Source organism: Nonomuraea spiralis (assembly GCF_014648435.1).
In the GTDB taxonomy this organism is placed as follows: Bacteria; Actinomycetota; Actinomycetes; order Streptosporangiales; family Streptosporangiaceae; genus Nonomuraea; species Nonomuraea spiralis.
In genome coordinates, this window is sequence record NZ_BMRC01000017.1 from 56,010 (window position 1) to 109,864 (window position 53,855).

Annotated in this window: 58 protein-coding genes (2 of these 58 cut by a window edge); 30 read left to right on the top strand and 28 right to left on the bottom strand. The window is 71.2% G+C overall.

The features are described 5' to 3' along the window. On the bottom strand, positions 1-1,474 hold the 5' portion of the coding sequence (locus IEZ27_RS34295) for a Xaa-Pro dipeptidyl-peptidase (protein ID WP_189651050.1). The gene continues 407 nt to the left of window position 1, outside the view; only the first 1,474 of its 1,881 coding nucleotides appear in the window; it begins with the start codon at positions 1,472-1,474; its stop codon lies off the left edge, out of view. A 287-nt stretch (positions 1,475-1,761) separates the two neighbouring features. Between IEZ27_RS34295 and IEZ27_RS34300 the strand changes: the two genes are divergently transcribed. From IEZ27_RS34300 to IEZ27_RS34325, 6 genes are all read left to right on the top strand, one after another. Beyond that, positions 1,762-2,829 (top strand): BMP family lipoprotein, encoded by a 1,068-nt coding sequence (locus IEZ27_RS34300; protein WP_189651051.1) that lies wholly within the window; start codon positions 1,762-1,764, stop codon positions 2,827-2,829. A 96-nt stretch (positions 2,830-2,925) separates the two neighbouring features. Next, a complete protein-coding gene (locus tag IEZ27_RS34305) occupies positions 2,926-4,533 on the top strand; it encodes an ABC transporter ATP-binding protein (RefSeq protein WP_189651052.1) in 1,608 nt (535 codons plus the stop codon). After that, positions 4,533-5,675 carry an ABC transporter permease gene (locus tag IEZ27_RS34310; protein ID WP_189651053.1) on the top strand — a complete coding sequence of 381 codons (1,143 nt, stop codon included), beginning with the start codon at positions 4,533-4,535 and terminating at the stop codon, positions 5,673-5,675. The genes IEZ27_RS34305 and IEZ27_RS34310 overlap by 1 nt, the downstream gene beginning before the upstream one ends. After that, the gene (locus tag IEZ27_RS34315) at positions 5,672-6,961 is read left to right on the top strand and encodes an ABC transporter permease (RefSeq protein WP_189651054.1); all 1,290 of its coding nucleotides are present in this window, start codon (positions 5,672-5,674) and stop codon (positions 6,959-6,961) included. The genes IEZ27_RS34310 and IEZ27_RS34315 overlap by 4 nt, the downstream gene beginning before the upstream one ends. Next, complete coding sequence (locus IEZ27_RS34320) at positions 6,958-7,353, top strand: cytidine deaminase (RefSeq protein WP_125644377.1); 396 nt, start codon at positions 6,958-6,960, stop codon at positions 7,351-7,353. The genes IEZ27_RS34315 and IEZ27_RS34320 overlap by 4 nt, the downstream gene beginning before the upstream one ends. 2 nt (positions 7,354-7,355) lie before the next feature. Then, positions 7,356-8,627, top strand: coding sequence for a thymidine phosphorylase (locus IEZ27_RS34325; RefSeq protein ID WP_189651055.1), 1,272 nt, complete (start codon positions 7,356-7,358; stop codon positions 8,625-8,627). Positions 8,628-8,726: 99 nt separating this feature from the next. Here IEZ27_RS34325 and IEZ27_RS34330 read toward each other — a convergent pair whose 3' ends face one another. After that, positions 8,727-9,113: a MarR family winged helix-turn-helix transcriptional regulator gene (locus IEZ27_RS34330; protein WP_125644373.1), complete on the bottom strand. Its 387-nt coding sequence runs from the start codon at positions 9,111-9,113 to the stop codon at positions 8,727-8,729. 135 nt (positions 9,114-9,248) lie between these two features. On the opposite strand from IEZ27_RS34330, the gene IEZ27_RS34335 reads away from it, so the two are divergent. Next, positions 9,249-10,634, top strand: a complete 1,386-nt coding sequence (locus IEZ27_RS34335; RefSeq protein WP_229824602.1) for an MFS transporter — start codon at positions 9,249-9,251, stop codon at positions 10,632-10,634. 68 nt (positions 10,635-10,702) lie between these two features. On the opposite strand, the gene IEZ27_RS34340 is transcribed toward IEZ27_RS34335, so the two are convergent. After that, a complete protein-coding gene (locus IEZ27_RS34340; protein ID WP_189651057.1) occupies positions 10,703-12,472 on the bottom strand; it encodes a hypothetical protein in 1,770 nt (589 codons plus the stop codon). A 124-nt stretch (positions 12,473-12,596) separates the two neighbouring features. Here IEZ27_RS34340 and IEZ27_RS34345 point away from each other — a divergent pair, with 124 nt between their 5' ends. The 4 genes from IEZ27_RS34345 (at position 12,597) to IEZ27_RS34360 (ending at position 15,342) form a co-directional block, all read left to right on the top strand. Next, complete coding sequence (locus tag IEZ27_RS34345; RefSeq protein ID WP_189651058.1) at positions 12,597-13,196, top strand: AMIN-like domain-containing (lipo)protein; 600 nt, start codon at positions 12,597-12,599, stop codon at positions 13,194-13,196. 5 nt (positions 13,197-13,201) lie between these two features. After that, complete coding sequence (locus tag IEZ27_RS34350) at positions 13,202-13,552, top strand: cupin domain-containing protein (RefSeq protein WP_189651059.1); 351 nt, start codon at positions 13,202-13,204, stop codon at positions 13,550-13,552. A 93-nt stretch (positions 13,553-13,645) separates the two neighbouring features. Next, positions 13,646-14,719 carry an adenosine deaminase gene (locus tag IEZ27_RS34355; RefSeq protein ID WP_125644363.1) on the top strand — a complete coding sequence of 358 codons (1,074 nt, stop codon included), beginning with the start codon at positions 13,646-13,648 and terminating at the stop codon, positions 14,717-14,719. Beyond that, on the top strand, positions 14,716-15,342 hold the full coding sequence (locus IEZ27_RS34360; protein WP_189651060.1) for a PH domain-containing protein: 627 nt from the start codon (positions 14,716-14,718) through the stop codon (positions 15,340-15,342). The genes IEZ27_RS34355 and IEZ27_RS34360 overlap by 4 nt, the downstream gene beginning before the upstream one ends. A gap of 103 nt (positions 15,343-15,445) precedes the next feature. On the opposite strand, the gene IEZ27_RS34365 is transcribed toward IEZ27_RS34360, so the two are convergent. From IEZ27_RS34365 to IEZ27_RS34375, 3 genes are read right to left on the bottom strand one after another with little or no spacing between them, the layout of a single operon-like run. Further along, complete coding sequence (locus IEZ27_RS34365) at positions 15,446-16,174, bottom strand: enoyl-CoA hydratase/isomerase family protein (RefSeq protein WP_125644359.1); 729 nt, start codon at positions 16,172-16,174, stop codon at positions 15,446-15,448. After that, positions 16,171-17,670 carry an AMP-binding protein gene (locus tag IEZ27_RS34370; protein WP_229824603.1) on the bottom strand — a complete coding sequence of 500 codons (1,500 nt, stop codon included), beginning with the start codon at positions 17,668-17,670 and terminating at the stop codon, positions 16,171-16,173. The genes IEZ27_RS34365 and IEZ27_RS34370 overlap by 4 nt, the downstream gene beginning before the upstream one ends. Next, the gene (locus IEZ27_RS34375) at positions 17,612-18,307 is read right to left on the bottom strand and encodes a TetR/AcrR family transcriptional regulator (RefSeq protein WP_189651061.1); all 696 of its coding nucleotides are present in this window, start codon (positions 18,305-18,307) and stop codon (positions 17,612-17,614) included. The genes IEZ27_RS34370 and IEZ27_RS34375 overlap by 59 nt, the downstream gene beginning before the upstream one ends. 110 nt (positions 18,308-18,417) lie before the next feature. On the opposite strand from IEZ27_RS34375, the gene IEZ27_RS34380 reads away from it, so the two are divergent. From IEZ27_RS34380 to IEZ27_RS34390, 3 genes are read left to right on the top strand one after another with little or no spacing between them, the layout of a single operon-like run. Next, positions 18,418-19,236: a MerR family transcriptional regulator gene (locus IEZ27_RS34380; protein WP_189651062.1), complete on the top strand. Its 819-nt coding sequence runs from the start codon at positions 18,418-18,420 to the stop codon at positions 19,234-19,236. Further along, the gene (locus tag IEZ27_RS34385) at positions 19,197-20,156 is read left to right on the top strand and encodes a sigma-70 family RNA polymerase sigma factor (RefSeq protein WP_189651063.1); all 960 of its coding nucleotides are present in this window, start codon (positions 19,197-19,199) and stop codon (positions 20,154-20,156) included. Before IEZ27_RS34380 ends, IEZ27_RS34385 begins: the two co-directional genes overlap by 40 nt. 15 nt (positions 20,157-20,171) lie before the next feature. Beyond that, on the top strand, positions 20,172-20,657 hold the full coding sequence (locus tag IEZ27_RS34390) for a GyrI-like domain-containing protein (RefSeq protein WP_189651064.1): 486 nt from the start codon (positions 20,172-20,174) through the stop codon (positions 20,655-20,657). Between the two features lie 9 nt (positions 20,658-20,666). On the opposite strand, the gene IEZ27_RS34395 is transcribed toward IEZ27_RS34390, so the two are convergent. After that, positions 20,667-22,172, bottom strand: a complete 1,506-nt coding sequence (locus IEZ27_RS34395; RefSeq protein WP_189651065.1) for an MFS transporter — start codon at positions 22,170-22,172, stop codon at positions 20,667-20,669. A 156-nt stretch (positions 22,173-22,328) separates the two neighbouring features. On the opposite strand from IEZ27_RS34395, the gene IEZ27_RS34400 reads away from it, so the two are divergent. Then, the gene (locus IEZ27_RS34400) at positions 22,329-22,697 is read left to right on the top strand and encodes a YciI family protein (RefSeq protein WP_125644348.1); all 369 of its coding nucleotides are present in this window, start codon (positions 22,329-22,331) and stop codon (positions 22,695-22,697) included. A gap of 35 nt (positions 22,698-22,732) precedes the next feature. Here IEZ27_RS34400 and IEZ27_RS34405 read toward each other — a convergent pair whose 3' ends face one another. The 4 genes from IEZ27_RS34405 to IEZ27_RS34420 form a co-directional block, all read right to left on the bottom strand. After that, positions 22,733-24,352: a phospho-sugar mutase gene (locus tag IEZ27_RS34405; RefSeq protein WP_189651162.1), complete on the bottom strand. Its 1,620-nt coding sequence runs from the start codon at positions 24,350-24,352 to the stop codon at positions 22,733-22,735. A gap of 62 nt (positions 24,353-24,414) precedes the next feature. Next, a complete protein-coding gene (locus IEZ27_RS34410) occupies positions 24,415-25,218 on the bottom strand; it encodes a purine-nucleoside phosphorylase (protein ID WP_189651066.1) in 804 nt (267 codons plus the stop codon). Between the two features lie 3 nt (positions 25,219-25,221). After that, positions 25,222-26,526, bottom strand: a complete 1,305-nt coding sequence (locus IEZ27_RS34415; RefSeq protein ID WP_189651067.1) for a M20/M25/M40 family metallo-hydrolase — start codon at positions 26,524-26,526, stop codon at positions 25,222-25,224. Next, positions 26,523-27,503 (bottom strand): Lrp/AsnC family transcriptional regulator, encoded by a 981-nt coding sequence (locus IEZ27_RS34420; RefSeq protein WP_189651068.1) that lies wholly within the window; start codon positions 27,501-27,503, stop codon positions 26,523-26,525. Before IEZ27_RS34420 ends, IEZ27_RS34415 begins: the two co-directional genes overlap by 4 nt. A 114-nt stretch (positions 27,504-27,617) precedes the next feature. Between IEZ27_RS34420 and IEZ27_RS34425 the strand changes: the two genes are divergently transcribed. Next, positions 27,618-28,922, top strand: a complete 1,305-nt coding sequence (locus tag IEZ27_RS34425; protein ID WP_229824605.1) for an MFS transporter — start codon at positions 27,618-27,620, stop codon at positions 28,920-28,922. Here IEZ27_RS34425 and IEZ27_RS34430 read toward each other — a convergent pair. Further along, the gene (locus tag IEZ27_RS34430) at positions 28,919-29,344 is read right to left on the bottom strand and encodes a gamma-glutamylcyclotransferase (RefSeq protein ID WP_379478648.1); all 426 of its coding nucleotides are present in this window, start codon (positions 29,342-29,344) and stop codon (positions 28,919-28,921) included. The genes IEZ27_RS34425 and IEZ27_RS34430 overlap by 4 nt on opposite strands. A gap of 245 nt (positions 29,345-29,589) precedes the next feature. On the opposite strand from IEZ27_RS34430, the gene IEZ27_RS34435 reads away from it, so the two are divergent. The 3 genes from IEZ27_RS34435 to IEZ27_RS34445 all read left to right on the top strand — a co-directional run bounded on the left by IEZ27_RS34435 (position 29,590) and on the right by IEZ27_RS34445 (position 32,120). Then, positions 29,590-30,984: an NAD(P)H-quinone dehydrogenase gene (locus tag IEZ27_RS34435; RefSeq protein ID WP_125644336.1), complete on the top strand. Its 1,395-nt coding sequence runs from the start codon at positions 29,590-29,592 to the stop codon at positions 30,982-30,984. A gap of 143 nt (positions 30,985-31,127) precedes the next feature. After that, the gene (locus IEZ27_RS34440; protein WP_189651070.1) at positions 31,128-31,634 is read left to right on the top strand and encodes a DoxX family protein; all 507 of its coding nucleotides are present in this window, start codon (positions 31,128-31,130) and stop codon (positions 31,632-31,634) included. Between the two features lie 51 nt (positions 31,635-31,685). Then, a complete protein-coding gene (locus IEZ27_RS34445) occupies positions 31,686-32,120 on the top strand; it encodes a cellulose binding domain-containing protein (RefSeq protein WP_189651071.1) in 435 nt (144 codons plus the stop codon). Between the two features lie 64 nt (positions 32,121-32,184). Here IEZ27_RS34445 and IEZ27_RS34450 read toward each other — a convergent pair whose 3' ends face one another. Further along, positions 32,185-32,730: a TIGR03086 family metal-binding protein gene (locus IEZ27_RS34450; protein WP_189651072.1), complete on the bottom strand. Its 546-nt coding sequence runs from the start codon at positions 32,728-32,730 to the stop codon at positions 32,185-32,187. Between IEZ27_RS34450 and IEZ27_RS34455 the strand changes: the two genes are divergently transcribed. Then, positions 32,729-33,562, top strand: coding sequence for a helix-turn-helix domain-containing protein (locus IEZ27_RS34455; RefSeq protein ID WP_189651073.1), 834 nt, complete (start codon positions 32,729-32,731; stop codon positions 33,560-33,562). The two genes, IEZ27_RS34450 and IEZ27_RS34455, sit on opposite strands and share 2 nt — an antisense overlap. Positions 33,563-33,623: 61 nt before the next feature. Here the strand turns inward: IEZ27_RS34455 and IEZ27_RS34460 are convergent, their stop codons facing one another. Together IEZ27_RS34460 and IEZ27_RS34465 are read right to left on the bottom strand one after the other, a co-directional pair. After that, positions 33,624-33,965 (bottom strand): DUF5713 family protein, encoded by a 342-nt coding sequence (locus IEZ27_RS34460; RefSeq protein WP_125644330.1) that lies wholly within the window; start codon positions 33,963-33,965, stop codon positions 33,624-33,626. A gap of 77 nt (positions 33,966-34,042) precedes the next feature. Beyond that, entirely contained in the window at positions 34,043-34,489 is a 447-nt protein-coding gene (locus IEZ27_RS34465) for a hypothetical protein (RefSeq protein ID WP_189651074.1), read from the bottom strand. 70 nt (positions 34,490-34,559) lie between these two features. Between IEZ27_RS34465 and IEZ27_RS34470 the strand changes: the two genes are divergently transcribed. From IEZ27_RS34470 to IEZ27_RS34480, 3 genes are all read left to right on the top strand, one after another. Further along, positions 34,560-35,384 carry a helix-turn-helix domain-containing protein gene (locus tag IEZ27_RS34470; protein WP_229824607.1) on the top strand — a complete coding sequence of 275 codons (825 nt, stop codon included), beginning with the start codon at positions 34,560-34,562 and terminating at the stop codon, positions 35,382-35,384. 118 nt (positions 35,385-35,502) lie between these two features. Next, positions 35,503-35,934 carry a VOC family protein gene (locus IEZ27_RS34475; protein WP_229824608.1) on the top strand — a complete coding sequence of 144 codons (432 nt, stop codon included), beginning with the start codon at positions 35,503-35,505 and terminating at the stop codon, positions 35,932-35,934. 162 nt (positions 35,935-36,096) lie between these two features. Continuing rightward, entirely contained in the window at positions 36,097-36,432 is a 336-nt protein-coding gene (locus IEZ27_RS34480; RefSeq protein WP_189651075.1) for a GNAT family N-acetyltransferase, read from the top strand. On the opposite strand, the gene IEZ27_RS34485 is transcribed toward IEZ27_RS34480, so the two are convergent. Then, positions 36,366-36,743: a hypothetical protein gene (locus IEZ27_RS34485; RefSeq protein ID WP_125644324.1), complete on the bottom strand. Its 378-nt coding sequence runs from the start codon at positions 36,741-36,743 to the stop codon at positions 36,366-36,368. The genes IEZ27_RS34480 and IEZ27_RS34485 overlap by 67 nt on opposite strands. A 167-nt stretch (positions 36,744-36,910) precedes the next feature. Between IEZ27_RS34485 and sigJ the strand changes: the two genes are divergently transcribed. Both sigJ and IEZ27_RS34495 read left to right on the top strand, forming a co-directional pair. Continuing rightward, positions 36,911-37,840: an RNA polymerase sigma factor SigJ gene (gene sigJ / locus IEZ27_RS34490; RefSeq protein WP_189651076.1), complete on the top strand. Its 930-nt coding sequence runs from the start codon at positions 36,911-36,913 to the stop codon at positions 37,838-37,840. 42 nt (positions 37,841-37,882) lie between these two features. Next, positions 37,883-38,383, top strand: a complete 501-nt coding sequence (locus IEZ27_RS34495) for a carboxymuconolactone decarboxylase family protein (protein ID WP_125644320.1) — start codon at positions 37,883-37,885, stop codon at positions 38,381-38,383. Between the two features lie 12 nt (positions 38,384-38,395). On the opposite strand, the gene IEZ27_RS34500 is transcribed toward IEZ27_RS34495, so the two are convergent. The 7 genes from IEZ27_RS34500 to IEZ27_RS34530 all read right to left on the bottom strand — a co-directional run bounded on the left by IEZ27_RS34500 (position 38,396) and on the right by IEZ27_RS34530 (position 45,728). Further along, the gene (locus tag IEZ27_RS34500; protein ID WP_189651077.1) at positions 38,396-39,157 is read right to left on the bottom strand and encodes a PIG-L deacetylase family protein; all 762 of its coding nucleotides are present in this window, start codon (positions 39,155-39,157) and stop codon (positions 38,396-38,398) included. A gap of 8 nt (positions 39,158-39,165) precedes the next feature. Further along, the gene (locus IEZ27_RS34505; protein ID WP_189651078.1) at positions 39,166-40,299 is read right to left on the bottom strand and encodes an ROK family transcriptional regulator; all 1,134 of its coding nucleotides are present in this window, start codon (positions 40,297-40,299) and stop codon (positions 39,166-39,168) included. Positions 40,300-40,301: 2 nt separating this feature from the next. Next, the gene (locus IEZ27_RS34510; protein WP_189651079.1) at positions 40,302-41,123 is read right to left on the bottom strand and encodes a carbohydrate ABC transporter permease; all 822 of its coding nucleotides are present in this window, start codon (positions 41,121-41,123) and stop codon (positions 40,302-40,304) included. A gap of 1 nt (position 41,124) precedes the next feature. Then, entirely contained in the window at positions 41,125-42,006 is an 882-nt protein-coding gene (locus IEZ27_RS34515) for a carbohydrate ABC transporter permease (RefSeq protein WP_189651080.1), read from the bottom strand. A 3-nt stretch (positions 42,007-42,009) separates the two neighbouring features. After that, positions 42,010-43,437, bottom strand: a complete 1,428-nt coding sequence (gene ngcE, locus IEZ27_RS34520; RefSeq protein ID WP_189651081.1) for an N-acetylglucosamine/diacetylchitobiose ABC transporter substrate-binding protein — start codon at positions 43,435-43,437, stop codon at positions 42,010-42,012. 90 nt (positions 43,438-43,527) lie between these two features. Next, positions 43,528-44,484 carry an N-acetylglucosamine kinase gene (locus tag IEZ27_RS34525; RefSeq protein WP_189651082.1) on the bottom strand — a complete coding sequence of 319 codons (957 nt, stop codon included), beginning with the start codon at positions 44,482-44,484 and terminating at the stop codon, positions 43,528-43,530. Then, positions 44,478-45,728: a 6-phospho-beta-glucosidase gene (locus tag IEZ27_RS34530; RefSeq protein WP_189651083.1), complete on the bottom strand. Its 1,251-nt coding sequence runs from the start codon at positions 45,726-45,728 to the stop codon at positions 44,478-44,480. Before IEZ27_RS34530 ends, IEZ27_RS34525 begins: the two co-directional genes overlap by 7 nt. Positions 45,729-45,908: 180 nt before the next feature. On the opposite strand from IEZ27_RS34530, the gene IEZ27_RS34535 reads away from it, so the two are divergent. Beyond that, a complete protein-coding gene (locus IEZ27_RS34535) occupies positions 45,909-46,508 on the top strand; it encodes a dihydrofolate reductase family protein (protein ID WP_125644304.1) in 600 nt (199 codons plus the stop codon). On the opposite strand, the gene IEZ27_RS55635 is transcribed toward IEZ27_RS34535, so the two are convergent. After that, positions 46,477-47,163 carry an ATP-binding protein gene (locus IEZ27_RS55635; RefSeq protein ID WP_379478649.1) on the bottom strand — a complete coding sequence of 229 codons (687 nt, stop codon included), beginning with the start codon at positions 47,161-47,163 and terminating at the stop codon, positions 46,477-46,479. The genes IEZ27_RS34535 and IEZ27_RS55635 overlap by 32 nt on opposite strands. Between IEZ27_RS55635 and IEZ27_RS34545 the strand changes: the two genes are divergently transcribed. From IEZ27_RS34545 to IEZ27_RS34560, 4 genes are all read left to right on the top strand, one after another. After that, positions 47,140-47,955, top strand: coding sequence for a helix-turn-helix domain-containing protein (locus IEZ27_RS34545; protein ID WP_189651085.1), 816 nt, complete (start codon positions 47,140-47,142; stop codon positions 47,953-47,955). The genes IEZ27_RS55635 and IEZ27_RS34545 overlap by 24 nt on opposite strands. Continuing rightward, a complete protein-coding gene (locus IEZ27_RS34550) occupies positions 47,943-48,149 on the top strand; it encodes a DUF397 domain-containing protein (protein ID WP_189651086.1) in 207 nt (68 codons plus the stop codon). Before IEZ27_RS34545 ends, IEZ27_RS34550 begins: the two co-directional genes overlap by 13 nt. A gap of 210 nt (positions 48,150-48,359) precedes the next feature. Further along, complete coding sequence (locus IEZ27_RS34555; RefSeq protein ID WP_189651087.1) at positions 48,360-48,986, top strand: RNA polymerase sigma factor; 627 nt, start codon at positions 48,360-48,362, stop codon at positions 48,984-48,986. Then, on the top strand, positions 48,976-49,965 hold the full coding sequence (locus IEZ27_RS34560) for a CU044_5270 family protein (protein ID WP_189651088.1): 990 nt from the start codon (positions 48,976-48,978) through the stop codon (positions 49,963-49,965). The genes IEZ27_RS34555 and IEZ27_RS34560 overlap by 11 nt, the downstream gene beginning before the upstream one ends. 79 nt (positions 49,966-50,044) lie before the next feature. On the opposite strand, the gene IEZ27_RS34565 is transcribed toward IEZ27_RS34560, so the two are convergent. The 4 genes from IEZ27_RS34565 to IEZ27_RS34580 all read right to left on the bottom strand — a co-directional run. Next, entirely contained in the window at positions 50,045-51,103 is a 1,059-nt protein-coding gene (locus tag IEZ27_RS34565; RefSeq protein ID WP_189651089.1) for a CU044_5270 family protein, read from the bottom strand. Continuing rightward, positions 51,100-51,594: a SigE family RNA polymerase sigma factor gene (locus tag IEZ27_RS34570; protein WP_189651090.1), complete on the bottom strand. Its 495-nt coding sequence runs from the start codon at positions 51,592-51,594 to the stop codon at positions 51,100-51,102. The genes IEZ27_RS34565 and IEZ27_RS34570 overlap by 4 nt, the downstream gene beginning before the upstream one ends. Positions 51,595-51,695: 101 nt before the next feature. Beyond that, on the bottom strand, positions 51,696-52,982 hold the full coding sequence (locus tag IEZ27_RS34575) for a hypothetical protein (protein WP_229824609.1): 1,287 nt from the start codon (positions 52,980-52,982) through the stop codon (positions 51,696-51,698). 225 nt (positions 52,983-53,207) lie between these two features. After that, positions 53,208-53,855, bottom strand: the 3' portion of a protein-coding gene (locus IEZ27_RS34580; protein WP_189651091.1) for an acetyl/propionyl/methylcrotonyl-CoA carboxylase subunit alpha. It continues 1,104 nt past the right edge of the window; only the last 648 of its 1,752 coding nucleotides appear in the window; the start codon falls outside the window, past its right edge; it ends in the stop codon at positions 53,208-53,210.

Sequence of the window (53,855 nt, forward strand, 5' to 3'; positions counted from 1 at the left end):
CCGTCAGGTACGGCGAGGCGCCGTCCTTGAACGAGGCCCGCACCGACACCGTCGGCGTCCCGGAGATCCGTACGTCGGCAGGCAGTTCGCCGGTCCGGTACGCCAGCCGGTTGGGGTCGGCCCCGGCCGTCTCCACCAGTTGCTCGGCCGTCCTGGTGCTCTGGTCCACGAAGGACTCCCTGGCCGACAGCGGCCGGGGCAGCAGGCCGAGTCGTTCGCCCGAGGCCGGGTGGAGCGAGACCGTCGTCGCGCCGGGCAGCGGCCAGGAGGCGTGCTGCTGCCACTCGCCGACGCCGATCTCCACGTCGGCCTGCGGCTCGCGCATGATGCCGGAGTCGATGCCCTGGAGCCAGTAGTCGAACCAGCCGTGCAGCTGGCGCAGCCATTCGGCGGTGCGCAGGCTGAAGGGGTTCATGTGGGTGCCCTGGTGCAACCAGATCTTGCGGGGCACGTTCCGCTTGGCCAGGGCGTACCACCATTGGGCGAACTGCTTGCTCTTGACGTTCCAGTCGTTGAGCCCGTGCACGAGGAAGACGCTGGCCTTCACCTTGTTCACGTCGTTGACGTAGTTGCGGGCGTCCCAGAGCGGGCTGTAGTCGCCGGTGACCCGGTCCTGGTTCGCGGTGAGCGCGTCCATCTTCGCGCCGCAGACCTCGAAGCCCTTGTCCCTGGTCAGCACGAACTTGGCCAGCACGTCCAGGTCCTCGCCCTGGTAGCCGCCGGGGGCCAGCACGCCGCCGTTGGCGCGGTAGTAGTCGTACCAGCTGGAGATGGCGGCGATCGGGACGATCGTCTTCAGGCCCTCGACGCCGGTCGAGGCGACGGCGTTGGGCAGCGTGCCGTTGTAGGAGACGCCGATCATGCCGACCTTGCCCGTGGACCAGGTGGCGCTCACCTCGTTGCCGTCGGCGTCGAAGCCGCGGGCGCGGCCGTTCAGCCAGTCGATGGCGGCCTTGGGGCCCGCGGTCTCGTTCCGGTCGCCGGAGGACGGGCAGCCGGTGGCGCGGGCGCTGCCGACGTTCTCGACCAGGGCGATGGCGTAGCCGCGGGGCAGGAAGTAGTTGTCGTAGTAGCCGTCGAAGGGCTCGCCGGCCAGCTTGTCCGTCATCGACTTCAACGTGGGCAGCGGGTTGCCGTTCTCGTCGACGTCCACGGGATGGTTGGGGACGTCGTTGCCGGGTGCGTAGTAGGGGCTGGCCTCCATGATCACGGGGACCTTGAGTCCCTGGTCGGTCTCCTTGGGACGCAGGATGTCCATGGCGACCCGGTCGGGCTGCCCGTCGTCGTCGCTGTCGGTCCCGGCGACCTCGACGAACACCGTCTGCTTGACGGCGTCGGCGCGGGAGAAGACCGGCTGGGTCGCGTTGTTCTCGATCTTGATCGCGGGGGTGACGGCCGTCGCCGGGGAGGCGCCGCTCATGGTCACGGTGAGGATCGCGACCAGCGGTACGGCCAGTGCCTTCCAAGGGTGCATACGGGCTCCGATACGAAATTTCCACCGTTGATCGGAATCTCTGCCATGATCGACCGCTCGGCAAGGGCCCCTTCCATACCAAACTTGGGCAAAACTTTCCGGCGCCGCCCCAAGTGCCTGAACCCAGATTCAGGTCACGGACGCGCTTGATGTCGATAACGGAGCGGTTGCGACCCTGTGTGCCGGTTTGGTCTGCCCTGGTCAAGCAACTATCTTCCGTGCAGGTGCCGTACGTTTCTTCGCGCCTGCGATGAAGTTCGACGGCGAGGAAATGGAAGGGAGTCGCCTTGCTCGGCAAGCGATTCAGCAGGATTGCCGTCGGTTCGGTAGCCGGCGTCATGCTCATGGCGGCCGCGGCCTGCGGCGGCGGCGATGGTGGCACCTCGGCGAGCACGCAGCCGAGCTCCGGCGCGAGCAGCGAGGCCCCCAAGGGCGGTCTGAAGGTCGGTCTGGCGTTCGACGTCGGCGGCCGTGGCGACAAGTCGTTCAACGACGCCGCCTACGCGGGCCTGGAGAAGGCCAAGACGGAGCTGAACGCCGACATCAAGGAGCTGAGCCCGGCGGCCGACGGCTCCAACCGCGGCGACCTGCTGCGCCAGCTCGCGGACGCGGGCTACAACCCGATCATCGGTGTCGGCTTCGCGTACGGCGACGACATCAAGAAGACCGCCGCCGAGTACCCCGACGTGCAGTTCGCCGTCGTCGACTCGGCCTCCAACGGCCCGAACGTGACCGGCCTGCTGTTCGCCGAGGAGCAGGGCTCCTACCTGGCGGGCGTCGCCGCGGCGACCAAGTCGAAGAGCGGCCACGTCGGCTTCGTGGGCGGCGTCGAGAACGACCTGATCAAGAAGTTCCAGGCGGGCTTCGTGATGGGCGTCAAGTCGGTCAAGCCGGACATGAAGATCGACATCAAGTACCTCACCCCCGACGGTGACTTCTCCGGCTTCAAGGCCCCCGACAAGGGCAAGGTCGCGGCCGAGAAGATGTTCCAGGACGGCGCGGACATCGTCTACCACGCCGCCGGCGACTCCGGCCTCGGCGTGTTCCAGGCGGCGGCCGCGGCCAAGAAGAAGGCCATCGGCGTCGACTCCGACCAGCGCCAGACGGTCAAGGAGACCGACCTTCAGGCGGTCATCATGACCTCGATGCTCAAGCGCGTGGACGTCGGCGTCTTCGAGTTCGTCAAGGCCTTCCAGGGTGGCGCCAAGGGCGGCAGCAACACCGTCTACGACCTCAAGGTCGACGGTGTGGGCCTGTCCACCACCGGTGGCGAGATCGATGACATCAAGGACAAGCTCGACGCTGCCAAGAAGGACATCGTCGACGGCAAAGTCACGGTTCCGTCCAAGCCGTAATCTGGGTAGGAGAGACGACCGAGGGCCCGGAGTCCCCACTTCGGGCCTTTGGTCTATATCCCCCCCTTTCCGCCCCCATGCTCTAGGAGAGGCGTAATGAGCTCGGACACCCTCGCCGCGGTGCAACCCGCCGTAGAGCTGGAGGGCATCACCAAGCGTTTCCCCGGTGTCGTCGCCAACCACGACATCCGCATCACCGTCGAACCCGGCACGGTCCATGCGATCGTCGGGGAGAACGGCGCGGGCAAGTCGACCCTGATGAAGATCCTGTACGGCATGCAGAAGCCGGACGAGGGCACGATCAAGGTCAACGGCCGCGAGGTGACGTTCCGTACCCCCAGCGACGCCATCGACGTCGGCATCGGCATGGTCCACCAGCACTTCATGCTGGCCGACAACTTCACCGTGCTGGAGAACATCGTTCTCGGCGCCGAGCCCACCAAGGCCGGTGTGCTCGACACCGGCAAGGCCAGGGCGCGCATCGCCCAGCTCGCCAGCAGCCACGGCCTGCGCGTCGACCCCGACGCGCTGGTGGAGGACCTCGGCGTCGGCGACCGGCAGCGCGTGGAGATCCTCAAGGTCCTCTACCGCGGCGCCCGCATCCTCATCCTCGACGAGCCGACGGCGGTGCTCGTGCCGCAGGAGGTCGAGGAGCTGTTCCAGAACCTGCGCGAGCTCAAGGCCGACGGGCTGACCGTCATCTTCATCTCGCACAAGCTCGACGAGGTGCTGAACATCGCCGACGCGATCACCGTGATCCGCCGCGGCACCACCGTCGCCAGCGTCAACCCGGCCGAGGTCACCGCGCGCCGGCTCGCCGAGCTGATGGTCGGCAGCGAGCTGCCCACGCCGGAGACCCGCGAGTCCACCGTGCGCGAGGACGTCACGCTGAGCGTGTCGCGCCTGACGATGGAGGCCGGCGGCTTCCGTCCCGTCCCCAAGGGCACCTCCGTCGGCCTGTACGTCGACAAGCTGCGCGAGGAGGGCAAGCGCCTGCTCCTCGACGACGTCTCCTTCGACATCCACGCCGGCCAGATCCTGGGCGTCGCCGGGGTCGAGGGCAACGGCCAGTCGGAGCTGATCGAGGCGATCATGGGCATGCGTCCCGCCCACGGCACGATCACCCTCGGCGGCGTGGACATCAGCGCCTGGTCCACGCTGAAGCGCAGGGAGGCCGGCATCGGCTACATCCCCGAGGACCGCCACCGGCAGGGCCTTCTGCTGGAGGCGTCCCTGTGGGAGAACCGGGTGCTCGGCCACCAGACCAGGCCCCCGGCGCGCAGCGGCATCTGGGTCGACCGGCGTGCCTCCAAGGCCGACACCGAGCGCATCGTCAAGGAGTACGACGTGCGCACCCCCAGCGTGGACACCCTGGCCCTGGCCCTGTCCGGCGGCAACCAGCAGAAGCTGATCGTCGGCCGCGAGATGAGCGGCGAGCCGTCGTTCCTCATCGCCGCGCACCCCACCCGGGGCGTCGACGTGGGCGCGCAGGCCGCCATCTGGGACCACCTGCGCAACGCGCGGGCCGCCGGCCTGGCCGTGCTGCTGATCTCCGCCGACCTCGACGAGCTGATCGGCCTGTCCGACACGATCAGGGTCATCCTGCGCGGCCGGCTCGTGGCCGAACTCGATCCTTCCGACGTCACGCCCGAGCGGCTTGGCGGTTACATGACCGGCGCCATCGCCGGCACTGAGGAGACGTGATGCCCGCCGGGCTCAACCGGGCGCTGCTCACCGTCGCAGGCGCCGTCGTCGCCATCGTCCTGGCGATCGCGATCTCCAGTGTGGCGATCATCGCGGCGGGCGCCAGCCCGATCGACGCGTTCGCCGCCTTCTTCGACTTCGGCGAGACCGCGCGCTCGGTGTCCAACGGCATCGCGGCGTTCCTGAACCGGGCGGTGCCACTGTTCATCGCGGGTCTCGCGGTGGCGGTCGGCTTCCGCATGAACCTCTTCAACATCGGTGTCGAGGGCCAGTACCGGATCGCGGCCATCTGCGCGGCGTTCGTCGGCTCGACGTTCACCGCGCCGAAGCCGATCCAGATCGCGGTGATCATCGTCGTGGCGGCGGTCGTGGGCGGCGCGTACGCGCTGATCCCCGCGATCATGAAGGTGACCCGCGGCGTGAACGAGGTCATCTCCACGATCATGCTCAACTACATCGCCATCAGCCTGTCCTCCTACCTGGTACGCGGCCCGTTCACGGGCGAGCGGGCCGCCGGCCAGCTCACCACCACCACGCCGCAGCTCCCCGAGTCGGCCATGTTCCCCAACCTGAACTTCGTCTTCGACTGGTTCGGGCTGCTGCCGCCCACCCGCGGCGGCGGCGTGTGGGGCTTCCTGCTCGTGGCCGTCGTGCTCGGCCTGGTGATCTGGGTCGTGCTGGAGCGCACCCGCTTCGGCTTCAACGTCAAGGCCAGCGGGCTCAACGGCCCGGCCGCGTTCGCCTCGGGCGTCAACCCGAAGAAGATGGTCATCGCGGCCATGGTGTTGTCCGGCGCGATCGCCGGGCTCATCGGCCTGCCCGAGATCCTCGGCGACAAGGGCGCCTTCAACTCCAACTTCACCGCGGGTCTGGGCTTCCTCGGCATCGCGGTGGCGCTGCTGGGCAGGAACAAGCCCGTGGGCATCGCGATCGCCGCGCTGCTGTTCGCCTTCCTCGACCGGGCGCAGGGCGCGCTGCAGATCGCGGACGTGCCGTCGTCCGTCATCACGATCATCCAGGGCGTCATCGTCCTGCTGGTGGTGATCGCGAACGAGGTGACCAACCGCATCGCGTTGCGGCTGGAGGAACAGCGGGCGGCCCGGCAGCTCGGCACGAACAAACCGGTTGAGGTGGCAGCATGACCAGGGTCGGCAAGTACCATCTGGCGCTCATCGGCGCCGCCGCGCTCATCCTGCTGCTGTCGCTGGTGCGGATCATGTCCGGCCAGGACGACCTGACCTCCTCGGGCACGTTCAACGCGGCGCTGCTGCTCGCGGTCCCGATCGGCCTGGCCGGTCTCGGCGGCCTGTGGGCCGAGCGGGCCGGCGTGGTCAACATCGGCCTCGAAGGCATGATGGTGCTCGGCACCTGGTTCGCCGGCTGGGCCGGATACCAGTGGGGCCCGATGGCCGCGCTGCTCGCCGGGCTGCTCGGCGGTGCGCTCGGCGGGCTGATCCACGCGGTCGCGACCGTCACGTTCGGCGTCGACCACATCATCAGCGGCGTCGCCATCAACCTGCTGGGCCCCGGCATCACCCGCTTCCTGTCCGAGGTCCTCTACGGCGAGGGCACCTCGGCCAGCGCGAAGGGCGCCGGCATCACCACCTCGCCCGCGATCAGCTCGTCCGCGCCGGAGGTGAGCCTGCCCGTGTTGTCGGACGGCCCCGACCTGCTGGGCAAGCTGGAGAGCACCCACTGGTTCCTGCTCTCCGACCTCGCCGGCATCCTGCGTGGGGTCACCCACGACGTGAACGCGCTGGTCATCCTGGCCGTGTTGCTGCTGCCGGTGACGTACCTGGTGCTCTGGCGCACGTCGTTCGGGCTGCGGCTGCGTTCGGCGGGGGAGAACCCGTGGGCGGCCGAGTCGCTGGGCGTGAACGTCTACCGGATCAAGTACCTCGCGGTCGTCGTCTCCGGCGCCTTCGCCGGGCTCGGCGGCGTGTTCCTGGTCTTCGTCTCCAACAAGTACGTCGAGGGCCAGACGCAGGGCCGCGGCTTCATCGGCCTGGCGGCCATGATCTTCGGCAACTGGCGGCCCGGCGGGCTCGCGGCCGGCTCGTCCCTGTTCGGGTACGCCAGCGGCCTGCAACTGCGCAGCTCCGGCGAGGTCAGCGCGGTCACCTCGTTCTTCCTGTTCGGCTCGCTGCTGCTGCTGATCTACATCGCGCTCCAGGTCCGTAAGCTGGTCGCGCCGGGTCAGCCCGCCGAGGTCGTGGCGAGGGGCGTCAAGGACTACACGGTGATCGCCGCCGCCGCGGCGGGCGCGATCCTGCTGTTCTGGCTCTGGCGGACCGTGGAGACGCTGCCGAGCGAGTTCGTCTACATCACGCCACACGTGCTCACGCTGCTCGTGCTCCTGGTCGCTTCGCAACACCTGCGGATGCCCAAGGCCGACGGCGTGCGCTTCCGCCGGGGGGATCAACATTGAACATCGACTGGGACGGCCTGCGCGACGAGGCGTCCGCGGCCATGCGCAACGCGTACGCGCCGTACTCCAAGTTCCCGGTGGGGGCGGCGGCGCTGGTCGACGACGGCCGGATCGTCACGGGCTGCAACGTCGAGAACGCCTCGTACGGCCTCGGCCTGTGCGCCGAGTGCGGCCTGGTGTCCGCGCTGCACATGTCGGGCGGCGGCCGGCTGGTGGCCTTCACCTGCGTGGACGGTCACGGCGAGCTGCTCATGCCGTGCGGACGCTGCCGCCAGGTCCTGTACGAGTTCGGCGGTGAGGACCTGCTGGTCGAGACCGTCGACGGCCCCAAGCGCATGGCCGAGATCCTGCCGTACGCGTTCGGCCCCGACGACCTCAGCAGGAGCACCTGATCATGGACGCCATCGAGGTCATCCGCGCCAAGCGGGACGGCGTCGAGCTGTCGGCCGCCCAGATCGACTGGGTGATCGCCGCCTACACGCGCGGCGACGTGGCCGACGAGCAGATGTCCGCGCTCGCCATGGCCATCCTGCTCAACGGCATGAACCGGCGCGAGATCGCCGACTGGACGCAGGCCATGATCCGCTCGGGCGAGCGTATGGACTGGTCGATGCTCGACCGGCCCACGGCCGACAAACACTCCACGGGCGGCGTGGGCGACAAGATCACGTTGCCGCTGGCGCCGCTGGTGGCCGCGTGCGGCGCGTACGTCCCGCAGCTCTCCGGACGCGGCCTCGGCCACACCGGCGGCACGCTCGACAAGCTGGAGTCCATCCCCGGCTGGCTGGCCTCGCTCTCCAACGACCAGATGCTGCACGTCCTGCGCACGGCCGGAGCGGTGGTCTGCGCGGCCGGCTCGGGTCTGGCCCCGGCCGACAAGAAGTTGTACGCGCTGCGCGACGTCACCGGCACCGTCGAGTCGATCCCGCTGATCGCCTCGTCGATCATGTCGAAGAAGATCGCCGAGGGCACCGGCTCGCTGGTGCTCGACGTGAAGGTGGGCTCCGGGGCGTTCATGAAGACGACCGAGGCGGCCCGCGAGCTGGCCGAGACCATGGTCGCGCTCGGGAGCGACGCGGGCGTGCGTACGGTCGCCCTGCTGACGGCCATGGACCGGCCGCTCGGGCGGGCCGTGGGCAACGCGCTGGAGGTCGAGGAGTCGATCGAGGTGCTGGCCGGCGGCGGGCCGTCCGACGTGGTCGAGCTGACCGTACGCCTGGCGCGCGAGATGCTGGAGGCCGCCGGGGTCGCCGGCAAGGACCCGGCCGACGCGCTGCGTGACGGGTCGGCCATGGACGCCTGGCGGCGGATGATCTCCGCCCAGGGCGGCAACCCGGACGCGATCCTGCCTCGCGCGGCCGAGACCGTGACGGTCCAGGCGCCGTCGTCCGGGGTGCTGGCCCACCTGGACGCGTACGCGGTGGGGCTGGCCGCCTGGCGGCTCGGCGCCGGACGGGCGCGCAAGGAGGACCCGGTGTCGTTCGGCGCGGGGATCATGCTGCACGCCAAGCCCGGTGACCTGGTACGCGAGGGACAGCCGCTGATGACGCTGCACGCGGACGAGACGGCCCGGTTCGAGCGGGCACTGGACGCGCTGGACGGCGGCTACGAGGTGGCCGACGCGGCCCGCGACCTCCTGCCCCTGGTCATCGACCGCATCGGCTGACCCGCGGGGCGGGGTTTCGCCGGACCACTCCGGAAAGACCCGCGCACGGCGGCCGGCCCGACGAGGGCCCGGCCGCCCGTGTGTTCTCCGGCGTGTTCGTCAGGGAACGGGGACCGGGGTGTCGGCGAAGACGTCGTTGAGGACGGCGCGCTGCGTGGGCAGGGCCTGGGCGTGCCGGGTGCGGCCCTCGTCGGTGATGCAGACGAACACGCCCCGGCGGTCGGAGTCGCAGGTGCCGCGGGTGACGAGCCCGCTCTTCTCCAGCCTGGCCACGACCCTGGACAGGGCGCTCTGGCTCAGGTGGACCTCCTCGCAGAGCTCCTGGATGCGCAACTGCTTGTCGTGGTGGACGATCCGGTCGAGCACCTCGAACTCACTGGGCCCGATCCCATGATGCTCGCCCAGCTCCCGCTCCAGCGCGCACATGGCCTTCGCGTGTTTGGCCAGGACGTAATGCCAGGTCTCGACCACGAACTCCTCGTCCATGTCGCGGAGGTTACCATCTCGCGAAGATTCATGCAACGGCATTAAATGCGCTTGCATTAGATGCGGGCGCATGTATTGTTCTGACCCATGTCCTCTTCCTCATCCCGTTGGGGCGCGCTCGCCGTGCTCTGTGCAGTGATCTTCCTTGACGCCCTTGACGTCTCGATGGTGGGTGTCGCCCTGCCCGCCATCCAGCACGACCTGGGCCTCAGCACTTCTTCCCTGCAGTGGGTGGTCAGCGGCTACGTGCTCGGTTACGGCGGTCTTCTGTTGCTCGGGGGCAGGACCGCCGACCTGCTCGGGCGGCGCAGGGTGTTCCTGGTCGCTCTGGGCGTCTTCGCCGTCGCGTCGTTGCTGGGCGGTGTCGTGGACGACGGAGGGCTGTTGATCGCGGCTCGCTTCGTCAAGGGTGTGGCCGCCGCGTTCACCGCGCCCGCCGCTTTGTCGATCATCACCACCACGTTTCCGGAGGGCCCGGAGCGCAACAAGGCATTGAGCATCTTCACCGCCTGCGCCGCGAGCGGATACTCGCTGGGCCTCGTGCTCTCCGGTCTGCTGACCGGGCTCGGCTGGCAGTGGACGCTCCTCATGCCGGTGCCGGTCGCGGTCATCGCGCTGATCGCCGCGTTGAAGGTGCTGCCGAAGGGCCGGGAGGAGCGCGCGGAAGGCGGTCACGACCTCATCGGCGCCGTGCTGATCACCGCCTCGATGTTGCTGCTGGTCTTCACCGTCGTGCAGGCTCCCGAGGTCGGCTGGGCCTCGTTCCGGACGATCGGCTCGCTGGTGGCCGTCGCGGTGCTGCTCGGCCTGTTCGTCCTCACCGAGCTGCGGTTGAAGCACCCGCTGGTGCGGCTCGGCATCCTGCGCTCGGGCCACATCGTCCGCGCCAACCTCGGGCTGCTCATCCTGATGGGTTCGTACGTGGCCTTCCAGTTCGTGGCCATGCAGTACTTCCAGAACCTGCTGCACTGGTCGGCGCTCGGCACGGCCATGGCGTTCCTGCCCGCGGGCCTGCTCGTCGCGGTCACCTCGACCAAGATGGGCGACTTCGCCGACAGGTTCGGCACCGGCAAGCTGATCGTCATCGGCGCCGCGGCCCTGGCCGGCGGGTACGCGATCTTCCTGGGCATCGACGAGACGCCGAGCCTGGGCGCCATGGTGATCCCCGGCATGGTCCTGCTGGGCGTGGCGTTCGCGCTGTCCTTCCCCGCGCTGAACATCCAGGCCACCAACGGCGTGCACGACGACGAGCAGGGCCTGGCCTCCGGGCTGCTCAACACCTCCGGCCAGGTCGGCGGCGCGATCGTGCTGGCCGTGGTGACCGCCGTGATGACCTCGGGCGGGAACGGCGAGACGCTGTCGATCGGCGCGCTGCGCTCGGCGATCGTGGTCTCGCTGGTGCTGGCCCTGGTCGGGCTGGCGATCTCGGCCACCGGGCTGCGCTCGCGCCGGGCCGCCGCCGAGGTCGAGGCCGAGGTCGAGGCCGAACGGGAGGGCGTGAAGGTCGTCGAGGCCGTCTGATCCGTGCTGATCGGGTCGCCTGGTCCGTGATCGGGAGGAGGGTTCCGCCGGGGGCGGGGCCCTCTTCCTCATTCCGCCAGGGCGCCGAGCGGGTCGGAGTAGTCGATCCAGTCCGTCGCGGAGTCGTCGAAGACGGTGGCCTCGCCGGTGCGGACGTCCACCTCGGTCAGGTAGACGTCCTCGCGGTCCCACAGGCGTACGAGGACCTTGTCGCGGCTCAGCCAGCGTTCCACCCGCACCACTTCGAGGTCGTCCTCGTCCAGCCGCGTACGGGGGCCGGCGACGCGGCCGGTACGGGCGTCCATGGTGACCAGTTCGTCGTCGGCCGTCACCAGGGCCAGGGAGCGGCCGTCGGGCGCGAGCGCGGCGCCGTGCTCGACGAGCGCGGGGTCGACGCGGAACCCCCGGGTACGGGTGCGCCCGCCGTCCAGCCTGAGCGTGCTGACCGAGGCGTGGCCTGGGACGTCCGTGGCGTCCCGGCGTTCGGAGACCACGCGCGTGCCGTCGTCGTCGAGGGCGAGGATCTCGACGCCCTGGCCGCGTACGGTGCGGGTGGTGCCCGTGCTGAAGTCGAGCACCGCGCCGGCCCCCGAGTCGCCGAAGGAGAGCGAGAAGTAGCGGCCGTCGGGCGAGGAGCCGAGGCGCGCCTCGCCGTCCCCGGCCGTGGCGTCGATCTCCTTGACCACGCCCGTGGGCAGGTCGTGGACCAGGAACCGGCCCTGGGGGTTCTGGTAGACGAGCCGGTGGCCGTCCTGGCTCAGCGCGAGCGGCATGTACGCGCCGGTCGCCGCGTCGTACCCGGCTCGCGCGTCCGGCAGCCGCCATTCCGTGCCCGACCTGGTCGTGAGCACCCATTGGCCGCAGGGGAGGGGGTCGTGGGCGTCCACGTCGGAGTCGCGGCAGTAGCCGGGGTAGGCGAAGCCGACCGGGTCGGGCAGCGCGGTGGGCAGCGGGCCGGGGATCTCGTACCCGGGGCCGCCGGGGGACTGGGAGCGGCGGGCCATCGCCTCGTTCACGTTGTCGGCCACCGCGGACAGGCCCGCGGCGAGCATCGCGACGAGCGTGCCGGTCAGGCCGACGGTGGCGAACGTCCACACCGACGCCCGTACCCTGCGCCGCGTGGCGACCCGGTTCAGGACGGTCGCGGCGAGGTCGGTGTGCGGCATCTCGGCCGCCAGGTCGAGCAGGACGGCCCGCAGGACCCGATCCTCGGCCGGGGCGTCCTGGTGCCCCGGCGCCCGGGGGAACGTCTGGGGGAACGTCTCGGGGAACGCGGAGGGAGGCGGCGCGGCCGTGCCGAGGGTCCAGGGGGAGGCGGCGGTGTCGGGGGCGTCGCTCAGGGTCCAGGGCGAGGCGGTGTCGGGAGGCCGGGGAGCGTCCGGTGTCGTGGGCGGATCTGGTGTCGTGGGCAGATCCGAGGGTGTTGTGAACAGGTCGGGGTGGGAGGAGCGGAGGTGGGTGCGGGCCCGGCGCAGTTCGTCGTCGAGCGCGCCGACCCACAGGCCCGTGACCGTCGCCGCGTGCGGGAGGCTCAGCCCGTCGTGGAGGGTGACGACGACGGCCGCGCGGGTCCTCGGGGCGAGCCCGGCCAGCGGGTGGCCGTCGGGCGCGGGCGAGCGCGCGCCCGTCGCGCCCAGGAAGCGCCGGTACAGCTCGCGCAGCACGGCGTCGGCCGGGCGGTGGTAGCGGATCGCGGACCATCTGCGGCAGGCCGCGACGAGGGCCTTGCCGGCCAGCTCGCGCGCCTTGTCCGCGTCGCCGGTCAGCAGGTACGCCGTCCGGCCAAAGGAAGGGCCATAAGTAGCCAGAAAGACCGATAAATCGTTGGATTTGCTCACTTGTGTGACTCCTTGTGGGTTGATCAGCGTAGAGGGCGTCGCGGTTCCACGGAAGTGCCCAGGAAACCCGGGCCGATCCGCCCCGAAGCCGCTTGCAGGCCCGTGGGCTGGGCATCTACCGGGCATGCGCCCGTCATCCCCGTCCGGCGACCGGTCGTCGCGCCTTCGCCTCGTCGCCCCGTTCGTCTGCCTCGCCCTGCTGACCGCGTGCGGCACGACCTCGCAGAGCGCCCGGCTGGAGTCCCCCGCGGAGACCGGCCGGAGCGCCACCCCCGGAACCACCCCGTCGGACGTCCCCACCAGCACCGCCGAGGTGGACGTCGAGCGCGACGGCCTCGACCCGGCCGTGGTGACCGGCGTCCGGTACGCCACCCACGACGGCTACGACCGCGTGGTGATCGACCTCAAGGGCGACATCCCCGGATACAAGGTGCAATGGGTGAAGGAGTTCCTGGAGGACGGGTCCGGCGAGCCCATCGGCGTCCGCGGCGGGGCGTACCTGCAGCTCACGCTGTTCCCCGCCAACGCGCACGACGACGACGGCTACCCCACCTGGAAGGGCGGCCCCGTCTACCCGGCCAACCTCAAGAACGTCGGCGACGTCGTACGGACCGGCGACTTCGAGGGCCGCGTGGGCATCGGCCTGGCGCTCGCCCGCCGGGCCGGCTTCCAGGTGAAGGAGCAGTCCGGGCCGAGCCGTCTGGTGCTCGACGTGGCACACTGATCCACGTGGTGAGAGTGATCGAGGGCCCGACCCGTATCCCCGTACCCGGCGGCAAGCTCATCGACGAGCACGTGGGGCGCGTCAACAGCGGCGACGAGGAGATCTCGATCGCCCACATGACCGCCCCGCCCGGCTGGCAGGAGCCCGCCCAGACCCCGTCGTTCACCGAGTACACCGTGGTCCTGCGCGGCAGCGTGCTCGTCGAGCACGGCGGCGGCGTCGTCGAGGTGGCCGCGGGTCAGTCGGTGGTGACCTCGCCGGGGGAGAAGGTGCGCTACAGCGCCGGCCCCGACGGCGCCGAGTACGTCGCCGTGTGCCTGCCCGCGTTCGCACCGGAGACGGCCGGCCGCGACTGACCGCAGGGCCCGTTCGCGGGTGTGCCGGAAGGGTTGTCCACAGGCGGGCGCGACGTGTGCGGCTGCGGATGAGTGTGCTCATATCATGGCCAGATGAGCCCCACGCTTGACAAGATCCGGCTGGCTCCCAAGGTGTTGTTGCACGATCACCTCGACGGCGGGCTGCGCGCCGAGACGATCGTCGAGCTCGCACGGGAGATCGACTACGGGCGGCTGCCCTCCACCGATCCCGACAATCTGCGCCTCTGGTTCGAGGAGGCGGCCGACTCGGGGTCGCTGGAGCGTTACCTGGAGACCTTCGACCACACGGTCGCGGTCATGCAGACCCGCGAGGCCCTGGTCCGCGTGGCCGCCGAGTGCGCCCGCGACCTGGCCGACGACGGCGTGGTCTACGCCGAGGTGCGCTTCGCCCCCGAGCAGCACACCACCATGGGGCTGAGCCTCGACGAGGTGGTGGAGGCGGTGCTCGAAGGGTTCAGGCTGGGCTCGCAGGGGCGCGGCATCCGCGTCGGCACCCTGCTCACCGCCATGCGCCACATGGCGCGTTCGATGGAGATCGCCGAGCTGGCCGTGCGTTACCGCGACGTCGGCGTCGTGGGGTTCGACATCGCCGGGGCAGAGGCCGGCTACCCGCCCACCCGCCACCTCGACGCCTTCGAGTTCCTCCAGCGGGAGAACGCGCACTTCACGATCCACGCCGGCGAGGCGTTCGGGTTGCCGTCGATCTGGCAGGCCATCCAGTGGTGCGGTGCCGACCGGCTCGGCCACGGCGTGCGGATCATCGACGACATCACCCTGGCCGGCGACGGGTCGGCCAAGCTGGGGCGGCTGGCGGCGTACGTCCGCGACAAGCGCATCCCGCTGGAGATGTGCCCCACGTCCAACCTCCAGACCGGGGCCGCCGCCTCGATCGCCGAGCATCCCATCGGGTTGCTGCGCAGGCTGCACTTCCGGGTCACGGTCAACACCGACAACCGGCTGATGAGCTCGACGAGCGTGTCGCAGGAGTTCGCCAAGCTGGTCGACGCGTTCGGCTACGACTGGGACGACCTGCAGTGGTTCACGGTCAACGCGATGAAGTCGGCCTTCCTTCCGTTCGACGAGCGGCTGGCGCTGATCAACGGCGTGATCAAGCCGGGGTTCGCGCAGATCAAGTGGCAGCCATGAAGCACACATATCGGTCGAGGACCGCGTTCGTCCTGGGGATCGTGTGGCTGGTCTTCGTGGCGTTCAACGTGTGGGACCTGACGGCCCACTACAACGGCAAGCCGTCCATGGTGGCGCTGGCCGTGCTCGGGGCGATGACGGCGCTGGTCTACGTGGTCGCGGTCCGGCCCGCCACGGTGGTCGGCGAGGAGGGCCTGCTGGCCCGTAACCCGCTGCGTACGACGTTCCTGCCGTGGGCGTCCATCGGCGAGGTGAGCGTCACCCACTCCATCGCGGTGCGTCACGGCGGCGAGGGCGCCGACGAGCAGGTGCTGCGGTTGTGGACGCCGATGAGCAGCGCCAGAGAGCGGTCCAAGGCGCAGCGGCGCGGGGTGCCCAAACCCGGGCGGGGCGGGCGGTTCGGGGTCGAGACCACGGTCAGCAAGGCCGAGCAGGCCGCCGCCGAGGCGTTCGCGGGCAAGACCCACGCCGACTTCGTGGGCGACCAGATCCGCGAGCGCGCCGAGGCCGCCCGCGGCCGCGACGAGCCGGCGACCCCGGCCAAGGTCACCTTGTCCTACGACTCGATCGCCGTCCTCGTGGTCGCGGTCGCCCTGATCGTGGCCGCCGTGGTCATCGCCTGACCGCCACCGGCCCGGCGGTGGGCCGGTGGCAGCCCGATGGCTCGGTGGCAGCCCGGCGGCCTGGTGGCGGCCCGGCGGCTCGGTGGCGGCCGGTGGCTTGGGGTCAGGGGGTTCGGCGGGTGAGGAAGCGGGTCATGCCGGCCTGGGCCAGGCCCGCCTTCTCCACGTGCCGCGCCGCCTCGGTCTCGGCCTCGAAGGCCCGCTCGACCTCCGCCAGCGGCGGGCGCAGCAGCCGCAGGTGCACGGCGGTGGCGGTGCCCGGCCCGGTCCAGTGCCGCACGCGGGCGATCGCGGCCTCCACCAGCTCCTCGGCGGGCACGATCTCGTCCAGCAGCCCGGCCGCGACGGCCTCGGCGGCGCTCAGACGGGCCGAGTCCAGCACCAGCCGCAGCGCCCGGCCGCCGGCCAGCCGGGGCAGGAGGTAGCCGGCGGCGTTCGAGATCGACAGGCCGAGGTGGTTCTCGGGCAGGAAGTACTCGGCGGCCGGGCTGCCGATACGGGTGTCGAAGCAGAGCGTCCACTCGGCGGCACCGCCGACGGCCAGGCCGTTGACGGCGGCGACCACCGGCACCTGGGTCTCCAGCACGGCCCTGGTCAGGTCGTGGAACAGCTCCACCTCGGCCACCAGCGACTTGCCCGCCGCCTCGGCGATGTCCTCGCCCGCCGAGAACGCCCGGCCGGCTCCGGTCACCACGATGCCCCTGGCCGTACGGCCGCAGGCGCGTACGGCCGCGGCCAGGTCCAGGCGCATGCCGGCGGTGAGGGCGTTCAGCTTCTCGGGACGGGCGAGGGTGATCAGGGCCACTTCGTCGCGTACGGTCACGTCGATCATGCCGGGTCCTCCGTGGGGATGGCGGGGGCGGCGCGCTGGTCGCGGCCGGGCTGGAGCAGGTGGCGCTTCTCGATGCGGGCGGACGGGGTGAGCGTGAAGGACTCCACGAACTCCACGTACGCCGGGATCTTGAAGCGGGCCAGGCGTTCCCTGGCGTGGGCGACGACGGCGGCGGCCGTGCCGGCGTCGGCGGCGTGGCCGGGGCGGAGCTGGAGGAACGCCTTGGGCAGTTCGCCGAAGAGGTCGTCGGGGATGGGGACCAGGGCCGCGGCCAGCACCGCGGGATGCCGGGCGAGCACGCTCTCGACCTCGGCGCACGAGATGTTCTCGCCGCCCCTGCGGACCGTGTCCTTCAGCCGCCCGGCGTGCCGGATGCGGCCCATCGCGTCGCGTACGCCCAGGTCGCCGGTGTGGTACCAGCCGCCGCGGAAAGCGTGCGCGGTGGCTTCCGGGTGGTTCCAGTAGCCGAGCATCATGGGCGTGCCGTGGACCAGGATCTCGCCGGTCTCCTCGTCGATCCGGACCTCCTTGCCGGGCGGGGGCGTGCCCATCGCGCCGGTGCCGACCGTGTCGGCCGCGTCGGGGGCGGACATCAGGTCGCAGCCGCTCTCGGTGGAGCCGTACAGCTCGCGCCAGGGCGCGCCCCAGCGCTCCTCGAACGTGCGGTGCAGGTCGGGCGCGATGCCCGAGCAGAGCACGAGCCGCATCCGGTTCTCGCGGTCGAGAGGGCTCGGCGGCTGCTTGTGCATCAGCAGGGGCATGGTGCCGAGGACGTACGTGAGGGTGGCGCCGTTCTCTCTGGCGGCGGGCCAGAAGCCCGAGGCGGAGAAGCGGGGGAGGACGACGTGCGGGATCCCGCCGAGCAGGCAGAGCAGCGTGGTCCACTGCGGATCCATGTACGAGTACGCCTGCGCGATCATCAGGACGTCGTCGTCGCGCACGTGGATCAGGTCGGCGACGACCTGGGCGGTTCTGAGCCAGTAGTCGTGGGTGAGCAGGCAGGCTTTGGGGAAACCGGTCGTCCCAGACGTGTACTGAAAATTGGCGACATTGTCCGCGCTGAGGGATATGTCGAGAGGTGGGCCGTCCGTCAGTCTGTCCACCAGGTGCACCGGGCCGGGGACGCGCGGCGCGTGGGCCTCGACGGTCAGGGTGGCGACCGCGCCGGAGTCGCGCAGCACGTGCTCCAGGTCGGCGGCCTGGTAGCGCACGTTCACGGGGACGGTGACCGCCCCCGCCTTGAGGACGGCCAGCCAGCTCAACGGCCACCACGGCACGTTGTCCAGCATCACGGCCACCCGGTCGCCGGGGCGTACCCCCTGGGCGGCCAGCGCGCGGGCCAGGCGGTCGGACTCGGCGTCGGCCTCGGCGAAGCTCAGCGAGGCCGACGGGACGGTCGAAGGGGCAGCGGAGGAGAGGGCGGGGAAACGGAGGAACTCACGCTCGCCGTACGTGCCGGCGGCGTTCCTCATCAGGTCGGGGATCGTGCTGTGCATCCGGCGGCTCCCACGGGAAGTCGGGCAGCAGGCGAAGATCGAGGGGCGCCACGACCGGGACGGCGGCGCGTACGGCGGCCAGGCCGATCGTGACGAACTCCGCGCACACCTGCTCCAGCGTCGAGTCCCCGTCGGGGCGGTACCACTCGCTGGTGCCGGTGCACATGGACATGAGGGCGAGGCGGGTCAGCTTCTGGTCGGCGATGCGGAAGACGCCTTCGGCGACGCCGTCGGCCAGGGCGCTCTTCCAGCGGCTCTCGTAGGCGTCGCGCAGGGCGATGACCTCGGTGCGGGCGGGGGAGCCGGGGGTCAGGGAGCGGAGTTCGCCGTCCATGACGCGGGTGGTCAGCGGGCTGAGCGCGTGCACGGCCGTGAGCGAGGTGATCAGCAAGGCGAGGCGGTCGGCGGGACGGGCCGCCCCGGCCAGGACGTGCCCGGTCGAGTCGATCAGGCCCTGGTGGCCGGCCCGCATGAGGTCGGCCAGCAGGGCTTCCTTGCTGGGTACGTGGTGGTAGATCCCGGCGTTGGTCAGGTTCACGGCCCTGGCCAGGTCTCTGATGCTGGTGGCGGCGTAGCCGTGCCGGGCGAACAGGCGCACCGCCGCCGTCCTGATCCGGAGCTGCGCGTCCACGTCCACGGCGACCTACCGAACGTTCGGTTGCTGGATAGCCCGAAAATACCCCAAGTCCCTAGATATCGCCATAGGTTGACTCTGACACGGTGTGAGCCCCTACACCTGGAGCGGACATGTTCAGCATCGGAGAATTCGCCAGGCTGGGGCTTGTATCCGTACGCATGCTCCGCCACTACGACGCCATCGGTCTGCTGCGTCCCGCGCACGTGGACCCGCTCACCGGCTACCGCTCCTACCAGGCCGCGCAACTGGCCAGGCTCAACCGCATCGTCGCCATCAAGGACCTCGGCTTCACGCTGGAACAGGTCCGGGCGATCCTGGACGAGAAGGTCGGCGCCGAGGAGCTCCACGGCATGGTACGGCTGCGCCGGGCCCAGATCGAGGCCCGGATCAGCGCCGACCTGGCCAGGCTGCGCGGCGTCGAGGCGAGACTCCGGTCCATCGAGACGGAGGGGTACATGAACACCGCGGAAGTCGTGCTCAAGAAGCTCAGCCCGGTACGGGTCGCTCAGCTCAGCGCCAGGGCCGCCAGCTACGACGGCGAGGACGTCGGCCCGGTCATCCAGCCGCTGTTCGCCGAGATCTGCGCCCGCGTGGACCGGGCCGGCATCCGGATCACCGGCCCCGGCCTGGCCTACTACCGCCAGGAGGATGACGGCTCGGTCATGGTCCACGCCTGCCTGCCGGTCGACGTGGCCCCCGGCCCCGGCCACGACTTCGAGATCAGGGACCTGCCCGCCGTCGGCACGGCGGCCACGATCATCCACCACGGCCCGATGGAGGACGTCGGGCCGACGTTCCAGACCCTGGCCCACTGGATCGAGGACAACGGCTACCGTCCGCTCGACCTGGCCAGGGAGGTGTCCCTGCACTGCCCGGACGACCGCGCGGAATGGGTGCACGAGCTGCAGATCGAGGTGGCCCCGGTCTAGTGGAGGCGACCGAGCTGGAACACCACCGGGTCGAGCTGACCGGCTACTGCTACCGGATGCTCGGCTCGGGCTTCGAGGCCGAGGACGCGGTGCAGGAGACGTTCGTCAGGGCGTGGCGGACGTACGACGCGACGCGGGGGCCGCTGCGTCCCTGGTTGTTCCGGCTCGCCACGTCCGTCTGCCTGGACATGCTGCGGGGGCCGCAGCGCCGGGCGCGGGCGATGGACCTCGGGCCCGCGGCGCGTCCGGGCGACCCGCTCGGCGAGCCGCTGGCCGGGGACGCCTGGGTGTGGCCGGTTCCGGACGGCCGCGTGTTGCCGTCCGACCCGGCCGAGCTGGCGGTGGCCAGGGAGAGCGTGCGGCTGGCGTTCGTGGCCGCGCTGCAGCGGCTGCGGCCGCGGCAGCGGGCCGTGCTCATCCTGCGCGACGTGCTGGAGTGGCGGGCCGCCGAGGTGGCCGAGCTCATGGGTACGAGCGTCACGTCCGTGAACAGCGTGCTGCAACGCGCCCGCGCCCGGCTGCCCGCGGTCGCCCCGGAGGACGACGAGATCGACGAGACGCTGCTCGACCGCTACGTCTCCGCCTTCGAGCGGTACGACGTGCACGCCCTGGTCTCGCTGCTGCACGAGGACGCCACGATGTCGATGCCGCCGTTCGCCTGGTGGCTGCGCGGCCGGGAGGCCGTCAGGACGGTCCTGGCGGCCGCCGCGGCGCCCTGCGAGGGCGCCCGCCTGGTGCGGACCGGGGCGAACGGCGCGCCGGCCCTCGCCCAGTACCGGGACGGGAAGGCGTTCGCCCTGGTAGTCCTGGAGGTCGGCGGCGGGCTCGTCACCGGCGTCACGACCTTTCTCGATCCCGGGCTCTTCCCGTTCTTCGGCCTGCCGATGAGTTTCGGGCACGCGCTCCGTACTGACAGGTGAAGGAGGGCAAGACACATGCCACAGATCGTCGAACTTCCCGAGCGTCCCTACATCGGGATCACGAAGACCATCACGATGACCACGTTCGGCCTGGTCGCAGACCGGATCGCGGAGATGGTCGGCTGGCTCGCCGAGCGCGGGCACGGGCCGGCCGGAGCGCCGTTCCTCCGGTACCACGACATCGACATGCCGCACGACCGGCTGGTGGTGGAGGCGGGCGTGCCCGTCGCCGCCCCCGTGGAGGGCGGGGGCGACTTCCACGCGGCCACGCTGCCCGCGGGCCGCTACGTCACCGAGTCCAGCCACGGCCACCCCGACCGGCTCTCCGGCGTCATCGAGTCGCTGCTGAAGTGGGCGGACGAGCAGGGCCTGGCCTGGGACATGACGGAGAAGGGCGGGGTCGAGCACTGGGGTTGCCGGCTGGAGTTGTACCAGACGGACCCGCGGGTCGAGCCCGACCTGAACAAGTGGGACATCGACCTGCAGTTCCGCCTGGCCTGACGACACCCGTCACGCCGCGTTCGCGCGGGGCAGCAGCGAGGTCAGGAGCGCGGCCAGCACGAACAGGGCCGCGCCCACCAGGCCGATCGCGTCGAGCCCGCTGACGAACGCGGCGTGGCTGGCCCGCAGCAGCTCGGCGGCCTGCTCCGGGGCGAGCCGCCCGGCCACGGCCGCCGCGCCCGCCACGGTCTCCCTGGCCTCGCCGGGCAGGTGCGCGGGCACGGCGTGGTGGTAGATGGCCGCGCCGACGGTGCCGAGCAGGGCCAGGCCGAGCGTCCCGCCCAGGAAGTTGCCCGACTCGGCCAGCGAGGCCGCCGAACCGGCCCGCTCCGGTGGCACCGAGCCGACCACGATCCCCGTGCCCAGGGCGAACAGCGGGCCGGTCCCCAGCGCCAGCACGGTGATCGCGGTGATCACCACCGGCAGCCCGGCCCCGGCCTGCGTGAGCAGCGCCGCCCCGGCCGCCGACAACACCAGGCCGCCCATGATGGCCGTACGGGGTGCGAGGCGGCGGGTGATGGCCGGGGTCAGCGTGGTGCCCAGGGCGACGCCGAGCCCCATGGGCGCGAACCACAGCGCCGACTGCGCCGCGGTGTAGCCGAGCACCGACTGCAGGTACTGGGTGACCAGCAGCCCGGTGCCCGCCATGGACACCCCCGCGAGCACCAGCGTGGTCAGGATCAAGGTGAGCGGACGCTGGGCGAACAGGCGCAGGTTGAGCAGGGGATCGTCGAGCGTGAGCTGCCGCCGTACGAACACGGCCCCGAACGCCAGGCCGACCACGATCGCCGCGAGCGGCGCGAGGGGACCGGCCGACACGGAAGAGGCGGCCAGCTCCTTGATGCCCCAGACGACGGGCAGGATCGCCAGCATGGACAGCACCACGCTGACCAGGTCCATGCGCCCGGCGTCCGGGGCGCGGAACTCGGGCAGCAGCAGCGTCCCGGCGACGAGCAGCACCACGATCACGGGTACGGCCAGCAGGAACACCGACCCCCACCAGAAGTGCTCCAGGAGCAGCCCGCCGACGACCGGCCCGAGCGCGGCCCCGGCGAACTGGCAGGTGGCCCAGATGGCGATGGCCGTGCCCCGCTGCCGAGCGTCGCGGAACATGTTGGTGATCAGCGCGAGCGTGGACGGCATGAGCGTGGCCCCGGCGACGCCCAGCAGCGTACGGGCGGCGATCAGCATGCCGGGACCGGTCGCGTACGCCGCCGCGACGGAGGCGACGCCGAAGGCCGCCGCGCCGGTCAGCAGGAGCCGGCGGCGGCCGATCCGGTCGCCGAGCCCGCCCATCGTGATCACCAGCGCGGCGACCATGAACCCGTAGATGTCGATGATCCACAACTGCTGGACGGCGCTCGCCCCCAGGTCCACGCTCAGCCGGGGCAGCGCCAGGAACAGCGCGTTGATGTCGACCGCGACGAGCAGGGTCGGCAGCGCGAGCACGGCCAGCCCGGCCCATTCGCGCCGCCCGGCCCGCGGCTCGGCGGCGGTCTCGGTGAGATTCTGCATGTCAGGAGCCTCCTGGTGGTGTCGGTTTCACCAGGGGGTCGGAGCCGCTGTCGCGCGCTCGACACGTTTTCCGGAAATGTTGCGCCGGGCATGTCGAGAGGACCGCGGCGGCTCCGACTCCGTCACGACGAACACGTACGACCACGAGGAGAGACGATGAAGTTTCTGCTGATCATGCAGATCAACCAGCAGGTCATGGACACCCTGACCGAGGAGCAGCGCGACCTGATCCAGAACGGCCACGGCGCGTTCATGAAGACGATCCAGGAGTCGGGCGAGATGATCGGCACGCAGGCGCTCGGCGACCCGTCCACCAGCGCGGTCGTCCGTACCCGCAACGGCCTGCCCGCCGTGACCGACGGCCCCTACCTGGAGGCCAAGGAGTACATGGGCGGCTACTACATGGTCGACTGCGAGAGCCGCGAACGCGCGATCGAGCTGGCCGGGATGATCCCGGACAGCCAGATCGAGGGTCTGGCCATCGAGGTCCGGCCGGTCATGTTCACGGCCGGCGCCGACATGTGACCAGGGGGGCGGGCCCGCGTCACGGGCCCGCCGCTCTAGAGCCCCAGGTGGGCGGCCAGGTCGGCCTTCAGGCCGTCGAGGTCGCGGGCGGCGGACGCGCGGGCCTCGGCCACCTCGCCCGTCACCGGCACCACCACCTCCAGGTAGCACTTCAGCTTGGGCTCGGTGCCCGACGGGCGCACCACCACCCGGCCGTCGCCGGACAGGTGGAAACGCAGGCCCTCGGTCGGGGGCAGGCCGCCCTCGCCGCGGCTCAGGTCGTCGACCGACTCGACCGCGTGGCCGCCGAGCGTGGCGGGCGGGGCGGCGCGCAGGCGGTCCATCGCGCCGGCGATCAGCGACAGGTCCGCGACGCGGAAGCTGAGCTGGGACGTCGCGTGCAGGCCGTACCGGACGGCCTGGTCGTCGAGGAGGTCGAGCAGGGTACGTCCGTCGCGCTTGGCGGTGGCGGCCACGGCGGCCACGGTGAGCGCCGCGCCGATGCCGTCCTTGTCGTGGACCGGTAGGCCGGCGTCGGAGCCGACGCTGTAACCGATGGCCTCCTCGTAGCCGAAGACCAGCCCCTCGCCCGCCTTGATGATCCACTTGAAGCCGGTCAGCGTCTCGCCGTAGCGCACGCCGTGGGCCTGCGCGATCTTGCTCAGCAGGGTCGAGGAGACGATCGTGGTGGCCACCAAACGGTCGCCCGTGGTGTGGGTGATCACGTGCTCGGCCAGCAGGCCGCCGACCTCGTCGCCGGTCAGCATGCGGCACGAGCCGTCGGGCAGCGGCACGCCGACCGCGCACCGGTCGGCGTCCGGGTCGTTGGCGAGGACCAGGTCGGAGCCGAGCTTGGCGGCCAGCGCGATCGCCAGGTCCATCGCGCCGGGCTCCTCCGGGTTGGGGAAGGCCACCGTCGGGAAGTCGGGGTCGGGGTTGCGCTGCTCCTCGACGGCCATCGGCGTCTCGAAGCCCGCCGCGAGGAACGCGCCGGTCAGCGTGCCCGAACCCACCCCGTGCAGCGGCGTGTACGCCACCCGCAGGTCGCGCGCCTCGCCCAGCGGCAGCGCGGTCACCGCGTCGATGTAGTCGTCGACGATGCCCTCGCCCAGCTCGGTGAGCGTGCCGGGCCCGTCGAGGGGGAGCTGGTCGACGCGGCCCACGGCGTCGATGGCGGCCGAGATCTCCCGGTCGACCGGGGGCACGATCTGGGAGCCGTCGCCCCAGTAGACCTTGTAGCCGTTGTCCCTGGGCGGGTTGTGGCTGGCCGTGACCGTCACACCCGCGTCGGCGCCGAGGTGGCGTACGGCGAAGGCCAGCACCGGGGTGGGCAGCGGCCGCGGCAGCAGCGAGACGTGCAGGCCCGCGCCGGTCAGCACGGAGGCGGTGTCCCTGGCGAACACGTCGGACTTGTGCCGGGCGTCGTAGCCGATCACGACGTGCTTGCCGGCGCCGAGCACGCCGGCCAGACCGGCGGCGGCGCGCATGACGGTGACGCGGTTCATCCGGTTGGGGCCCGCGCCCAGCTCGCCGCGCAGGCCCGCGGTGCCGAACTCCAGCTTGGCCTGGAAACGCTCGCGGAGTGCGGGCAGGTCGTCGTCCTCCAGGAGGGCGGACAGTTCGGCCCGGGTGTCAGGGTCGGGGTCCTGGGCCAGCCACTGACGGGCGCGGCGCATCAGGTCGGCGTCCACGGGCGGGAGCGGCACGTCGCCGTCGGCCTCGGGTGGGATGTCGGCGGTCACAGGCGGTCCACCACCTTGGCCAGCAGCACGCCCATGCGGGCGGCCGTGGTGCGGCCCACCTCCAGGACCTCCTCGTGGTTGAGCGGCTCGCCGGACAGGCCGGCCCCCGGGTTGGTGACCAGGGAGACGCCGAGCACCTCCAGGTTCGCCTCGCGGGCGGCGATGGCCTCCAGCACGGTGGACATGCCCACCAGGTCGCCGCCGAGCGTGCGCAGCATCCGGATCTCGGCCGGCGTCTCGTACGTCGGGCCGCGGAAGGCCACGTAGACGCCGTCGGCCAGCGTCGGGTCGATCTCGCGGACCAGGGCGCGCAGGCGGCGCGAGTAGACCTCGGTGAGGTCGATGAACGTCGTGCCGGTGATCGGGTTGGCGCCGGTGAGGTTGACGTGATCGCTGATCAGGACCGGGTCGCCGACGTTCTGGGTCTCCGGCCGCAGGCCGCCCGCCGCGTTGGTCAGGACGAGCGTGCGCACGCCCGCCGCGGCCGCCGTGCGCACGCCGTGGACGACCGCTTCGACGCCCAGGCCCTCGTACAGGTGCGTACGGCCGAGGAAGACCAGCGCGTGCCGCCCGGACGGGGTGCGGACGACGCGGATCTTGCCGCCGTGCCCGGCGACGGCGGGTGCGCTGAAACCGGGCAGATCGGTGAACGGGATCTCGGCCACGGTCTGCCCGATCGCGTCAGCGGCGGGAACCCACCCCGACCCCATGACGAGGGCCACGTCGAAGGTGTCGAGGCCGGCCGCTCCGGTCAGGACGGCGGCGGCCTCTCCGGCCAGGGTGTATGCGTCGTTGCTCACATCTCAGTAGTTTAGGAGCAGCCTGTCCAGAACCCGCACCCCGAACTGCAGCGCGTCGATCGGCACCCGCTCGTCCACGCCGTGGAACATCGAGGCGAAGTCCATGTCGCCGGGCAGTCGCAGCGGCACGAACCCGAAACCGCGCACTCCCAGGTCGGCGAAGAACGTCTTGTTGTCGGTGCCGCCCGACATGCAGTACGGCACCGCCCGCGCGGTCGGGTCCTCGGCCTTCAGCGCCGCGATCATCGACTCGACCAGCGCGCCGTCGAACGACGTCTCCAGCGCGATGTCATGGTGCACGAACTCGCGGCGCACGTTCGGCCCGATGAGCGAGTCGACGGTCTTGAAGAACTCCTCCTCGAAGCCGGGCAGGAAACGCCCGTCCACGACGGCCGTGGCCTGGCCGGGGATGACGTTCGACTTGTAGCCGGCGTCGAGCTGGGTCGGGTTCGTGGTGTGGCGGAGCGTCGCGCCGACGAAGCGCACCAGCGGGCCGAGCCGGTCCAGCAGCGGGGCGGGGTCGTCCTCGTCGAACGGCAGGCCGAAGGCGTCGGCGACCTCGGTGAGGAACTGGCGTACGGTCGGCGTGTAGGTCAGCGGCCACTCGTGCCCGCCGAGCCGGGCCACCGCCTTGGCGACCTCGGTGACCGCGTTGTCGGAGTTGAGCATCGAGCCGTGCCCGGCGGTGCCGTCGGCGATCAGCTTCATCCAGGCCAGGCCCTTCTGGGCCGTCTCGATCAGGTAGAGCCGCAGCGAGGGGTCGACCTCCAGCGAGTAGCCGCCGACCTCGCTGATGGACTCGGTCACGCCCTCGAACAGCTCGGGGTTGTTGGCCGTGAGGTACTTGGCGCCGTACACGCCGCCCGCCTCCTCGTCGGCGACCCAGGCGAAGACGATGTCGCGGCGCGGCCGGCGTCCCTCGCGCTTCATCTGGCGCAGTACGGCCAGCATCATCGCGTCCATGTCCTTCATGTCCACGGCGCCGCGGCCCCAGATGTAGCCGTCGCGGATCTCACCCGCGAACGGGTCGACCGACCAGTCTGCGGCGTTGGCGGGCACCACGTCGAGGTGGCCGTGGACGAGCAGCGCGGGCAGCGACGGGTCGGTGCCCTCGACGCGGGTGACCACGTTGCCGCGGCCCGGCTCGCTCTCGACGTAGGTCGAGTCGATGCCGACCTCGTCCAGCCTGGCCATGACGACCTCGGCCGCGGCCCGCTCGCCGGGGCCGCTGCCGTCCCCGTAGTTGCTGCTGTCGACGCGGATCAGCTCCACGCACAGGTCGGCGACTTCCTTCTCGGCAGGTGTCATGGCGTCTTCTCCAGGGTGAGCAGTCCGGACTTGTGCAGGTGACCGCGTTTGTAGGCACGGGTGACGAGGGTCAGGTCGCTGTCGGTGATCTCGTCGAGCCGGCCGAGCACGTCGGTCATGAAACGATAGAGGTCGGCCTCGTGGGCCACCGCCACCTGCACGATGAGGGAGTGGGTGCCCGACGTGGCGGCGCAGTAGCGCACATTGGGGTGTTCGGCCAGGCGGCGGCCGGTCTCGCCGAGCCCGTACGGCCGCACCTTCAGCCACAACACGGCCTCGACCTCCAGGCCCAGCAGCGCGGGTTCGACCTCGGCCCGCGGCAGCAGCAGCCGCCGGTCGACGAGCGAGGCCACGCGCCTGCGGGCGGTCGGCACGGAGATGTCGAGCCGTTCGGCGATCGTGGTGAAGGCGGCCCGGCCGTCGGCGGCGAGCAGTTCGGCGATCTCCTGCTCCAGCGGTGACAGGCCGTCCTCGTCGGGCAGGTCGGGGGGCGGCGGCGCCGGGCGCAGGTCGGCGACCTCCCGCTCGGTCAGGAAGGGCGCGTGCCATTCGGCCACGGTCGTGAACGTGTGCAGCACGACCTGCGTCTGCGTCTGCAGCACGCCGTCGATCTCGCTGATGTCGTGGGACAGGATGGTGTGCAGGTCCTGCCGGGACGGCGGCACCAGTTCGCAGGCCAGGTCGGCGGCCCCGGTCAGCGCGTAGACCGACCGCGTGTCGCGCCGGTCGGTGAGCGACCTGGCCACCTGGGCCGCCGTGCCGGGCCGCACCTGGACGTGCAGGTGCGCGGGGCGGCCGTGGCCGGTGCGCAGGTCGTCGTAGATCGCGGTGACCCGTACGACGCCGTCGGCGATGAGCCGCTGGAGCCGGCGGGCGACCGTGCGCTCGTGCTCGCCCACCGCCCGGCCGATCTCGCCCCACGAGGCGCGCGGGCTCACCTGGAGCGCGGCGACGAGCCGCCGGTCGAGAACGTCCACCTGCAACCGCTTCCGTGTCGGGTTTGTAAATAATTGCCCAGACATTTGACTGTTTCGGTCTTCCGAATGCACAGTAAGCCATTACTGCACGTGTCAGCAAAAGGAGCACATGCCGTGTCGACCTCCCCCGTCGCGCAATCGCCGCTCGGCATACCGAAGAGCAGGGTCCGTCAGCTCATGGCGGCCAGCATCGGCAACGTGGTCGAGTGGTACGACTGGTACGCCTACACCTTCCTGGCGACGGTCTTCTCGGCGCAGATCTTCCCCGCGACCTCGGGCAACAGCCTGGTGCCGCTGCTCAGCTCGTTCGCGGTGTTCGCGGTGGGCTTCTTCATGCGTCCTCTGGGCGGGCTGCTGGTGGGCGCGTTCGCCGACCGGTACGGCCGCAAGTCGGCGATGACCTTCACCATCATCCTGATGGGCGCCGGCTCGCTGCTGCTCGGCCTGACCCCCACCTACGAGGCCGTGGGCCTGCTGTCACCGGTCATCCTGACGCTGGCCCGGCTCATCCAGGGCCTGTCCGTGGGCGGTGAGTTCGCCGCCGCCACCACGTTCCTCGTCGAGTCGGCCCCGCCGCGCCGCCGCGGCCTGTTCTCCTCCTTCCAGTACGTCAGCACCACCATCGGCCAGCTCATCGCCTCCGGCCTGGCCGCGCTGCTCACCGTGGCGCTGGTCAAGGAGGACATGAGCTCCTACGGCTGGCGTATCCCGTTCCTCGTGGGCGCGCTGCTCAGCCTGGTCGGCCTGTGGATCCGCAAGGGCGCCGACGAGACCTCGGCGGTCGCGGAGGAGATCCAGCGGGGCGAGGTCAAGCGGCCGGGCATGTTCGAGTTCCTCAAGCTGCACCCGAAGTCGGCGCTGACCATCGTCGGCATCACGATCGCCGGCACGGTCGCGTACTACACCTGGACCAGCTTCCTGCCCACCTACGCCCAGATCACCGTCTCGTTCGACAAGGCCGAGTCGCTCCAGGTCGGCACGATCTCGCTGGTGTTCTTCATGGCGTTGCAGCCGCTGCTCGGCATGTTGTCGGACCGGATCGGGCGCAAGCCGATGCTGATCGCGTTCGGGCTCGGCTTCCTGATCCTGCCGGTGCCGCTGCTCGGCCTGCTCACGAACTCCTTCGCCAGCCTGCTCGTCGTGCAGCTCATCGGCATGGTGTTCCTGGGCTGCTTCACCTCGGTCTCGGCCGCGGTGAACTCCGAGCTGTTCCCGACCCGGGTGCGGGCGGCGGGGGCGGGCTTCCCGTACTCGCTGACCGTGGCGATCTTCGGTGGCACCGCCCCGCTGATCGGCACCGCGCTTCAGGAGGCCGGCAACCCCGGGCTGTTCCCGTGGTACATGTCCGGCCTGGCCCTGATCTCCACGCTCGTGTACGTCTTCGTCCTGCGCGAGACCAAGGACCAGCCGCTCCGCTAGGGCGCGGAAGTGCAGGGGCGCTCCCGCAACTCCTTGACGTAGTCGTCGGGGGCGCCCGCGCGCTCGGCCGCGTCGGCCAGCGTGCACAGGTAGCGGGCCGCGGGCAGGCCGCCCTCGTAGCCGTCGAGCACGTAGAACCAGGCCACGACCTCGCCGTCGAGGGTCTGCACCCGCAGCCGCACCTTGTGGTACGCCCCCCGGACCGCGCCCTCCCACTGGTCGAGCGAGGTCTCCTCCCAGTCGGGCACGTCGTAGAGCACGACGAAGACGTGCTCCTCGGCGTCCTCGACGATGGTGGCGATCGAGCTCTCCCACTTGCTGTCGGTGCGCCCGAACGTCAGCCGCCAGCCCGTCAGCCAGCCGACACCCCAGATCGGGGAGTGCGGGGCACGCATGGCCATCTGCTCCGGGTCCATGTTCATCCCGTACGAGGCATACAGCCGTAGATCATTCGGCTTCCCTGATTGATCCGAAAGCCACGCCACGATCCACCCCTCTCGCCGGGTGCCGCTCGTCATCCAGCTACCGCAGCATCCTGCCACGCTGACCCGCCGTGTCGGTCCAACAGTCCGGGCACGGAAGGCCCATGTGTCCCCCATGTCCGTCCGGATGCCGCCTCCATGGCCCGGTTGCGGGCTCCCCGGGCGCGTACGGGAGAATGGGACACGTGACGAGGATCGTGATCATTGGTGGCGGACCAGGCGGCTACGAAGCAGCGCTGGTGGCCGCGCAGCTAGGCGCGCAAGTCACGATGGTCGAGCAGGACGGCCCCGGTGGCGCCTGCGTGCTCACCGACTGCGTGCCGTCCAAGACGCTGATCGCGACCTCCGTCCGCAAGCAGGCGTTGCTCGACGCGCCGTCGCTGGGCGTGTCGTTCTCGGGCGGGCCCGACGGCGACGCCGGTGTGGTGGGCGTCGACCTGCCGCTGGTCAACAAGCGGGTCAAGGAGCTGGCGCAGGCCCAGTCGGCCGACATCGCGACCCGGGTCGAGGCCGAGGGCGTCGAGATCGTCAAGGCGCGCGGGCGGCTGGTCGATCCGCAGGTCGTACGCGCGGGCGACCGTACGATCAGGGCCGACGTGGTGCTCCTGGCCACGGGCGCGACGCCGCGCGTGTTGCCGGGGGCCGAGCCCGACGGCGAGCGCATCCTCACCTGGCGGCAGCTCTACGACCTGGAGGAGCTGCCCGAGCACCTGATCGTGGTCGGCTCGGGCGTGACCGGCGCGGAGTTCGCCGGCGCCTACCGCTCGCTCGGCGCGGAGGTCACGCTGGTCTCCAGCCGCGACCGGATGATGCCCAACGAGGACGCCGACGGCGCCGAGGTGCTCGAAGAGGTCTACCGGCGGCGCGGCATGAACGTCATGGGCCGCTCGCGCGCCTCCTCCGTCAAGCGCACCGCCGACGGCGTGGTGGTGACCCTGGAGGACGGCCGCACGGCCGAGGGCTCCCACGCGCTGATGACGGTCGGCATGGTGCCCAACACCGGCGGCATCGGCCTGGAGGAGGCCGGCGTCCAGCTCGACAGGAACGGCTTCGTCAAGGTCGACAAGGTCTCCCGCACCTCCGCGCCCGGCGTCTACGCGGCCGGCGACTGCACCGGCGTGCTCATGCTGGCCTCGGTGGCCGCCATGCAGGGCCGCATCGCCGTGTGGCACGCGCTGGGCGAGGCCGTCCAGCCGCTGCGGCTGGCCACGGTGGCCTCCAACATCTTCACCGACCCCGAGATCGCGGCCGTCGGCGTGGCGCAACGCTCGATCGAGGCGGGCGAGATCGACGCGAACGTGGTCAAACTTCCGCTGGCCACCAACGCGCGGGCCAAGATGCAGGGGTTCAACGACGGGTTCGTCAAGCTGTTCTGCCGCCCTCACACCGGCATCGTGCTCGGCGGCGTGATCGTGGCCCCGCGTGCCTCGGAGCTGATCCTCGCGGTGTCGCTGGCGGTGCAGCAGCGGCTCACGGTCGACCAGGTCGCCCACACGTTCGCGGTCTACCCGTCGTTGTCGGGCTCGATCACCGAGGCGGCCCGCCGTCTCATGCAGCCGGAGGCGGCCATCGGCCTCTAGCCTCCTTCCGTCCCACGTACGAAAGCCGTGCGGGTCCTCCTGACCCGCACGGCTTTCGCGTGTCCGCGGCCGGTTGCCGTCAGACTATTGGATAGTAGTGTTATCTAAGTCTGGATAACGCTACTATCCAATGAGGTGCCCGGATGACTGTGATCGTTCTCTTGGTGGCCACGCTGGGCTTCCGGCTGCTGGGCGCGCTCGGCGTACGCCGCTTCGCCACCTGGCGGGTGTCGGCCGCGCACGGGCTGGCGGTCATGCTGGTCATGACCGGCAGCGCGCACTTCGTCCCCGAGGGTGTGACCCTCATGCCCAACCACGGCGACCTGGTGCGTATGGTGCCGCCCTTCGTGCCGTTCCCCGCGGCCGTGGTCTACCTGACGGGCGTGTTCGAGCTGGCCGGCGCGGTGGGGCTGGTGTTGCCCGCGACCCGCGGGGCGGCCGGGCTCTGCCTGGCCCTGCTGTTCGTCTGCCTGCTCCCGGCCAACATCTACGCCGCCCTCTCCGACGTGCCCTTCGCGGGCGGGGAGGCGTCGCCGCTGTGGCAGCGCGTCCCCGAGCAGATCCTCTACATCGCCGTGGCGCTGGCCGCCCGGGGCCGCCGCGCAACTCCCGCGCCGGAGGCCGCCGGGCCGGTCGCCGTCCAGCGGTGATTCGCCGGGCGCCCAAGCTATTGACCGGTTGGTCAGCACCAATGGGGCAACATGGGCGAGGCCCTGACCGGCGACCCCCGCGTCTACGGCCGCGTCTACCTGGGCACCAACGGCCACGGCATCCTGTACGGCGACCGCACCGGCCCCGTCGTCACCCCGACCGTCACCCCCACCACGGGTACGGGCTGCACCGCCGTCCACACCCCCGGCAACGGCTGGCCCGGCGGCTTCCAGGCGGAGGTCACCGTCAGGAACACCGGCGCCGCGCCCACCAGAGCGTGGAAGGTCACCTGGACGTACGGCGGCGACCAGAAGATCACCCAGCTCTGGAACGGCACCCTGACCCAGTCGGGCGCCGGCGTGAGCGTGACCGACGCCGGCCACAACGGCGCACTCCAGCCGAACGCCACCACGTCCGTCGGCCTCACCGGCACCTACTCCGGCGCCAACACCCCACCCGCCACCCTCACCTGCACCGCGTCCTGACCCCGGACCTGGGAGGCGCTGCGCGTACTTGGGAGCTGCCCGCAGCGCCCCCTTCGCCCCGTCGTCAGGGCTTCCAGGCCGGGTCGCGGCCGATCAGGCCGAGCAGCCGGTCGAACGGCGGCGCGTCGTCCGGCACCGCCACCGGCGGCCCGAAGGCGCCGCTCCGCCTGCCCATCTCCACCGACTGCTCGGTGAAGCGCAGTCCCCGCGCGACGGCCTCCGCCTCCGGTTCGTACGCCTGCTCGGTGGCCCTGGCCAGGTCCCAGCCGTGGACGACCATGTCCACCAGCCACAGGTGGGCCACCGTGGTCATCGGCAGGCCGCCCAGCGCGGCGCACGTGCCCTCCCACGCCTCGGGCCGCGACCAGGCGGTCAGCATGCGGTCGGCCCGCTCGGGGAAGTCGCCCGCGTACGGGCCCTGCTCGGTGCGTTCCCCGCCGCGCGCCAGCGACTCGAACATCTCCGCCACCCATTCGAGGTGGCCGATCAACGCCTTGACGTCGAACTCCGCGCACGGCGTCGGGGACCCGAACTGCTCGGGCCGCACCGCGGTCACCAGGCCGGAGGCCCGGTGAGTGGCACGGGTCATCAGCGGCATCATGTCTTCCATGGCAGACATGATGTCCCGCCTGCCCGGGGCGCGGCTTGTAGAAACGCGACAGCGCGGCTGGGTCGACCCGTACGCGGGGCTCGCCGCCTTCGACTACTCGCGGCGGTACCCCTCACCCGAGTTGTCGGCGTACGTGGAGCACTTCTGGGTCGTCACCTGGACCGACCTGGACGAGCCGTACGAGCAGCGCATCGTGTCGCATCCCACCGTGAACATGACGATCGTCCGGGACTTCCACCAGATCGCGGGCGTGATCAGGGGCGGGTTCTCGTACACGATGAGGGGCACCGGCCGCGCGCTCGGCACACGCTTCCGCCCCGGCGGCTTCCGTACGTTCCTCGGCGGCCCGGTCTCCCAGCTCACCGGCCGGTTCGTGCGGATCGGCGAGATGTTCGCGGCCTCCGGCCCGGCCCTGGTCGAGCAGGTGCTGGCCGAGCCCGACGCCGGGGCCGCCGTCGCGCACGTCGAGAGGTTCCTCCTGGAGCTGGGCCCCGAGCCGGACCCGCTGGCGGAGGAGGCCGCGGCGCTGGTGGGGATGGTCGAGGACGACGTTTCCGTGACCAGGGTCGACGAGCTGGCCGACAGAGCGGGCAGGTCGATGCGCTCGCTCCAGCGGTTGTTCCGCGACTACGTCGGCATCGGCCCCAAATGGGTGATCCGCCGCTTCCGGCTGCACGAGGCCGCCGAGCGCGTGCACCAGGGCCTCGACCTGGCCACCCTGGCCGCCGAGCTGGGCTACACCGACCAGGCCCACCTGACCCGCGACTTCACGGCCGCGGTCGGCATGTCACCCGCGGCCTACGCCCGCCTCGGCACCACCACCCGCCCCTGACACGCCCGCACCCCTGTCGCGCCTGCCCGTGACACGCCCGCGCACGCGCGCCCGGCCTGGGTCACCACTCTCGGGGGGCGATCAGTTCCTCGATGTCGGCCTCGGGGAAGCCGTAGGCCGACGCCACGAACCAGAACTCCTCGGCGATCGCTTCGCGCGCGACGGTCTCGATCTCGCTGCCGGCCTCGTGGAACTCCTCGTCGAGCGCGTTGAACTCCTCCGTCGCCGCGTGGGTCAGCGTGTAGAGGGCCGCCAGATCGGCCGGCCGCTCGGCCTCTACACGCGCGCACAGGCGCAGCAGGACGGCTCTGCCCTTGTCGACGACGTGATCGGGGTAGTAGCCGTCGTCGTACATGGCCTTGAGAAAGGCGCGGCCGAGCACCTGCGGATCCGTGGGGGACATCCCCGATCTCCTCTTCCGTGCGATCGCGTGCGGACGGCTCGATCATGCCCGGCACCACCGACAGAATCCCGCCGGGGTCAGCGCATCAGCTCGTACGCCGCGTACGCCGCGACCCCGTACGCGAGGTGTGGGACGACGTCGGAGACCCACGCGCTCGCCGGCCACGTACGCGGGTCGGTGGCGCCGAGCAGCGTCAGCGGCACGTTCGAGCCCGACATGGCCAGAACGGTGAGCGCCAGCACCCCGACCGGCCACGACCTGCGCCGCCCCGACAGGACCCCGTACGCGACGGCCGCGCCGATCCCGGTGGCGTACCCCATGAGCGAGCCCAGTGCCTCGGTGCGGTTGGCGGCCCGGTCGCCGTCGCCGAGGTCGGTGTGGGTCAGGTCGGACAGTTTCTCCACGGCCTGCCGCGGCGTGCTGCTCGCGCCCCGCGCGCGGACGAGCATGTCCAGGTAGGAGGCGGTGTTGAGCGCGGTCGTGCCGGCCGCTCCCGCGATCAGTCCCTTGACGAGTGTGTGCATGCCCCGGCCGCTACCCGGCGCGGACCGCCCTTCACGCGGGGGACCTGCTCGGCGGCCGTACGCTGGCAGGGTGAGCGTCGACGGGATGTCCGCCGCGCTGGCGCCGTACGTGACGACGCTGGCCGCCTACGACCTCGGGCCCGCCACGGCCGGCCCGCATCGCGGGTTGCCCTCCTCCACGCTGTCGATCACGATCCCCGAGGACGACTTCGTCGACATCGCCTGGGCCGGCCGGCCCGGCTCGGGCCGGCGGCTGCGGGCCGCGGTCGCCGGGCTGCACCTGAACGCGGCCGAGCTGAGTCAGCGGGGCTGCACGCGCGGGGTGTGGCTGACGCTCAGCCCGCCCGGCGCCGCCGCGCTGCTCGGGGTGCCCGCGTCGGAGCTGGCCGGGGAGGTGGCCGATCTCGCCGACCTCGCCGACGTCGTCCCGGCGCTGGCCGGGCTGCCGGAACGCCTGGCCGCCTGCCGGTCCTGGGCCCAGCGCCGCGCCGTCGTCGAACGCGGCCTGCTCGCCGGGCTGGCCCGGCACGGCGACCGCGCGGCCCGCCGTACGTCCCGGGGCACGCTCGCGGCCCTGTCCAGGACGGCCCGGGTGGAGGAGGCGGCCCGGCTCCTCGGCTGCTCCCGGCGGCATCTGAGCAACACGGTCCGCGGCGAGTACGGGGTGACGCCCAAGGAATACCAGCGGCTCGTCCGCTTCGAGGCCGCCCGCGGCAGGCTCGTGGCCGCCGCGCGCGGGGGAGTGGCGGGCCTGGCGGAGGTGGCCGCCGCGTCGGGGTTCGCCGACCAGGCGCACCTCACGCGCGAGTGGCGGGCCATGGCCGGATGCACGCCCACCGAATGGCTGCGCACCGAAGGGCCGTCCGCCCGGCGGGCGCCGGACGGACGTGCCTGACGGGGGCGTTCCCCAAGGCGGCTCGTTCCTGGTGCGGGCTGGTTCCCGATGCGGAGGCGTTCCTGGTGCGGAGGCGTTCCTGATGCGGGTCCGATTCCGGAGCGGGGGTCGTTCCCGAATGTTCAAGACCTCGCTGCTGCCGGGCGCCCACGATGGCGGCATGGACATGCACATCGCTCCACGTCTCATCGTGCCCGACCCCGACCGCGCGTCCGCGTTCTACCAGGACGCCCTGGGCGCCGACCGGGTGTTCCGCGCCGAGCCGGACGGCGACGGGCGGCCCGCCGTCATCGAGCACCGGCTCGGCGGCACGTCGTTCCGGGTCTCACCGGCCGTCTCCTCCTGGGGCTGGCTCTCGCCGGACGACCTCGGCGGCTCCGCCGTTCTCCTGGAGATCGAGACCGCCGACCCCGACGCGGTCGGCGCACGCATGGCCGCCCAGGGGGCCGAGGTGGTCGTGCCGATCGAGAACCGGCCGTACGGCAAACGTTCGGGCCGCCTGCGCGACCCGTTCGGCCACTTGTGGATCCTCACCGGCCCCCTCCACTGAGCGCCGCCCAGCTATGGGGGCTTTTTTCCTGATTTTTCGGGCTGGCATGCTGCTCGGCATGGAGGACATGGATCACAGCCGCGTACACGTCCGGCCGGTCCGCGAGGAGGACCGGCCGGGGGTGCTGGCGCTCGCGCCGCGCCTGGCCGAAGGGGTGGCGGAGTGGCGGGACGCCGAGGAGCGGTCTTCGTCGCCGTACGGGGCCCGCGGATCGTCGGGGTCGTCTCGGTCGACCGGCAGCGGCACTTCACCGGCGACGAGGACGCCTACGTCGGCGAACTGGCCGTCGATCCCCGCGAGGTACGCGGAGGAGTGGGCCGCCGGCTGATGGCGGCGGCCGAGGACTGGGCCCGGGGCCAGGGGCTGCGCCACGTGACCCTGGAGACGGGCGCCGCCAACACGACCGCGCGCCGCTTCTACGCCGCCCTCGGTTACACGGAGGAGGGGGTACGGCTGACGCGCTCGCTGGACCGCGGCGTCCAGACCCGGCTGAGCTGAAGCACGCTCCCGGTGAACAGCAGCACGCCCAGCGGCACGTGCAGGGTGGTCACGTGCGCGATGCCGAGCGCCACCTGCGCGCTGACGAGCACCAGGAACCCGGCCGCGTGCATGATCGGCTTGGGCGAGCCGCCGCCCGGCCGCCACGCCACGACGGACGCGACCAGTTGCAGCACCGCCACCGCGAACACCGTGTACGCCGCGGCACTGTGCAACGGCTGCCTGCTGGGCACCGACAGCAGCAGGCCGGCGGTGACCGGCGCGGCGAAGAGGGCGATGGTCTGCAGAATGAGCGTGATACGCAGGAACATGGGGAACTCCTCGACCGCCGGTGCCGGCGGTCCGCCGTCTGGGTGTTGTCCTCTATGTCCGACGACGTGACCACCCGGAATGTGAGGTGGTGCGGTGACCTCACAGTCCAGGACGCTGTCTCGTCGGACATATAACCGCAAAAGCTACCAAGGGAGTCGTTCGCGCCATGACCAACCCCTCCGATCCCGGCCTGGACGCGATCATGAGCGAGCGACGGCAGCTCATCAACCTGGCCTACCGGCTGCTGGGCTCGCTGGCCGACGCCGAGGACGTCGTCCAGGAGACCTACACCCGCTGGTACGCCATGTCGCGGGAGCAGCAGGAGGCCATCGAGTCGCCGGGCGCCTGGCTGACCAGGGTCGCCGGGCGTATCTGCCTGGACCAGCTCGGCTCGGCCCGCGCCCGCCGCGAGCGCTACGTCGGCGAATGGATCCCCGAACCGCTCCCCGACCGCGCGGAATGGCCCGGCGACGACCCGGCCGACCGGGTCACCCTGGACGAGTCGGTCAACATGGCCTTCCTCGTCGTCCTGGAGTCGATGACCCCGGCCGAACGGGTCGCGTTCATCCTGCACGACGTCTTCCGCTACCCCTTCGCCGAGGTGGCCGAGATCGTCGGCCGCAGCCCGGCCGCCTGCCGGAAGCTGGCCTCCTCGGCCCGCCACCGCATCGACGCCGGGCGCGTACCGGTGGCCCCCGTGGCCCGGCAGGCGGGCATCGTACGGGAGTTCAAGCAGGCGTGGGAGGCCAAGGACATCGACGCCCTCATCACGCTGCTCGACCCCGACGCCACCGGCGTCGCCGACGGCGGCGGCGTGGTCAGCGCCGTGCTCCGGCCGATCGAGGGCGCCGTCCGGCTCGCGCGCTACGCCTTGGGCATCGCCGACCGGGCGCCGGACATGACGCTGCTGGAACGCACCGTCAACGGCCGGCCCGGCTTGGTGGCCCAGCAGGACGGCGTCACCGTGATGGTGGTCGCGTTCGACGTGGTGGGCGACCGGATCAGTCACATCTGGGCGGTCCGCAACCCCGACAAGCTCCGCCCCTGGACCACGACTCACCTCACAAATCCGGACGCCGCGTCGTCGGACGGCTGAGGCACCGAGCCCAGAGGAAGTTCGAGAAGGGAAGCCCCCATCATGTCCACGACGTCCGAGCGGGAAGATCTCCAGTCGCGTCTGCCCGACCCCAGCCGGTTCTTCCCCGAGCTGGGCGACATCGCCACGGCCCTGACCAAGGCCACGTACAACGGCTCGATCCCGCGGTCCACCGTCGGCCTGGTGCAACTGCGCGCCGGGCAGATCGTCGGCAGCACGTACCACACGGTCCGGCAGGCCCAGCTCCTGCGCGGGGCCGGGGAGCCGGACGAGCGCGTCGCCGCCGTGGCGTCCTGGCGGGACGCCCCCTACTTCACCGGCCCCGAACGGGTGGCGCTGGAGCTGGTGGAGGCCGTCCTCACCGCGAACCCGTACGGGGAACGGGTCCCCGACGAGCTGTACGCCAGGGCGGCGGCCCACTACGACGACAAGGCGCTGTGGACGCTCATCCTGGCGATCAGCCAGATCTGCTTCTTCATCCCCGTGGCCGTGATCGCCAAGCCGATCCCCGGCAAGGCCCCCGGCAAGAACTACACCGGCTAGCGCCGGACCCCGTCACGCGGCCGGTTCGCGGGTGCCGGCGAGCAGGCGCCGGACCTCCTCCACGTCGGCCTTCCTGCCGTAGCCGGCGAGCTGGAAGGTCTCCTCCTCCGCGAACTCCGCCCAGTGTTCGAGCACGAAGGCTCGTCCCGCCGCCACGTCGCCGGCCGGGGGCGCCTGGTCCAGGAAGCCCCGCTGCCACGGCGCGAACTCCAGGAACTGGGAGGCGTGGGCCAGGCACGCGTCCAGCTTGGCGGTCAGGACCGGCGACACGTCCACCACCACGTCCGCCCGGTGCACGGGGGCGGAGGCGTAGTCGGTCATGAGCAGGCACAGCGGCATACGCTCCAGGGCCGGCTTGCCCACCTCAAGATTGCGCGTCATCGCGAACTCGACCGCGTGCGCGGCCAACTGCCCGGCGGCGCGGTTGTCGGGGTGGCCGCCTCCGTCGGCGTGCAGGGCGATCACCAGGTCAGGACGCCAGGCACGGATCTGCGCCAGCACCCGCAACCGCAGCTCGACAGTGGGTTCCAGCATGCCGTCGTGCACGTCGAAGATCTCGTAGTCGATCACGCCGAGCGCGTCGGCCGCCCGTACCGCCTCCTGGGCGCGGCGGCGGGCCAGCGGGCCGCGCTCCAGCTCGTGGTGCCCGGCGTCGCCGTTGGTGAGCGTCAGGAACTTCACCGCGTGCCCGGCCCGCGCGAGCAGCGCGGCCGTGCCGCCCGCGTAGATCTCGGGTTCGTCGGGGTGGGCGGCGATCACAAGGGTTCTCAACATGTGCGTCCTTAGGGGTTGGATTCGGTACGGCCGGCCGTACCGGCTTGGAAGACCCGCTTGCGGGTCAGGTCCAGGGCGTAGCCGAGGGCGCCGTCGAGCACGGCGTTGCCGCACGCGGCGCTGAGGGCGACGGTCACCGGCACCAGCGGCGTCGAGGCCAGGCGGTCGGCGACCCGCGCCCTGAGCGGCTCGCCCCCCGCCGCGCACAGCGGGCCGGCGAGCACCACCAGGCCCGGGTCGAGCACGCCGATCGCGGCCGTCACGCCGAGCGCCACCCGCGCGGCGGCGTCGTCGAGGAAGCCGGGATGGGCGTCGGCCAGCGTCCGGCTCACGGAGGCCAGCGCGGGTTCGGTCGCCAGGCCGTGCGCCCGCGCGAGCGCGGCCAGCGGCTCGGCGCCGAGCAGCGCGCCGAGCGGCCCGCCGTCCTGGTCGTAGATCCGGCCGGTGGTGACGGGGTCGGGCACGATGACCGAGCCGACCTCGCCGCCGCGCCCGGTGACGCCGCGCCAGAGCGCGCCGTTCAGCACGACTCCCGCGCCGACCCCGCCGCCCACCCAGAGCAGCACGAAACTGCTGTCCTCGTGCTCCTGAAGCTCGCGGATGGCGACCAGGTTGACGTCGTTCTCCAGACGTACGTTGTCCGGCAGGTCGTCCAGGCCGGACCAGCCCGAGAGCTGCACGGCCTGCCGCAGCCGCCGTCCGTCGGCCTCCACCACGCCGGGCACGCCCACCACGACCTGGTCGAGCTCGTCCAGGTCGAAGCCGGCCGCGGCGACCGTCTCGGCCAGCAGCGGGCGGACGTCGCCGGTCGCCTCCGTACGGTGGTTGCCGAGCACCCGGCCGGCCAGGTCGGCGACCGACACCTCGATCGAGCTCGTGGTGAGATCGACCCCCGCCACGCGGGCGGCCGAGCCGTCGAGCCGCCACATCTGCGCGGCCGGTCCGGCGTTGCCCGGTTTGAGGCCGGCCTTCATGGCCAGCCCGCTGCCCTCCAGCCTGCGCAGCACCTCGGCCGCCGACGCCTTGGACAGACCGGTGTGCAGTTCCAACTCGGCGCGGGTGAGGCCGCCGTGCTCCAGGAGCAGGGTCAGCGCGGCGCGCTCGTTGAGCGTACGGAAGACGGTGGGGTTTCCCGAAGACATGCCTACTTCAGCGCTCCTGATGTCAGCCCGGACTGGATATGTCGCTGGAAGACGATATAGATCAGCACGACGGGAAGCACGGTCATGCTGAGGGCCGCGAACAGTCCGGGCCAGTCGGCCTCGTACCCGGCGATGGTCGAGATGTCGGCCACGCCCTGGGTGATCACCCAAAGGTTCTTGTCGCCGGGCAGCAGGACCAGCGGGATGAGGTACTGGTTCCACTGGCCGAGCACGTTGAAGATGGTCAGGCTGACCAGCGCGGGCTTCGCCATGGGCAACATGACCTGGAAGAACGTACGGGTGTGCGAGGCCCCGTCGATCATCGCGGCCTCCGCCACCGCGTCCGGCAGCGCCCTGAAGAAGGACGTCAGGAAGAACACCGTGAACGGCAGCGAGTAGGCGATGTAGACCAGCACCAGGCCGACATGGCTGTTGAGCAGCCCGAACCCGTCCACCACGAAGAACAGCGGGACGAGCGCGAGGAAGACCGGGAAGGCCATGCCGGAGACGAACAGGAAGTAGACCAGCCGGTTGCCGGGGAAGCGGTAGCGGGCCAGCACGTAGGCGGCCATCGAGCTGAGCAACATCGTCCCGGCCACGCCGAAGAAGACCACGATGACCGTGTTGAGCAGGTAGCGGCCGATGTTGGCGCGCTCCCAGGCCCGGGCCCAGTTGTCCCAGCGCAGTTCGCCGGGCAGTTGGAGGGCGTCGCCGAAGATCTCCGCGTTGCTCTTGAAGGAGGCCAGCAGGGTCCACAGCAGCGGGGCGATGATGAGCAGCGCCCAGATCCCCAGGACAACCTGGATGCTGATTTTTCGGAACATTTCAGTAGACGACCTTCTGGCGACGGGTCACGCGCATCGTCAGCGCGGCGAAGGTGATGGTCAGGAAGAACAGCGCGACGCCCATGGCCGAGGCGTAGCCGAACCTGGAGTACGAGAAGGCGTTCTTGTAGATCTCCGTGGCCAGTACGGTGGTCGCGCCGTCCGGACCGCCCTGCTCCACCGACAGCACGTTGACCAGCGCGAACCCGTCGAACGCGGCGATGCCCAGATAGACCCACGCCACCTGGACGGTGTCCCAGACCAGGGGCAGGGTGATGGAGAAGAACATCCGCAGCCGACCGGCCCCGTCGAGGGCGGCGGCCTCGAACACGTCCTTCGGGATGGCCGCCATCCCGGCCGAGAACAGCACGACGTAGAAGCCGACCGCCTGCCACACCATCACCGCGATGATCGACCACAGTGCCAGGTTCTGGTCGGTCAGCCAGCCGACCGGCTCGACGCCCAGCTTCCCCAGCGCGCCGTTGAGCACGCCGCTCCCGTCGGGCCGGTACACGGCCTTGAACAGCACGCCGACCACCGCGACCGCCAGCACCTGCGGCAGGAAGAAGATCACCCGGTAGTACCGGGCGCCCGGCGTGCCCGCCGAGTCGCCCAGCAGGTACGCGAAGACCAGCGCGAGGGCGATGGTCACCAACGGCAACGTCACGAGCAGCACCGCGTGGTTGCGGACGGCCTGCCAGAACGTGTCGTTGCCGAACATCCGCTGGAAGTTGTCCAGCCCGACGAAGTTCAGGTTCGCCGACACGCCTCGCCAGTCGGTCAACGCGATCTGGAACGCCTGCACGTACGGGCTGATCACGAAGACCGCGTAGAGGATCACGGGAAGGGCGAGGAAGCCCGCGACGAAGCCGTGGCGTCTCATCGGTCAGACGCTCCTGGTCTGCTTGGCGATGGCCGAGTCGGCCTTGAGCTCGTCGGCCTTCTTCTGCATGTTCGCGCAGAACTGCTCGGGCGTGATGCGTCCGGACATGACCGAGTTGGTCTGGACCTGCCCGTGGTCGAACAGCTCCTTGTACCAGCCCTCGAAGCGGGCGTCGGTGATGATGTTCGTCCCGGCGGCCTCCTGGGCCTTGGCCGCGCTGCGCACCGCCGAGGTCAGGTCAAGGCCATCCACCACGCCGTTCACGACGGTCAGGTTCTTGGTCATCTCGGTGTAGCCGCGCGCGCCCTCCCGCGACAACATCATGCGCAGGTACTCCAGGCCGCCCTGCGGGTTCTTGCCCTTGGCGGCCACGAAGAACGCCTCGCTCACCCCGATCATGATCGCCTCGTACGGCATCGCGTCGACGGCGGTGATGCTGGGCACAGGGGCGATCGCGTACTCGAAGGAGTCCGGCCGGTCCTTGGCCATCTCGTTCTCCAGCCACGAGCCGCAGGGGTAGAACAGCACCTTGTCCTGAAGGTGCTTGACCTGCGTCTGGGTGTGGTCGAGCCCGAAGTACGCCTTGTCGCCGAAGTCGCGCTGCACCTGCGCCCACGCCGCGACGGCCTGCCGTACGGGCTCGGCCTTCCAGGCGCCGTCGGCGAGGTTGTCGATGTCGACGATCACCTTGTTGCCGCCGATCTTGGCGGCGCTGTAGACCAGGTTCCAGAGCTGGTAGAAGGGGCCGACCTGGCCCGGGTAGGCGAACAGGGCGATGCCCGCCTTCTTCGCCTCCTCGCCGAGGGCGTTGAACTCCGCCCACGTCTTCGGCACCTGCCAGCCGCGCTTCGCGAACAGCTTGGCGTTGTACCACAGGGCCCGGTGGGCGACCGTGTACTGCAGCACCCGGGGCACACCGTCGATCAGCGAGTTCTCGTAGACGCCGCCGACCAGCGTGTCGCGTACCTTCTTGGCCGGGTCGACCAGGGAGGGGGCGTCGAACAGCGGCGTCAGGTCGGCCAGGTGCCCTTCGGCGACCAGCGACTGCAGGTCGAGGGCGTCGGGGCCGGAGTTGTTGACCACGTCGGGCGCGTCGCCGCTGATGAAGCGGGGGCGGAGCTGCGTGCCGACCTTCTGGGTCGGCACGTGCTTGATCTTGGCGGTCTTGTACGCCTTGCTGTAGAGGGCCTCGTGCAGGTCGGTCGCGTAGCCGTCGCCGTTGCCGCCGCTGAAGATCACGACTTCCAGCTGCCTGGCGGCGTCCACGCCGAGGGGGTTGGCGGCCGAGGTGGGAGCGGCCGAGGTGGAGGCGACCGGACCGGCGGAGCGGCCCGTGGCGCAAGCGGCGAGCAACCCGGCGCCCGGCCCCGCCGCGAGGGCGGTGAATCCGATACGTCGAAGAACCTCACGTCGGCTGGGGGTGGTGGACATGGGTGGCCTCCTTGACCGCCAACCGTCCGGATACTTTCCAGACGGTTGGCGGCTGACTCTAGACTTACCGCCCCACGTGCGTCAATACCTCTAGAACTGAGTTCGGAGGCGAGCCTTGGCCTCCTCGGAGGCCCCGATACGGTCCAGCCCGTTCAGCGCGGCCCCCACGATCGGCGGCTGGTCGGGGATGACCTGCTTGGCCAGCGGAGCCCGTACGGCGAACCGCTCCTCCAGCAGCGCGACCAGCAGCGGGATGCGGGCGTGCAGCACGCCCCCGCCCAGCACGACCTCCGTCGGCGTGTCCAGCAGGTCGAGCCGGCGCAGGCACACCTCGGCCATCACCACGATCTCGTCGGCCAGCCGGGTGACCAGCTCCAACGCGATCGCGTCAGCCGACGCGGCGGCCTCGAACACCCCGGGTGCGAGCGCGGTCAGGTGATGCCGCTCGATCTGCCCGAAATGCACCCCGAGCACCACCTCCTCGACCGTCCGCGTGCCGAAGTGCGCCTTGACCAGGTCGGCGAGCGCGGTCGGCGCGCCCCGGCCGTCCTCGGCGCGGATGGCGTGCCACAACGCCTCCTCGGCCAGGCCGCCGCCCCCGCCCCAGTCGCCGCTGATCTTCCCGAGCGCGGGGAAACGGGCGACCTGGCCCGTGGGCGAGACGCCGACCGCGTTGATGCCCGCGCCGCACACCACCGCGACCCCGCTGGGCCCGGACGCGCCCGAACGCAGCAGCGCGAAGCTGTCGTTGCCCACGACGACCTCGGCCGCCATGCCGCGCGCGCGGAACTCGGCCGCGAGGGCCTCCTCCTCCACCGGCAGGTCGGCCCCGGCCAGGTAGGCGTAGAGCTGGTCGGCGTACGGGGGAGCGGCCCCCGGGCCGAGCGCCCGCCGGACGGCCTCCTCCACGACGTCCACGGCCGCCGGCACGCCGACGGTCTGCGGCTCGAACGGGCCGCCGTCGCCCTGGGCGAGGACCGTGCCGTCGCCAGAGAGAACGACGACGTGCGTCTTGCTGTTGCCCGCGTCCACCGCGATGATCACCATGGCAGGTACCGCTCGTTCGCCTCCAGCAGCAGGTCGGTCAGCTCGCCCGCGATGGCCTCCTGGCCGATCAGCGGGTGGGCCAGCAGCGCGTTGCGCACCCGGTCCGCGCCGCCGTTCAGCGCCGCGTCGAGCGCCAGCTCCTCGTACGCGGAGACGTTCGCGATCAGGCCCGCGTACAGCGGCTCGACCGGCTCGACCGGCAGCGGCGCCGCCCCGGACGCCGAGACCCTGGCCGGAACCTCGATCACCGCCTCGTCACGCAGGAACGGCAGCGTGCCGTTGTTGCGGGTGTTGACCACCTGGACGTCGCCACGGTCGCCGAGCAGCGAGGCGATCAGCGCGACGGCCGCCTCCGAGTAGTAGGCGCCGCCCCGCTTCTCCAGCAGGTCAGGCTTGGTGTCCACGGCCGGGTCCGCGTACAGCTCCAGGAGCTGCGTCTCCATCGCCGCGACCTCGGCCGCGCGCGACGGCTTGGCACGCTGCTCGGTCACCACCAGGTCGTGGGCGTAGAAGTAGCGCAGGTAGTAGGACGGGACCACCTGGAGCCGGCGCAGCAGCTCCACGGGCAGGCCGAGGTCGTCGGCCAGCTCCGGCCCGTGCTCGGCGATCAGCTTCGGCAGCACGTCGACGCCGTCGACCAGGACCGACCGCTCCCACGTCAGGTGGTTGAGCCCGACATGCCCGAGCTCGACCCGCTCCGGCGCCACGCCCAGGTGCCGGGCGAAGCGGCGCTGGAACCCGATGGCCACGTTGCACAGGCCGATCGCGCGGTGCCCGGCGTCCAGCAGCGCCCGGGTGACGATGCCGACCGGGTTGGTGAAGTCCACGATCCAGGCGTCGGGCGCGTGGGCGCGTACCTGCTCGGCCAGGTCGAGCACGACCGGGACCGTACGCAGGGCCTTGGCCAGCCCGCCCGCCCCCGTCGTCTCCTGTCCGACGCAGCCGCACTGCAGCGGCAGCGTCTCGTCCACGTTCCGCGCGGCCTGGCCGCCCACCCTGAGCTGGAAGAGCACGGCGTCCGCGCCCGCCACCCCCTCGGCCACATCGGCGGTGGCGACCACCCGTGCCGGGTGCCCGGCCCTGCGCAACATCCTGCGGGACACGCCTGCCACCAGGTCCAGCCGCGAGGCGTCCGGGTCGATCAGGGTGATCTCGGTGAGCGGCAGCTCGTCGCGCAGCCTGGCGAAGCCGTCGATGAGCTCGGGGGTGTAGGTCGAACCGCCCCCGATCACGGCGAGTTTCATGTGAACTCCTAGAATTAGGAAACTTTCCTAACCGACGAACCTACCCGACCGCCGCCCGCCCGACTCCTCCCGCCCCCGTTCCGCGAAGAGTTCCCCTCGGCGTGTAGAGAACCCGCCGTCGGCTCCGACTCCCTGGTGAAGGCGCCGCAAGGGCGCCACGAAGACAGGAGGCGAACCGGGATGGGCAAGGTCACATGCGACATGGGGACGTCGGTCGACGGCTACGTGGCGGGGCTGAACCAGAGCCTGGACAACCCGTTCGGCGAGGGTGTGGGCGACCGGCTGCACGAGTGGATGTTCGAGGAGCCCGAGCGGCACGCCGAGGTGATCGAGCGCATCACGGCGGCCGGGGCGTTCATCATGGGCCGCAACATGTTCGACCCCGGTCGCGGCGACTGGGACCTGGGGTGGACCGGCTGGTGGGGCGAGGAGCCGCCGTACCACGCGCCGGTGTTCGTCCTCTCCCATCACCCGCGCGAGCCGTTGCCCATGAAGGGCGGCACGACGTTCTACTTCGTCACGGACGGGATCGAAGCCGCCATGACCCGGGCCCGCGAGGCCGCGGGGGACCGCGACATCTCCATCGCCGGCGGCGCCGCCACGGTCAACCAGTACCTGGCCGCCGGTCACATCGACGAACTCCGTCTGCACGTCGCCCCCGTGATCCTGGGCAGGGGCGAACGCCTTCTGGCCGACGCCGGCGACATCACCCTCACCCCGGCGGCCCCGCCCACGGGCACCGACCTGGTCACACACCTGACGTACCGGGTGGTCCGCTAGGGACGGTCCTTTCCAGGTCGGCCCATACGACACGGTGGCCGTACGGTTCGGCGACGTGCGTGCCGCTCCTGACGGACAGTGCGGCCACCAGACCGAGGCCGCGACCTGATTCCCGCAAGGATCCCGCGTCCAGAGGGGCGAAGCGCGGTTCTCGCTCCGCCGTCCCGGGGTCGACCACTTCGAGGCGTACGAATCCGGGTCCGACCCCGAGCAGCACCGTGACCCAGTCACGCTCGGGCCCCGGCGGCACATGCCTGACCGCGTTGGTGACCAGCTCTGAGACGACCGTCAGCGCATCGTCCCGAACCAATGGATCGACGTCGTCCAGCCAACGCCGAATCGTCCGCCGGCTTTCTCCGGGGGCTCGGTCACCGCGCCTCAGCGTCATGCCTTTCCAGCTGGAGACGGTCTGGAGAAGTGACATGAATTCCCTCCAAAGCGAATCCTGACGTTTCTTGCGACAAAAGTGCTGTCGCCTGAGCCCAGCATGAACGGTCGCGCGCGCCCGCAGCCCTCGCACCTCGCGAAACCCGTCCGACAAGGCGCGACGCCTATCATGTATTGATTGTCGGAAGGGCGTCGCAGTAGCCTTCCGGAAGGCAATCCCCTGCTCTTGACCTGCGGAGACGCCATGACTCCCGATGTCGGCGACCATTTGTCGCCCAGGGCACGTTTCGCTCAGGATCTCGCGGAACGACGTAAAGCGGCTCGAATGACGCAATCCGCGCTCGCTCTACGCATTCTCTGCCACGAATCACTCGTCAGCCATGTCGAAAAAGGCCGACGGGTCCCCACGCTGGAATTCGCGCGCGAGGTGGACAAGGCGTTCGGCACCGACGGCCATTTCACCGGCCTCCACGAGCGCATCTCTCAGTCACCCGCTCTGGGCTGGTTCGCACGGTGGGTCGAGGAGATCGAACCGCAAGCCGTCATCCTGCAATCCTGGGATCCGCTGTTGATCCCCGGCATCCTGCAGACCGCCGACTATGCCCGCGCCATCTTCTCCACTGCCGCCCCGCCGGATCGTGTCGAAGAGCGAGTCCAGGCCCGCATACAGCGCATGAGAATCTTTGACAGCAACAGCCCTCCGGCCTTTCTCGCGCTCATCGACGAAGGAGTCCTGCACCGCCCGATCGGAGGACTTGGCGTCCTGGCGGAACAGCTCCGCTACCTGTTGGATCTCACCTGCCATCCCCGCATCACCATGCAACTGGTGCCCGTCGCCGCCGGCTGTGTGGCCGGCACCATGAGCGCGTTCGCGCTGGCACGGCTGCGTGACGGTTCGGAGGTGGTCTCCGCCGACTCGGTCCTGTCCGGTCATGTCACCGGAGATCACGAAGCGGTCATGCGCCTCAAGCAGAGGTATGACACCATCAGGGCGGACGCACAGCCGAAGACCGTCACAGCACGGGCGATTGAGGATGCGATCAAAAAATGGGCCCAGTAGACCTCGGCGGAGCGGAATGGCGTAAGTCCAGCGCCAGCGGTGACAACGGACAGTGTGTCGAGGTCGCGACCAACCTCCCGGGGATCATCGCCGTCCGTGACAGCAAGAACCCGCGGGGCCCAGCGCTGATCTTCACTCCTGACGAGTGGCGAGCGTTCCTGCAAGGCGCCAACCAGGGCGAATTCGATATCTGAGGCAGGCGTCTGTCGCTTCGGAGCCGGGTTCGTCCGAGGGGTGCGGGGACCGGTAGGTCCCCGCCGGGGGTGTGGGGGCTTGCCCCCGCATGGACGCAGCCTGAGCCCACCGCGCCCATTGGCGAAGCCCTTCATGGCCCACACGAGAACCGGATCCGTCCTATCGGGTGAAAGGGGGTGTTCAGCCCGAAGAACGGAGCCGAGAGTTTGATGCAGGACACCGAGGTGGACGACGCGGAGGTGATCAGACGTGCCCGCAGCGACCCCGCCGCCTTCTCGGCGTTGTACGACCGGCACGCCCCCGCGCTCCACAGATACGTCACCCGCCGCCTGGGCGATTCGCTGGCCGACGACATCGTGGCCGAGACGTTCCTGGACGCCTTCCGCCGCCTGGCCCGCTACGACACCACCCACCGCGACGCCCGCCCCTGGTTGTACGGCATCGCCGCCAACCTGATCGGCAAGCACCGCCGTACCGAGATCAGGGCCTACCGCGCCCTGTCCAGGACGGGCCTCGACGCGGTGGCCGAGAGCTACGCCGACCGGGTGGAGGCCCGCGTGTCGGCCGGGGCGGCGCACCGCGAGTTGGCCGGGGCGCTCGCGACGCTGTCGCCGCAGGACCGCGAGGTGCTGCTGATGATCGCCTGGGCCGACCTCAGTTACGAGGAGGTCGCCCGCGCGCTCGGCGTCCCGATCGGGACCGTGCGTTCGCGCCTCCACCGCGCCAGGAAGAAGACCCGGGCGGCCCTGGGCGGCATCGACCCGTCAGCCGTCCACGACGCCGCGCCCTCAGCCATCCACGACACCGACAAGGAGGACCCCGGCCGTGGACGATGACCTCACGCTCCTGCGCGAGCTGCGCGCGGACGCCCCCGAACCCGACGCCGACCGCCTGCGCGCCGTGCGCGCCCGAGCTCTGGTCCCGGCCCGGAAGCGGCGCCGGTTCTGGGCGGTGCCGTCGCTGCTGGCCGCCGCGACAGCCGCCGCCGCCGTCGTCGTGGCGGTGAACGGTTCCCACACCCCGGCCCCCGCTCCGCCGGGAGCCATGACCACCATGCCGGTACGGGCCGAGACGGTGCTGCGCCAAGCCGCCCTGGTGGCCGAGGGACGCCGCAAGCACCACGAGCCGCGCCCCGACCAGTGGTTGTACCGGAAGGATCTGGTCAAGCAGCCCTCCGAGGAGCAAGGCACGGTCGGGGAATCCTGGATCCGGTACGACGGCACCCGGTACGCGTACCGCCAGAACGGCGGCTCCATGGAATCCCTGGACATCACCCCCGACCCGGACGACGACGACCTGACACCCCGGCAGTACGCGGCCAAGTTCGCCGACCTGCCCACCGAGCCCGCCGCGCTGCTGGACCACGTCAGGGGCGACCGTCACTGGTCGACCCTGCCGAAGGGGGCGGAGGCCGAGCAGCCGGACGCGCGGGCGTTCCGCGTGTTGTCGGTCTACCTCGACGCGGGTGTCCCCATGCCGCCGCAGGTCGAGGCCGCCATCTTCCGTGCGCTCGCGGAGCTCCCCGGGGTGCGGGTGGACCTCGGCGTACGGGACGCGGCGGGCCGGGCGGGGATCGGCATCGCCTACGAGCCCGCCGGTTCCGTCCCCGGGGGGTCGGTGCGGGACGCGCAGGGCCGGATCGTCTCGCGGTCGTACCTGGTGCTGGACGCCGCGACCTACCGCTTCCTCGGCAGGCGCGTGGACACCCTCCAGGACGAGGGCATCGGCGGTGAGGTGACGGCCCGCAAGGGCACGTTCTACGCGAGCGCCGACCTGGCGACGGGCGTGGTGGACGAACCAGGCCAGATCCCCTGACCGACCCCGGAGCGGCCCGCGAGCGGGCGGGCCGCTCGCAGGCCGCGCGACCGGAAGGCCGTTCGAGCCGCAGGCCGCGCTACGGACGTGCGCCCAGGCGGTCGACCCAGCCCGTCTCCTCGTACGCGGTCTGGATCAGCGGCTCGGACCGGCCCGGCGGGCGGAGCTCGTAGGCGAGCAACCGCGCCGTCGTGACGTCCACGACCAGGCGCGACTCGCCCGCGCCCTCGCCGCTGCCCGGCGTGGTCAGCGCCAGGGCGACGCCGGTACGGCCCAGCGGGTCGGTGACCTCGCCCAGCGACCTGATCGCGGGCTGCTCCGCGAGCACCCGATACAGGGAGGAACGGGTTCCCGGGCTGATGGGACCGGAGAGCAGGTCCTGCGCCGTCGCCCACACATAGGCGGTGAACGTCGGCTTGCCGGGCCACCAGTCGCCGGCCTTCTCCTCGTCGAACAGCCGCCGCAGCAGGCTCGCCAGCTTCTCCTCGTCGGCCGGGAGCTCCAGCAGTTGCCGGAGCGTGTAGCGGTGGCTGCCGATCAGGAAGTGGAGTTGCATGTCGTAGTCACTGCTCGACGGCTTTCCCCCGCTCAGGTCGGGGGAGCCGAGCCGCCTCCATCGAGCCTCGTCCTCGGCGGAGGCGAAGGTGACCTTCGGGTCCTGGCGGGTCACGGCCCGGCTGGGCGCACCCCGGCGGGCCGCGTACCAGGTGTCCTGGGTGTTCGTCAGCCTGGCCGAGAACGGCGGGTTCTTCGCCTGCGGGTGGCGTACCGGCTGGGTGGTGCGCGCGCGAACGTGCCAGTACCGGCCGGCGGCGGCGGGCCCGTGCCCGGCGGACTCGGCCGCGGCCAGCAACACGGAACGTGCGTCCAACGCCTGGCGCGCTCCTTCCGAGGACGCCGGCGTACCGGCCGGAAGGGTGCTCGGCGGCGCGCCCGCGGGGCCGATCCCGGTGCCGCCGAGGATCACGACGGCGGCCGCCGAGGCGAGCAGCGCCCCCGCGGCGGCCCGCGTCGCGGTGCGGATCCGCCTGGCCCGGCGCCCTCGTCGCACCAGCGCGGGCACCGGCGCGGGCGTGGGCTCTTCACGTTGGGCGAGAACACGCAGTGCCCGCGCCAGGAGTTCCTGGTCGTCCTTCATCGTGCTGCCTCCTGATCTTCGCGCAGAGCCGTACGCAGGCGCGCCATCGCTCTGGAGTGCTGGCTCTTGACGGCGCCGACCGAGCAGCCGAGTACGGCCGCGACCGCCTTCTCCGTCAGGTCCTCGTAGTGCCGCAGCACCACCACCGCCCGTTGCCTGGGCGACAGGGCGAACAGGGCGCGACGCAGGTCCTCGTGCGGCTCGTGGAGCTGCTGGCGGGGATCGGTGTGCTCGGGCGGACTGGCGGTGGGCACCTCCCGCCGTCGCCGCCGCCACCGGCTGACGTTGCCGTTGGCCAGCATGCGCCGCAGGTAGGCGTGCGGGTCGGCGGAACGCACGCGCCGCCAGTGGACGTACAGCCGCACCAGGCAGTCCTGCAGCAGTTCCTCGCCCAAGTGCCGGTCGCCGGCGAGCAGGATGGCGACGGCCATGTGCCTGTCCCAGGCCGCCGACACGAAGGCGGCGTAGGAGGCGTCGTCGGATTCACTCACACGGCCTCAACGCGGAAGTGGGCCGGGAAGGTTTACCCCGGAACACGAAAAGGGCGCGCCCCCCGGAATGGGAGGGCGCGCCCGTCAGGGTCGGCGCAGGGTTACCAGTCGCCGCCGCCGAAGTCGCCACCGCCGAAGTCTCCGCCGCCGCCGAAGTCGCCCCAGCCGCCGCCACCGCCGCCGCCGAAGTCGCCTCCGCCGCCGAAGTCGCCGCCGCTGAGGTCGCCCCCGCCGCCGCCGTCCTGGTAGCCCTCGGCGTAACCGGCGCCGTAGCCGCCGTAGCCGAAGCCGCCGTGGAACATGCTGCCCATCATCGTGCCGATGAACATGCCGGTCATGATGTCACCGAAGCCGCCGTAGTAGCCGTAGGCGTACGGCTGGTAGGCCGGGCCCGCGTCGTAGTAGGGGCGACGGTGACCGTCGACCATGACCTCGCGCATCTGCGGGTCGAAGCCGCGCTCCACGGCCTCGGCGTCCATCGCGCAGGCCGGTACGTCGCGCACCGCGCCGCCGGGCGGGGCCCAGCGCACGTCACGCACCGACGGGCCGTGCTGCGGGTTGAAGAAGCAGGGGGCACGCCGCTCGGGGATCGGCTGGTTGTTGACCTTGGCCTTCACCACGGCGAGCGCGTAACGGCCGTCCTCAAGGGTCTGGGTGACCTCGCGGACCTGGTCGGGCCGCTGGACGGCGTTGAGCTGCGTCTTGGCCTTCTCGTAGGAGTCGAGTGCCTGCTGCCACTCGGTGATGTTCCCGCCGCCCTGGCCGGCGAGGCTGACGTCGGTGTCGAGCGCGGTGATCTCCTCGCCCAGCTTGGTGACGTCCTCCTCCACGGTCTGCTTGACCGCGGCGAGGTCCTTGGCCTCCTGGATGGCGCGCTTCTTCTTCTTGTTCTTGGAGTAGAGGAAGTAGCCGCCGCCGCCGACCACCACGAGGCCGAGCAGGGCCACCAGCGCGAACGTGCCGCCGGCGCCGGGGTTGGCCTGGCTGCTGGTGCCGAGCGCGCCGCTGCGGTCGTTCTTCTCGGCGGCGTCCACCCGGTTGGCGAAGTCCTTCACGCCCGCCACGATGTCGCCGGAGTTGGCGTTCGTCGAGAGCTTGACCAGGCGGCCGGCGAGGTTGTTCGGCAGGGCGTTGGACCCCGCGAACATCGTCTCGCCGTCGAACACGACGACCGTCACCTCGGGACGCCCGGCGGCCACCAGCGCCTTGCCCAGCGACGAGAGGTACGGCCCGACCGTGGAGTTGTCGAAATTGCCGTCGGGCAGCGCGACAGCGTAGATCTTGCTGTCGGCGTCCTTCAGCGCGTCATTGATGTCACTCTGCTGGCTGGAACTCAAGGGGGAGCCCGACACCACGTAGAGCGGGGCGTTCTTCCAGTTTTGCACCACAGTCTGTGCGTCAGGTGGCGCAGCCGCCGCGTTGGCGGCAGGGGACAGCGCAAGAACGACGAACAGCCCGGCGATCAGAGCCGCGATCGCGGCCCCTGCTCGGCGCAGCGAATGGGTCATTGGCAGCAAGCCTCCTTCGCCCATGAGGACGAACGGGCGGTCGGCAAAGTTCCTCACTGGGCACGTTACCTGGCCGGGACGGCTCGAAAGCACCGGGGAGCGGGCTCAGGCGTCCTTGATCTCGCAGATCGTGGCCCCCGACGTGACGGTCTGGCCGACCGCGGCCGACAGGCCCGTGACCGTGCCCGACTTGTGGGCCGTCAGCGGCTGCTCCATCTTCATGGCCTCCAGCACCACGACCGTGTCGCCCTCGCTCACCACGTCGCCGTCGTTCGCCACGACCTTGACGATCGTGCCCTGCATCGGGCTGACCAGCGCGTCGCCCCCGGCGGCGGCGTGCTTCCGCGCGCCGCCCGCGCGGCGCGGCGCCTTGCCCGCGGCCGGCGCGGGGCCCGCCGTGCCGAGCCCGGCCGGGAGCACCACCTCGATGCGCTTGCCGCCGACCTCGACCGTCACCGTCTCCCGTACGGCCGGCGCGGCTGGTGCGGTGGCCACCTCGCCCGCGTACGGCTCGACCGGGTTGTCCCATTCGGTCTCGATCCACCGGGTGTGCACGGCGAACGGCTCGGAGGTGAACGCCGGGTCGGTCACGATCGCCCGGTGGAAGGGCAGCACGGTCGGCATGCCGTCGATCTCGAACTCGGCCAGCGCCCGCCGGGACCGGTCGAGCGCCTCCCGGCGGGTGCGCCCGGTCACGATCAGCTTGGCCACCAGCGAGTCGAACGTCTGCGGCACCGTCATCCCGGCCTCGTA

What these genes read in the sequence shown, in the direction of transcription:
- IEZ27_RS34395 (WP_189651065.1), bottom strand. Translation starts at nt 22,172, where the DNA reads ATGCAGAATCTCACCGAGACCGCCGCCGAGCCGCGGGCCGGGCGGCGC.
- IEZ27_RS34415 (WP_189651067.1), bottom strand. Translation starts at nt 26,526, where the DNA reads ATGACACCTGCCGAGAAGGAAGTCGCCGACCTGTGCGTGGAGCTGATC.
- IEZ27_RS34515 (WP_189651080.1), bottom strand. Translation starts at nt 42,006, where the DNA reads ATGAGACGCCACGGCTTCGTCGCGGGCTTCCTCGCCCTTCCCGTGATC.
- IEZ27_RS34440 (WP_189651070.1), top strand. Translation starts at nt 31,128, where the DNA reads ATGACTGTGATCGTTCTCTTGGTGGCCACGCTGGGCTTCCGGCTGCTG.
- IEZ27_RS34545 (WP_189651085.1), top strand. Translation starts at nt 47,140, where the DNA reads ATGACTCCCGATGTCGGCGACCATTTGTCGCCCAGGGCACGTTTCGCT.
- IEZ27_RS34465 (WP_189651074.1), bottom strand. Translation starts at nt 34,489, where the DNA reads ATGCACACACTCGTCAAGGGACTGATCGCGGGAGCGGCCGGCACGACC.
- IEZ27_RS34390 (WP_189651064.1), top strand. Translation starts at nt 20,172, where the DNA reads ATGCCACAGATCGTCGAACTTCCCGAGCGTCCCTACATCGGGATCACG.
- IEZ27_RS34345 (WP_189651058.1), top strand. Translation starts at nt 12,597, where the DNA reads ATGCGCCCGTCATCCCCGTCCGGCGACCGGTCGTCGCGCCTTCGCCTC.
- IEZ27_RS34355 (WP_125644363.1), top strand. Translation starts at nt 13,646, where the DNA reads ATGAGCCCCACGCTTGACAAGATCCGGCTGGCTCCCAAGGTGTTGTTG.
- IEZ27_RS55635 (WP_379478649.1), bottom strand. Translation starts at nt 47,163, where the DNA reads ATGGTCGCCGACATCGGGAGTCATGGCGTCTCCGCAGGTCAAGAGCAG.
- IEZ27_RS34530 (WP_189651083.1), bottom strand. Translation starts at nt 45,728, where the DNA reads ATGAAACTCGCCGTGATCGGGGGCGGTTCGACCTACACCCCCGAGCTC.
- IEZ27_RS34505 (WP_189651078.1), bottom strand. Translation starts at nt 40,299, where the DNA reads ATGTCTTCGGGAAACCCCACCGTCTTCCGTACGCTCAACGAGCGCGCC.
- IEZ27_RS34360 (WP_189651060.1), top strand. Translation starts at nt 14,716, where the DNA reads ATGAAGCACACATATCGGTCGAGGACCGCGTTCGTCCTGGGGATCGTG.
- IEZ27_RS34510 (WP_189651079.1), bottom strand. Translation starts at nt 41,123, where the DNA reads ATGTTCCGAAAAATCAGCATCCAGGTTGTCCTGGGGATCTGGGCGCTG.
- IEZ27_RS34380 (WP_189651062.1), top strand. Translation starts at nt 18,418, where the DNA reads ATGTTCAGCATCGGAGAATTCGCCAGGCTGGGGCTTGTATCCGTACGC.
- IEZ27_RS34330 (WP_125644373.1), bottom strand. Translation starts at nt 9,113, where the DNA reads ATGGACGAGGAGTTCGTGGTCGAGACCTGGCATTACGTCCTGGCCAAA.
- IEZ27_RS34310 (WP_189651053.1), top strand. Translation starts at nt 4,533, where the DNA reads ATGCCCGCCGGGCTCAACCGGGCGCTGCTCACCGTCGCAGGCGCCGTC.
- IEZ27_RS34445 (WP_189651071.1), top strand. Translation starts at nt 31,686, where the DNA reads ATGGGCGAGGCCCTGACCGGCGACCCCCGCGTCTACGGCCGCGTCTAC.
- IEZ27_RS34525 (WP_189651082.1), bottom strand. Translation starts at nt 44,484, where the DNA reads ATGGTGATCATCGCGGTGGACGCGGGCAACAGCAAGACGCACGTCGTC.
- IEZ27_RS34500 (WP_189651077.1), bottom strand. Translation starts at nt 39,157, where the DNA reads ATGTTGAGAACCCTTGTGATCGCCGCCCACCCCGACGAACCCGAGATC.
- IEZ27_RS34365 (WP_125644359.1), bottom strand. Translation starts at nt 16,174, where the DNA reads ATGATCGACGTGACCGTACGCGACGAAGTGGCCCTGATCACCCTCGCC.
- IEZ27_RS34475 (WP_229824608.1), top strand. Translation starts at nt 35,503, where the DNA reads ATGTTCAAGACCTCGCTGCTGCCGGGCGCCCACGATGGCGGCATGGAC.
- IEZ27_RS34550 (WP_189651086.1), top strand. Translation starts at nt 47,943, where the DNA reads ATGGGCCCAGTAGACCTCGGCGGAGCGGAATGGCGTAAGTCCAGCGCC.
- IEZ27_RS34485 (WP_125644324.1), bottom strand. Translation starts at nt 36,743, where the DNA reads ATGTTCCTGCGTATCACGCTCATTCTGCAGACCATCGCCCTCTTCGCC.
- IEZ27_RS34535 (WP_125644304.1), top strand. Translation starts at nt 45,909, where the DNA reads ATGGGCAAGGTCACATGCGACATGGGGACGTCGGTCGACGGCTACGTG.
- IEZ27_RS34405 (WP_189651162.1), bottom strand. Translation starts at nt 24,352, where the DNA reads ATGCGCCGCGCCCGTCAGTGGCTGGCCCAGGACCCCGACCCTGACACC.
- IEZ27_RS34450 (WP_189651072.1), bottom strand. Translation starts at nt 32,730, where the DNA reads ATGGAAGACATGATGCCGCTGATGACCCGTGCCACTCACCGGGCCTCC.
- IEZ27_RS34495 (WP_125644320.1), top strand. Translation starts at nt 37,883, where the DNA reads ATGTCCACGACGTCCGAGCGGGAAGATCTCCAGTCGCGTCTGCCCGAC.
- IEZ27_RS34455 (WP_189651073.1), top strand. Translation starts at nt 32,729, where the DNA reads ATGGCAGACATGATGTCCCGCCTGCCCGGGGCGCGGCTTGTAGAAACG.
- sigJ (WP_189651076.1), top strand. Translation starts at nt 36,911, where the DNA reads ATGACCAACCCCTCCGATCCCGGCCTGGACGCGATCATGAGCGAGCGA.
- IEZ27_RS34370 (WP_229824603.1), bottom strand. Translation starts at nt 17,670, where the DNA reads ATGCACAGCACGATCCCCGACCTGATGAGGAACGCCGCCGGCACGTAC.
- IEZ27_RS34325 (WP_189651055.1), top strand. Translation starts at nt 7,356, where the DNA reads ATGGACGCCATCGAGGTCATCCGCGCCAAGCGGGACGGCGTCGAGCTG.
- IEZ27_RS34565 (WP_189651089.1), bottom strand. Translation starts at nt 51,103, where the DNA reads ATGAAGGACGACCAGGAACTCCTGGCGCGGGCACTGCGTGTTCTCGCC.
- IEZ27_RS34385 (WP_189651063.1), top strand. Translation starts at nt 19,197, where the DNA reads ATGGGTGCACGAGCTGCAGATCGAGGTGGCCCCGGTCTAGTGGAGGCG.
- IEZ27_RS34400 (WP_125644348.1), top strand. Translation starts at nt 22,329, where the DNA reads ATGAAGTTTCTGCTGATCATGCAGATCAACCAGCAGGTCATGGACACC.
- IEZ27_RS34315 (WP_189651054.1), top strand. Translation starts at nt 5,672, where the DNA reads ATGACCAGGGTCGGCAAGTACCATCTGGCGCTCATCGGCGCCGCCGCG.
- IEZ27_RS34555 (WP_189651087.1), top strand. Translation starts at nt 48,360, where the DNA reads ATGCAGGACACCGAGGTGGACGACGCGGAGGTGATCAGACGTGCCCGC.
- IEZ27_RS34305 (WP_189651052.1), top strand. Translation starts at nt 2,926, where the DNA reads ATGAGCTCGGACACCCTCGCCGCGGTGCAACCCGCCGTAGAGCTGGAG.
- IEZ27_RS34460 (WP_125644330.1), bottom strand. Translation starts at nt 33,965, where the DNA reads ATGTCCCCCACGGATCCGCAGGTGCTCGGCCGCGCCTTTCTCAAGGCC.
- ngcE (WP_189651081.1), bottom strand. Translation starts at nt 43,437, where the DNA reads ATGTCCACCACCCCCAGCCGACGTGAGGTTCTTCGACGTATCGGATTC.
- IEZ27_RS34430 (WP_379478648.1), bottom strand. Translation starts at nt 29,344, where the DNA reads ATGAACATGGACCCGGAGCAGATGGCCATGCGTGCCCCGCACTCCCCG.